General features: G+C 72.2%; 52 protein-coding genes, 1 rRNA gene and 1 riboswitch (1 of these 54 cut by a window edge). Of the genes, 39 read left to right on the forward strand and 14 right to left on the reverse strand.

Annotated elements, in window-relative coordinates; genetic code table 11:
• Positions 1–8 precede the first annotated feature (8 nt).
• The 3 genes from rrf (at position 9) to NDW01_RS35100 (ending at position 2184) form a co-directional block, all read left to right on the forward strand.
• Positions 9–125, forward strand: a 5S ribosomal RNA gene (gene rrf / locus NDW01_RS35090).
• A 1043-nt stretch (positions 126–1168) separates the two neighbouring features.
• Complete coding sequence (locus NDW01_RS35095) at positions 1169–1408, forward strand: hypothetical protein (protein ID WP_252828671.1); 240 nt, start codon at positions 1169–1171, stop codon at positions 1406–1408.
• Between the two features lie 47 nt (positions 1409–1455).
• Positions 1456–2184, forward strand: a complete 729-nt coding sequence (locus NDW01_RS35100; protein ID WP_252828672.1) for a hypothetical protein — start codon at positions 1456–1458, stop codon at positions 2182–2184.
• A 45-nt stretch (positions 2185–2229) separates the two neighbouring features.
• Here NDW01_RS35100 and NDW01_RS35105 read toward each other — a convergent pair whose 3' ends face one another.
• The gene (locus tag NDW01_RS35105) at positions 2230–3156 is read right to left on the reverse strand and encodes an MBL fold metallo-hydrolase (protein WP_252828673.1); all 927 of its coding nucleotides are present in this window, start codon (positions 3154–3156) and stop codon (positions 2230–2232) included.
• A 118-nt stretch (positions 3157–3274) separates the two neighbouring features.
• On the opposite strand from NDW01_RS35105, the gene NDW01_RS35110 reads away from it, so the two are divergent.
• Positions 3275–3715: a single-stranded DNA-binding protein gene (locus NDW01_RS35110; RefSeq protein WP_252828674.1), complete on the forward strand. Its 441-nt coding sequence runs from the start codon at positions 3275–3277 to the stop codon at positions 3713–3715.
• 794 nt (positions 3716–4509) lie between these two features.
• Here NDW01_RS35110 and NDW01_RS35115 read toward each other — a convergent pair.
• The gene (locus tag NDW01_RS35115; protein WP_252828675.1) at positions 4510–5763 is read right to left on the reverse strand and encodes a DUF1015 family protein; all 1254 of its coding nucleotides are present in this window, start codon (positions 5761–5763) and stop codon (positions 4510–4512) included.
• Between the two features lie 55 nt (positions 5764–5818).
• On the opposite strand from NDW01_RS35115, the gene NDW01_RS35120 reads away from it, so the two are divergent.
• Together NDW01_RS35120 and NDW01_RS35125 are read left to right on the forward strand one after the other, a co-directional pair.
• On the forward strand, positions 5819–6226 hold the full coding sequence (locus tag NDW01_RS35120) for a tetratricopeptide repeat protein (protein ID WP_252786045.1): 408 nt from the start codon (positions 5819–5821) through the stop codon (positions 6224–6226).
• Position 6227: 1 nt separating this feature from the next.
• Complete coding sequence (locus tag NDW01_RS35125; RefSeq protein ID WP_252828676.1) at positions 6228–7208, forward strand: HAD-IIA family hydrolase; 981 nt, start codon at positions 6228–6230, stop codon at positions 7206–7208.
• A 146-nt stretch (positions 7209–7354) separates the two neighbouring features.
• Here the strand turns inward: NDW01_RS35125 and NDW01_RS35130 are convergent, their stop codons facing one another.
• Positions 7355–7696, reverse strand: a complete 342-nt coding sequence (locus NDW01_RS35130) for an SCP2 sterol-binding domain-containing protein (protein ID WP_252828677.1) — start codon at positions 7694–7696, stop codon at positions 7355–7357.
• A 104-nt stretch (positions 7697–7800) separates the two neighbouring features.
• On the opposite strand from NDW01_RS35130, the gene NDW01_RS35135 reads away from it, so the two are divergent.
• From NDW01_RS35135 to NDW01_RS35185, 11 genes are all read left to right on the forward strand, one after another.
• Positions 7801–7968, forward strand: a complete 168-nt coding sequence (locus NDW01_RS35135; protein WP_252786040.1) for a hypothetical protein — start codon at positions 7801–7803, stop codon at positions 7966–7968.
• Between the two features lie 37 nt (positions 7969–8005).
• The gene (locus NDW01_RS35140; RefSeq protein WP_252828678.1) at positions 8006–8818 is read left to right on the forward strand and encodes a TlyA family RNA methyltransferase; all 813 of its coding nucleotides are present in this window, start codon (positions 8006–8008) and stop codon (positions 8816–8818) included.
• A complete protein-coding gene (locus NDW01_RS35145; RefSeq protein WP_252828679.1) occupies positions 8815–9714 on the forward strand; it encodes an NAD kinase in 900 nt (299 codons plus the stop codon). Before NDW01_RS35140 ends, NDW01_RS35145 begins: the two co-directional genes overlap by 4 nt.
• Before the next feature lie 335 nt (positions 9715–10049).
• Positions 10050–11747: a DNA repair protein RecN gene (recN, locus tag NDW01_RS35150; RefSeq protein ID WP_252828755.1), complete on the forward strand. Its 1698-nt coding sequence runs from the start codon at positions 10050–10052 to the stop codon at positions 11745–11747.
• Between the two features lie 138 nt (positions 11748–11885).
• Complete coding sequence (steA, locus tag NDW01_RS35155; RefSeq protein ID WP_252828756.1) at positions 11886–13076, forward strand: putative cytokinetic ring protein SteA; 1191 nt, start codon at positions 11886–11888, stop codon at positions 13074–13076.
• Entirely contained in the window at positions 13073–14044 is a 972-nt protein-coding gene (locus NDW01_RS35160; protein ID WP_252828680.1) for a copper transporter, read from the forward strand. The genes steA and NDW01_RS35160 overlap by 4 nt, the downstream gene beginning before the upstream one ends.
• 6 nt (positions 14045–14050) lie before the next feature.
• The gene (locus NDW01_RS35165) at positions 14051–14947 is read left to right on the forward strand and encodes a hypothetical protein (RefSeq protein ID WP_252828681.1); all 897 of its coding nucleotides are present in this window, start codon (positions 14051–14053) and stop codon (positions 14945–14947) included.
• Positions 14944–16764 (forward strand): murein biosynthesis integral membrane protein MurJ, encoded by a 1821-nt coding sequence (gene murJ / locus NDW01_RS35170; protein WP_252828682.1) that lies wholly within the window; start codon positions 14944–14946, stop codon positions 16762–16764. The genes NDW01_RS35165 and murJ overlap by 4 nt, the downstream gene beginning before the upstream one ends.
• Positions 16764–18020 carry a glycosyltransferase gene (locus NDW01_RS35175; protein ID WP_252828683.1) on the forward strand — a complete coding sequence of 419 codons (1257 nt, stop codon included), beginning with the start codon at positions 16764–16766 and terminating at the stop codon, positions 18018–18020. Before murJ ends, NDW01_RS35175 begins: the two co-directional genes overlap by 1 nt.
• Positions 18021–18210: 190 nt before the next feature.
• Entirely contained in the window at positions 18211–19383 is a 1173-nt protein-coding gene (locus NDW01_RS35180; RefSeq protein WP_252828684.1) for a TerC family protein, read from the forward strand.
• A gap of 146 nt (positions 19384–19529) precedes the next feature.
• Complete coding sequence (locus NDW01_RS35185; RefSeq protein WP_252828685.1) at positions 19530–20024, forward strand: hypothetical protein; 495 nt, start codon at positions 19530–19532, stop codon at positions 20022–20024.
• A gap of 17 nt (positions 20025–20041) precedes the next feature.
• On the opposite strand, the gene NDW01_RS35190 is transcribed toward NDW01_RS35185, so the two are convergent.
• The gene (locus NDW01_RS35190) at positions 20042–20506 is read right to left on the reverse strand and encodes a MarR family winged helix-turn-helix transcriptional regulator (RefSeq protein ID WP_252786026.1); all 465 of its coding nucleotides are present in this window, start codon (positions 20504–20506) and stop codon (positions 20042–20044) included.
• 200 nt (positions 20507–20706) lie between these two features.
• Positions 20707–21360 carry an MBL fold metallo-hydrolase gene (locus NDW01_RS35195; protein ID WP_252786025.1) on the reverse strand — a complete coding sequence of 218 codons (654 nt, stop codon included), beginning with the start codon at positions 21358–21360 and terminating at the stop codon, positions 20707–20709.
• A gap of 154 nt (positions 21361–21514) precedes the next feature.
• On the opposite strand from NDW01_RS35195, the gene NDW01_RS35200 reads away from it, so the two are divergent.
• The 4 genes from NDW01_RS35200 (at position 21515) to NDW01_RS35215 (ending at position 26508) form a co-directional block, all read left to right on the forward strand.
• Positions 21515–22333, forward strand: coding sequence for an MBL fold metallo-hydrolase (locus NDW01_RS35200; protein WP_252828686.1), 819 nt, complete (start codon positions 21515–21517; stop codon positions 22331–22333).
• Between the two features lie 165 nt (positions 22334–22498).
• A complete protein-coding gene (gene uvrA / locus NDW01_RS35205) occupies positions 22499–25345 on the forward strand; it encodes an excinuclease ABC subunit UvrA (RefSeq protein WP_252828687.1) in 2847 nt (948 codons plus the stop codon).
• Between the two features lie 177 nt (positions 25346–25522).
• Positions 25523–25942 carry a Rieske (2Fe-2S) protein gene (locus NDW01_RS35210; RefSeq protein WP_252828688.1) on the forward strand — a complete coding sequence of 140 codons (420 nt, stop codon included), beginning with the start codon at positions 25523–25525 and terminating at the stop codon, positions 25940–25942.
• Positions 25943–26007: 65 nt separating this feature from the next.
• Positions 26008–26508, forward strand: coding sequence for a Rieske (2Fe-2S) protein (locus NDW01_RS35215; RefSeq protein WP_252828689.1), 501 nt, complete (start codon positions 26008–26010; stop codon positions 26506–26508).
• A 54-nt stretch (positions 26509–26562) separates the two neighbouring features.
• Here NDW01_RS35215 and NDW01_RS35220 read toward each other — a convergent pair whose 3' ends face one another.
• A complete protein-coding gene (locus NDW01_RS35220; RefSeq protein WP_252828690.1) occupies positions 26563–27639 on the reverse strand; it encodes a mechanosensitive ion channel family protein in 1077 nt (358 codons plus the stop codon).
• 152 nt (positions 27640–27791) lie between these two features.
• On the opposite strand from NDW01_RS35220, the gene uvrC reads away from it, so the two are divergent.
• From uvrC to NDW01_RS35290, 14 genes are all read left to right on the forward strand, one after another.
• A complete protein-coding gene (gene uvrC, locus NDW01_RS35225) occupies positions 27792–29753 on the forward strand; it encodes an excinuclease ABC subunit UvrC (RefSeq protein WP_252828691.1) in 1962 nt (653 codons plus the stop codon).
• Positions 29750–30652, forward strand: coding sequence for an RNase adapter RapZ (gene rapZ / locus NDW01_RS35230; protein WP_308206982.1), 903 nt, complete (start codon positions 29750–29752; stop codon positions 30650–30652). The genes uvrC and rapZ overlap by 4 nt, the downstream gene beginning before the upstream one ends.
• A gap of 6 nt (positions 30653–30658) precedes the next feature.
• On the forward strand, positions 30659–31636 hold the full coding sequence (locus NDW01_RS35235) for a gluconeogenesis factor YvcK family protein (RefSeq protein WP_252828692.1): 978 nt from the start codon (positions 30659–30661) through the stop codon (positions 31634–31636).
• Between the two features lie 33 nt (positions 31637–31669).
• On the forward strand, positions 31670–32650 hold the full coding sequence (whiA, locus tag NDW01_RS35240) for a DNA-binding protein WhiA (RefSeq protein WP_252786014.1): 981 nt from the start codon (positions 31670–31672) through the stop codon (positions 32648–32650).
• Between the two features lie 209 nt (positions 32651–32859).
• Positions 32860–33216 carry a YciI family protein gene (locus tag NDW01_RS35245; RefSeq protein ID WP_252828757.1) on the forward strand — a complete coding sequence of 119 codons (357 nt, stop codon included), beginning with the start codon at positions 32860–32862 and terminating at the stop codon, positions 33214–33216.
• Positions 33213–34490, forward strand: a complete 1278-nt coding sequence (locus NDW01_RS35250; protein WP_252828693.1) for an RNA polymerase sigma factor — start codon at positions 33213–33215, stop codon at positions 34488–34490. The genes NDW01_RS35245 and NDW01_RS35250 overlap by 4 nt, the downstream gene beginning before the upstream one ends.
• A gap of 348 nt (positions 34491–34838) precedes the next feature.
• Entirely contained in the window at positions 34839–35843 is a 1005-nt protein-coding gene (gap, locus tag NDW01_RS35255; protein ID WP_252828694.1) for a type I glyceraldehyde-3-phosphate dehydrogenase, read from the forward strand.
• A 157-nt stretch (positions 35844–36000) separates the two neighbouring features.
• The gene (locus NDW01_RS35260; protein WP_305883849.1) at positions 36001–37191 is read left to right on the forward strand and encodes a phosphoglycerate kinase; all 1191 of its coding nucleotides are present in this window, start codon (positions 36001–36003) and stop codon (positions 37189–37191) included.
• A 2-nt stretch (positions 37192–37193) separates the two neighbouring features.
• Complete coding sequence (gene tpiA / locus NDW01_RS35265) at positions 37194–37994, forward strand: triose-phosphate isomerase (RefSeq protein WP_308211848.1); 801 nt, start codon at positions 37194–37196, stop codon at positions 37992–37994.
• Positions 37995–38123: 129 nt separating this feature from the next.
• Positions 38124–38366, forward strand: coding sequence for a preprotein translocase subunit SecG (secG, locus tag NDW01_RS35270; RefSeq protein WP_252786007.1), 243 nt, complete (start codon positions 38124–38126; stop codon positions 38364–38366).
• A gap of 76 nt (positions 38367–38442) precedes the next feature.
• Entirely contained in the window at positions 38443–38814 is a 372-nt protein-coding gene (locus NDW01_RS35275; protein ID WP_308206111.1) for an RNA polymerase-binding protein RbpA, read from the forward strand.
• Between the two features lie 255 nt (positions 38815–39069).
• Positions 39070–39145, forward strand: a riboswitch (ZMP/ZTP riboswitch).
• Positions 39146–39168: 23 nt separating this feature from the next.
• Positions 39169–40434: a serine hydroxymethyltransferase gene (locus NDW01_RS35280; RefSeq protein ID WP_308211849.1), complete on the forward strand. Its 1266-nt coding sequence runs from the start codon at positions 39169–39171 to the stop codon at positions 40432–40434.
• A 153-nt stretch (positions 40435–40587) separates the two neighbouring features.
• Positions 40588–41655, forward strand: a complete 1068-nt coding sequence (locus tag NDW01_RS35285) for a GNAT family N-acetyltransferase (RefSeq protein ID WP_252828696.1) — start codon at positions 40588–40590, stop codon at positions 41653–41655.
• A gap of 43 nt (positions 41656–41698) precedes the next feature.
• Positions 41699–42274 (forward strand): ClpP family protease, encoded by a 576-nt coding sequence (locus tag NDW01_RS35290; protein ID WP_252828697.1) that lies wholly within the window; start codon positions 41699–41701, stop codon positions 42272–42274.
• A gap of 25 nt (positions 42275–42299) precedes the next feature.
• Here NDW01_RS35290 and NDW01_RS35295 read toward each other — a convergent pair whose 3' ends face one another.
• Together NDW01_RS35295 and NDW01_RS35300 are read right to left on the reverse strand one after the other, a co-directional pair.
• Positions 42300–43508, reverse strand: a complete 1209-nt coding sequence (locus NDW01_RS35295; protein ID WP_252828698.1) for a Gfo/Idh/MocA family protein — start codon at positions 43506–43508, stop codon at positions 42300–42302.
• A gap of 225 nt (positions 43509–43733) precedes the next feature.
• Entirely contained in the window at positions 43734–44444 is a 711-nt protein-coding gene (locus NDW01_RS35300; protein WP_252828699.1) for a (2Fe-2S)-binding protein, read from the reverse strand.
• A gap of 64 nt (positions 44445–44508) precedes the next feature.
• Here NDW01_RS35300 and NDW01_RS35305 point away from each other — a divergent pair, with 64 nt between their 5' ends.
• The gene (locus NDW01_RS35305) at positions 44509–45282 is read left to right on the forward strand and encodes a class I SAM-dependent methyltransferase (RefSeq protein ID WP_252828700.1); all 774 of its coding nucleotides are present in this window, start codon (positions 44509–44511) and stop codon (positions 45280–45282) included.
• Positions 45283–45316: 34 nt separating this feature from the next.
• Here NDW01_RS35305 and pgl read toward each other — a convergent pair whose 3' ends face one another.
• The 6 genes from pgl to tkt form a co-directional block, all read right to left on the reverse strand.
• Positions 45317–46093: a 6-phosphogluconolactonase gene (gene pgl, locus NDW01_RS35310; RefSeq protein WP_252828701.1), complete on the reverse strand. Its 777-nt coding sequence runs from the start codon at positions 46091–46093 to the stop codon at positions 45317–45319.
• Positions 46090–47160, reverse strand: coding sequence for a glucose-6-phosphate dehydrogenase assembly protein OpcA (locus NDW01_RS35315; protein ID WP_252828702.1), 1071 nt, complete (start codon positions 47158–47160; stop codon positions 46090–46092). Before NDW01_RS35315 ends, pgl begins: the two co-directional genes overlap by 4 nt.
• The gene (zwf, locus tag NDW01_RS35320) at positions 47161–48696 is read right to left on the reverse strand and encodes a glucose-6-phosphate dehydrogenase (RefSeq protein ID WP_252828703.1); all 1536 of its coding nucleotides are present in this window, start codon (positions 48694–48696) and stop codon (positions 47161–47163) included.
• 385 nt (positions 48697–49081) lie between these two features.
• Positions 49082–50704, reverse strand: a complete 1623-nt coding sequence (locus NDW01_RS35325) for a glucose-6-phosphate isomerase (RefSeq protein ID WP_252828704.1) — start codon at positions 50702–50704, stop codon at positions 49082–49084.
• A gap of 238 nt (positions 50705–50942) precedes the next feature.
• Positions 50943–52040 (reverse strand): transaldolase, encoded by a 1098-nt coding sequence (gene tal / locus NDW01_RS35330; RefSeq protein WP_252828705.1) that lies wholly within the window; start codon positions 52038–52040, stop codon positions 50943–50945.
• A gap of 8 nt (positions 52041–52048) precedes the next feature.
• A complete protein-coding gene (gene tkt, locus NDW01_RS35335) occupies positions 52049–54169 on the reverse strand; it encodes a transketolase (RefSeq protein WP_406567790.1) in 2121 nt (706 codons plus the stop codon).
• Between the two features lie 359 nt (positions 54170–54528).
• On the opposite strand from tkt, the gene NDW01_RS35340 reads away from it, so the two are divergent.
• The 3 genes from NDW01_RS35340 to NDW01_RS35350 all read left to right on the forward strand — a co-directional run.
• Positions 54529–55473 (forward strand): heme o synthase, encoded by a 945-nt coding sequence (locus NDW01_RS35340; RefSeq protein WP_406567791.1) that lies wholly within the window; start codon positions 54529–54531, stop codon positions 55471–55473.
• Between the two features lie 16 nt (positions 55474–55489).
• On the forward strand, positions 55490–56980 hold the full coding sequence (locus NDW01_RS35345; protein ID WP_308211850.1) for a PrsW family intramembrane metalloprotease: 1491 nt from the start codon (positions 55490–55492) through the stop codon (positions 56978–56980).
• A 286-nt stretch (positions 56981–57266) separates the two neighbouring features.
• Positions 57267–57310, forward strand: the beginning of a protein-coding gene (locus tag NDW01_RS35350; protein ID WP_252828707.1) for a GH92 family glycosyl hydrolase. 3244 nt of this gene lie beyond the right edge of the window; the window shows 44 of its 3288 coding nt (coding positions 1–44); its start codon is at positions 57267–57269; its stop codon lies beyond the right edge, outside the window.

Genomic DNA, 57310 nt, shown 5'->3' on the forward strand with positions numbered 1-57310 from the left:
TTGGTCGTTTCGGTGGTTATGGCGAAGGGGAAACACCCGGTCCCATTCCGAACCCGGTAGTTAAGCCCTTCAGCGCCGATGGTACTGCACTGGAGACGGTGTGGGAGAGTAGGACGCCGCCGGACACATACACAAAGAGGGCCGCCTTCCGAGGCGGCCCTTTTTGTATTTTCAGGGCACAATGGAGCCGACAGTGCTCCCCCAGTGAAACGGTTTGATGTGATGAGCGCGGAACGAGATCAACGCGACGGCGACGGACGCGATCGGCGTCCACGGCCGGGCCGCCAGGACCGTGCGAGCGGTTCCTCGGGCGGATCTCGTGGCCGCCAGGGCGGTTCGCAGGGATCGTCCGGTGGTTTCGCCAACCGCAGGGGAGGCCGTCCCCAACGTGACGACTCCGCCGGCCGATACGAGGGCGAGCGTTCCGGCTCCGCGGGCGGTCGCTCCGGTTCCGCCCGCCCGGGAGGCTTCCGGAAGCCGGGCGGCAACCCGCAGGGGTCGCGAGGCGCCCAGCGCCCGGGCGGTTTCAGCGCTCGGGACGACGAGACCGAGGGCCGTTCTCAGACCCGTCGGCCCCGACCGTTCCGCGGTGACGCGGAGGGCACGGGCGGACGAGGCCGTTTCCCGCGCCGGGACGACTCCGGCGGACGCGGCGCGCCTCGGACGGGAGGCAGTCGCCCGTCATCTTCCGGGAACTGGCGAAACGAGCGTGGCGGACCTCAGAGCGGACGTCCCGCAGGCTCGCGTGACAAAGACGAGCGCTCAGCCCAGCGTCCCGGCGGTCGTTTTCCGAGGCGCGATGCCGAGGGGAACGAGCGGGATCAACGCGACTTCCGTACCCGGGACAGCCGACCGCCGGCCGGCTCGCGCGATTCGGGCCGGCGGGACGAAGGGCGGGCCGGTGGTCGCGGCGGTTTCTCGCGCGGCGAAGGCGCCCAGCGCCGTACGGGCGCGGGCGGCGCTTCGCGTCGCGACGATCGGCCCGGCGGCACCGGAGGGTTCCGTTCGCGCGCCAAGGACGGATTCGGGTCTCGGGAGCGGGGCCGGGAGGGCTCGGGCCACGGCGAGGGCGGCAAGTCCGGCTCCGGGTACCGCGATGGTGGCAAGGAGCGTTTCCAGTCCCGCGACGAGGGCGCGAGCGGGTTCCAGCGCCGGGACGGGGGTCGTCGTGACTTCCGCGACAGGCAGGGCGGCGGTCCTCGCGGTGGCCGTGGGGAAGGCCAGCGAGGCGGGTTCCGGCGGCGTGACGACGCACAGCGCGGCGGCAGGCCGTCCGAACGTGGTGCGCGCCGACCCGGCGGTGAGGGTCGGCCTTCGGATGCCCCGCGACCGCGTCGTGACCCTGGCCCGCCCGTCCCTGAGGACGTCACGGGCGCCGAGCTCGACGCGGCGGCACGGGGTGAGCTGAAGACGCTGCCGAAGGACCTCGCGACCGAGGTCGCCCGCCACCTGGTGATGGCCGGTCGGCTGATCGACGATGACCCGGATCTGGCCTACCAGCACGCCCTCGCGGCCCGCGGGCGCGCGGCCCGGGTCGGTATCGTCCGCGAGGCCTGCGGGCTCGCGGCGTACCACGCCGGCCTGTGGTCGGTCGCACTGTCGGAGCTACGGGCGGCACGACGACTGACCGGGCAGGAGGCGTATCTCGCCATCATGGCGGACGCCGAGCGAGGACTCGGCCGGCCCGAGCGCGCTCTGGACCTGGCCAAGTCGGACGAAGCGCGCCGCCTGCCGCAGGCCGAGGCGATCGAGATGCGCATCGTCGAGTCGGGCGCCCGCCGCGATCTCGGTCAGCCGGGTGCGGGGGTCCTGGCACTGCAGGTTCCGGAGCTCAAGGACGAGCGGTGGCGGCCGTGGTCGGCGCGGCTGTTCTACGCGTACGCCGACGCGCTCGTCGCGGCCGACCGGGAGGACGAGGCGGTCGACTGGTTCGCGCGAGCCGCCGCGGCGGACCGGGATGGCGAGACGGACGCCGCCGAGCGGTACGCCGAGCTCGAGGGCCTGGACATCATCGACACCGAGTTCGCCGACGGCGAGACGGATGCCGAGGCCGAGACGGACTTCGGCGGGGCATCCGGAAACGACCCCGACGCGGACCCGGCGGTCGAGTCAGGGACGGCCTCAGGCGCCCCGGAGACGGCCTCCGGTGACGAGGCCGAGCGAAGGGATGCCGCGGACGAGTGACCGCACTGAGGCCCGGGCCGGTTCCGAACGGGACGGACCCGGGCCTCAGCGTTTGTCGAGCGCGTGCATGATGCCCGCCACGTTGTTGCGGGCCGAACTGATCATCTCCACCTTCTCCGCCGCCCGCGGATCGGCGTCCGGTGCGAACGCGCGGTACCGGCCGTCCGTGCGCTCGCGGACCATGGCGACCGCGTGGTCCAGGTCGAGACGCTGGTCGTGGGCCTCGGCGACGAGTTCCACCCAGAGCCGAAGCTCCTCCTCCGACCGGTCGAGGGTCTCCCCGACCAGCTCGACCGGCCCGAAATGGCTGAACAACAGCCGCGCCGGGCGCAGCGCGCGGAAGCGATCCAGCGAAGCCAGGGCGGTGTCCAGGTCGAAGTCCGGCGGCGGTGTCGCGGGACGCAGGTCGGCGGTCTCCGGGATGTAGACGCCGGCGGCGTCCCCGACGTACAAGTCCCCGGTGAGGGAGTCCAGCAGGCCGACGTGATGCTTGGCGTGGCCTGGCGAGTAATGGCTCTCCAGGCGCCTCCCACCGCCGAGGTCGACCTCTCCCACGTCCTCCACCGCCCGGATGCGTACGGCGTCCGTGGGCTTGAGGTCGCCGAACAGCGTGTCCAGCGCGTCGCCCCACACCATCCGGGCACTGCGCATGAGCCGGCTCGGGTCGGCCAGATGGCGGGCGCCCTTCTCATGGACGACGATCTCTGCGTTGGGGAACATCTCCGCGATGTCGCCGACTCCGCCCGCGTGATCGAGATGAATGTGCGTGACGACGACGGTCGCCAGGTCCGCGGGGCCGACTCCTGCGGCCGCAAGCGCGTCCCGGACGACCGAGGCGGAGTTCCCCGCGCCGGTCTCCACCAGACAGGGGCGGTCGGAGCGGATGAGATATCCGGCGGTGATCCCCGCATATCCGGCCATCCGGGTGTCGATCTCGAAGACGTCATTGCCCAGGTCGGTGATCGAATCCATTCGGCGCCTCCGGTTTTCCACAGATGAGGGGTAGGGGGTTTCGTCGTCCCGATCGGTCGCCCCATCGTAAAGACATCGCCATCGGCGCACGGTGTGGCGGTCATGAGAGGAGCAGGCCATGGATCGGATCGAGATCGAGGAGCCCCGGCGGCCGGGCGGCGACCCGCCCGACGTCGTCTCGACGGGTTCCGCGCCGCACGGTGCCGGCGGAGCAGTGACCCACGTCAACGAGATCGTCTTGATCGGGCGGCTCTCCGGCGTGCCGGAGTGGAAGTCGTTACCCGGAGGTGGGCAGGTGGCGGTCTGGCGGCTCATCGTGGAGCACCGGGACGCCCGGTCGCCGCAGGACGCCATCGACACGATCCGCTGCGTCACCTATGACCCTTCGGTTCAGGAGGGCGTCCGTGACTGGCGGCACGGAGACATCATCGAGGTCCGCGGATCCCTGCGCCATCGTTTCTGGCGCGGTCCGAACGGCCCGCGAGGGCTGTACGAGGTGGAGGCCGTCATCGTGCTCCGCCGCCAGGGAGCGGGCCCGGAGAGCGGGGCGCCGACGTGACACCGCGTCCGCCGCCCCGCCGAGGGTCGCGCCCGAGCTCCGGACGGTAGGCGGTGCTGGCCGGCGGCTGGTGAGACGCCAGGCGACGACTGGCGAGGGTCGGCAGAAGAAGCGGTGAGCGACTCGGGGCGTGAGCTCTGCCCGGCCCTGGATCGACCTGTTACGGCTCCAGCGGCCCACACCCGGCTCGGGCACGGGTAGGGCGGCCAGGCCATCACCGGCCGGACGCAGCCGTCCGACGCCCGGCCCCATCACCGACGCATCGCCCGCCGGGCTCCTTCGCCGGGCGGTCCGGTACCCGGCTGTCCTCGCCGACGGATCGGCCGGTGCGCGAGATCTTCCGGGTCGGTCTGCCGGGCCCGTTCGCCGGGCGGTCCGGTACCCGGCCGTCCTCACGGACGCATCGGCCGACGCGAGGTCGGCCATGTCCGTCGGTCGGTGCGCGAGATCTTCCGGGTCGGTCTGCCGGGCCCGTTCGCCGGGCGGTCCGGTACCCGGCCGTCCTCACGGACGCATCGGCCGACGCGAGGTCGGCCATGTCCGTCGGTTGGTGCGCGAGGTCGGTGCGTCCGCGGGGCGACCGGGCCGGTCGTTCGGTACGGGAGGTCCGGCGGGTCCGGTCGGTTGGTGCGCGAGGTCGGTGCGTCCGCGAGACGACCGGGCCCGTCGTTCGGTACGGGAGGTCCGGCGGGTCCGGTCGGTTGGTGCGCGAGGTCGGTGCGTCCGCGAGACGACCGGGCCCGTCGTTCGGTGCGCGAGGTCGGCCGGATCCGTCGGCCGGTCCCGTCGGTCCCTCAGTCGGCGGCGAAGGTTCTCATGACCAGGCCCGTACGGGGCTTCGGGCCGAAGGAGGTGGATTTGCGGGGGACCTTCTCGCCGTTCGCCGCGACGGCCAGCACGTCCGGAACCTTCAGCGGGTTCAGGATCACGGCGGTGCCATTGCCGCGACGGGCCTTCGCCACCGCGCGGGCGGCGTCGTGGTGGACGATCCGCACGTTGCTCTCGTCGTCCTCGACGCCCCACACCCGGGGGATGAGCAGCCGGTGCAGCACGGCGGTGTCCAGCCGCCGCCACCGGTCGGAGGACTCCTCCGGCATGGAGCGTTCCACCTGGGCCGGATCCGGATCGGTGAGCAGGACGAACTCCCCGTCACCGCCCAGCAGGAACGCGGTGTCGTCGTGGGCGCCGAGCCGTTCGAGTCCGGCCGCCAGGTCAAATCCCACCGGTTCGACGCGGAAGGCCGACTTCGCCAGGCGGACCGCCTCCGAGAGCGGCAGCGCGGGCAGCACCCGGTGGATCGCGCCGAGGCGCGGCGGGTACTCGACGGAGTCCACGAGCAGCGCCAGCCCGTAGTCCCAGGGCCCCGGCCCGTCGTGCCGCCGCCGGAGCGCCTGGTAGGTGGCGTAGCGGTGATGGCCGTCGGCGATGAGCGCCTGCCGCCCGCGCAGGTCCTCGGCGATCTTCGCCTGTTCGGCGGGGTCGCGGATCGCCCAGAGCCTGTGCCGCACGTCATCGCCCGTGCTCGTCTCCAGCACCGGAGCCAGGGACGACGCCACCTCGTCGACGATTCGGGCCGCGGCCGAGCCTGCGCCGCCCTCGTACAGCAGGAAGATCGGTTCGAGGTTCGCCTCGGTCGCCGTCATCAGGGCGAGCCGGTCCCGTACCGGGCCCGGATAGACGTGCTCGTGCGGGAGGATCACGCCGGACCCGTCCTCGTGCACGCCGACCGCCCCGATCAGGCCGCGCTGGACGACCGACCCGGAGACCTCCTCGTAGACGTACAGGGCGGGTTCGTCGTCGACGGTGAGGATGCCGGACGTCAGCCACGAGCGCAGCGTCTCGGCGGCCTTCCGGTAGTCGTCCTGCGGGAGGATCAGCCGGACCACGTTGTGCGGCTCCTCGGCCATGAACCGCGCCAGCGACTCCTCGTCGATCAGGTCGTACGGAGGAGAGGTCACCGCGGCGAGCGAGTCGACCCGCGCGGTGTCGTACCGCACGGCTCGGAACGGCCGAAGCGCAAGTCCGGGATCAATCGTCACATCGGGCATGTTAGATACCGCGCCGTTGTTGGGACACAAGTGGAGTCGACGAACGGAGTCACACATGGTTCAAGGTGCGGATCACGGCCCTGATTCCCCGGGTGTCCCGGCCGGCGGCGTCTACGAGTGGTACCAGCGCGGTCTCGAACTCCTCAATGGTGGCAGCCCGGCCGCCGCGATCCAGGTCCTTGAGCACGCGGCGGCCGCCGAGCCGTCGTCCAGGAGCGTCCGGGAGGCGCTGGCGCGCGCCCAGTACGGCGCGAAGCGGTACGCCGACGCCGCCGCCAACTTCCGTATGATCGTCGAGGCCGATCCGGCCGAGGACTACGCGCTGTTCGGCCTGGGCATGGCCCTGACCCGTACGGGGGACCTCGCGGAGGCGGTCGAGCACCTGGCGCTCGCCTGCGCGATGCGCCCGGAGAACAAGCATTACGCGACCGCGCTGCGGCACGCGCGAGCCCGGAAGGGATGAGATGCGAGGCAGCGACCAGCCGCTGGCCGAGGTCTACGACGTGGCCGTTCTCGACCTGGACGGCGTGATCTACATCGGCCATGACCCGGTGCCGGGCGCCGCCGACGCGCTGGCCAAGGCGCGGGCGGAGGGCATGCGCCTGGCGTTCGCGACCAACAACGCGTCACGGACGCCGAGCGCGACGGCCGCGCTCATCACCGAGGTCGGGGTCCCCGCGGCGGCGGAGGACGTCGTGACGTCCGCGCAGGCCGCGGCGCGGGTCCTCGCGGAGCGGTTGCCGGCCGGGTCGAAGGTCCTCGTGGTCGGGGGCACCGGACTACGGCACGCGGTGCGGGCCGCGGGCCTGCGGCCGGTGTCGACGGCCGCGGAGCGGCCCGCGGCCGTCGTCCAGGGATTCTTTCCGGGCCTGTCGTACGACCTGATCGCCGAGGGAGGCCGCGCGGTCGCCGCGGGCGCGCTGTTCGTCGCGTCCAACGCCGACAGCACCATCCCGAGCCCCGGCGGGCCGCCGAGGCCGGGCAACGGAGCGCTGGTGCAGGTCATCCGTACCGCCACCGGCGTGGAGCCCATCGTCACCGGCAAGCCCGAACTGCCGCTGCACCGCGAGACGATCCTGCGGACGGGCGCGGAGCGGCCGTTGATCGTTGGAGATCGCCTCGACACCGACATCGAGGGCGCCAACAACGGCGGGGCCGACAGTCTGCTGGTGCTGACCGGCGTCACCGACGCGCGGGCGCTGCTGAGCGCGCCGGAGCATGAGCGCCCGACGTACGTCGCCGAGGATCTGGCCGGCCTGCTCGTACCGCACCCGGAGGTCCGGCGGGACGGCGGCTCGTACGCGTGCGGAGGCTGGACGGTCGGGCCCGACTTCGCGGTCGGAGGCTCGGGGGACCGCATCGACGCCCTGCGCGCGCTCTGCGCCGCGGCCTGGGAGTCCGGCGACGCCGCGCGGGCACAGGAGGCGTGGGACCGTCTGTCGTGACGCGACGCACGTTCGCCGGGCGACCGGCCCTGCGGGTCCGGCGCGGGCGGGAAGGCGGGCCCGCGACGGCGGAAGACGTGCCGGAGCCGGGTTCGTACGGCTCGCGCGAAGCGGGTCGGTCCGGCTCAGAGCGGCTCCGGCCCGACTCAGAGGATCTTACGGAGCCGCAGCAGGTCGCCCAGACTGGCCTCGATCTTGAGCCGGCCCGTCGCCCACGCCTTGGCGACGTGGAGCTCCTCGGTGGCCAGCGCCACCAGGTCGTCGCTGCCGACCGTCAGCCGGACCTGGGCGGAGTCGGCGTCGTCGACGGTCTGGAACTCGTCGAGGCCGCCCCGGTGGATCCGGGTCAGGAAGATCAGGCCGAGATCGGGCACGCGGCAGCTGATGGTCCGCTCGACGACGTGCTTGGCGAGGTCGTCGGCGTCCACCTCGGTGAGTCGGGCGGCGATGCGCTCGAGCGCCGAGCGCGCTTCCTGGGCGGTGGCCATCGTCAGGTCAGTTCCCCCGTCGTCGTCCCCGACACCGCTGTCGTCAGCGGACGGTAGCGTTCTTCTTGAGCCGGACGCGACCGGCGGCGAAGGGAAGGGTACAGGTGAACGGCACCGAAGGGGACACCACGGGCGACGAGCGGGTCGACGCCGCGCTGGCCCGCCTCACCGCACTGGACCAGGCGCCCCTGACCGAGCACCCCGAGGTGTTCGCGGACGTCCACCGGCGGCTGCAGGAGGCCCTGACGGGCCTCGACGAGGCGGCCTCATGACGGCGACCTCGGCCGGCGCGACCTCGGCGAGCGCGCCGTGAGCGCTCGCAGGCGCCTGGACAGCGAGCTGGTCCGGCGGGGCCTGGCCCGGTCACGGGAGCACGCGGTGGACCTGGTCACCGAGGGCCGCGTCACCGTCGCCGGCCGTACCGCCGCCAAGCCCGCCACCCAGGTCGAGACCTCCGCGGCCATCGTCGTACGGCCGGCGGAGACCGGCCCCGACTACGTCTCACGCGGTGGGCACAAGCTCGCCGGGGCGCTGAAGGCGTTCGCCGACCTGCGGGTCGAGGGCCGCCGCTGCCTCGACGCGGGCGCGTCCACCGGCGGCTTCACCGACGTGCTGCTGCGCGCGGGCGCGGCCCACGTCGTCGCGGTCGACGTGGGATACGGGCAGATCGCCTGGTCCCTGCGCACGGACGAGCGCGTGACGGTCCTGGAGCGCGTGAACATCCGCGACCTGGAGCCGGAGCAGGTCGTCTCGGGCGACGGCGAGCCGCCCGACCTCGTGGTGGCGGACCTGTCGTTCATCTCGCTCCGCCTCGTCCTGGCGCCCATCCAGCGCTGCGTGGCTCCCGGAGCCGACTACGCGATGATGGTCAAGCCGCAGTTCGAGGTGGGCAAGGAGCGCGTCGGCGCGGGCGGTGTCGTACGCGATCCCGCGCTGCGCGCCGAGGCGGTGCGCGACGTCGCCAGGCACGCCGAGACGCTCGGCCTGGGAGTGCGCGGCGTGACGGCGAGCCCGTTGCCCGGTCCTTCCGGAAACGTCGAATACTTCTTGTGGCTACGGGCGGGCGCTCCGCCCCTCGACGACGCACGGCTGGACAAGGCCGTGGCAGAAGGACCCGCATGACAGACAAGAGATCCGTCCTGGTCGTGACGCACACGGGCCGCAGCGCGGCGGTGCGCAGCTCGCAGCTGGTGATCAGCCGGTTGAGTGAGGCCGGCATCTGCGTCCGGGTGCTGGACAGCGAGGCCGAGGAGCTGCAGTGCGCCGGCGCCGACGTCATGCCGGTGTCCGCGGCGGCCGCCGAGGGCGCCGAGATGGTGATCGTCCTCGGCGGGGACGGCACGATCCTGCGGGCCGCCGACCTGGCCAGGCGGTCCGGCACTCCGCTGCTCGGCGTGAACCTCGGGCACGTCGGCTTCCTCGCGGAGGCCGAGCGCGAGGACCTCGCCGCCACGGTCGACAAGGTCGCCGCACGCCGCTACGACGTCGAGGAGCGCATGACGATCGACGTGGTGGTCCGGCAGAACGGCAGCGTCACGAGCACCGGCTGGGCGCTGAACGAGGCGGCCGTCGAGAAGGCCTCCCGGCAGCGGATGCTGGAGGTCGTCGCCGAGATCGACGGGCGGCCGCTGTCGCGGTGGGGCTGCGACGGCGTGGTGTGCGCCACCCCGACCGGCTCGACGGCGTACGCGTTCTCCGCGGGCGGCCCCGTGGTGTGGCCCGAGGTCGAGGCGATGCTGGTCGTGCCGATCAGCGCGCACGCGTTGTTCTCGCGGCCGATGGTGGTCTCGCCGCGCTCCGTGGTCGCGGTCGAGCTGATCCCGAAGAGCTCCGGCGGCGTGCTGTGGTGCGACGGCAGCCGGCCGATCGACCTGCCCCCCGGCGCGCGTGTGGAGGTCCGCCGCGGCGAGCGGCCGGTCCGGCTGGCGCGGCTGCACCAGACGCCGTTCACGGACCGGCTCGTCACCAAGTTCGGCCTGCCGGTCGCCGGCTGGCGCGGCCGCGTCCGCGACGAGTGACGTTGCGGCGAACGCCACGGGACGTCCGTGTTGACCTGGGATGACATGCCGCCCGCAGGCGCCGTGAGGGGGCCGGCGACACGCCCGGAGGTTTCCTCCGTGGCGAAGAGCCCTCTACGCTGAGCCGAACACGTGTTCGCCTGGGGAGGTCCGGTCACGGTCCCGCACATCGTGGCCGCCGGGCTCATGGCCGAGCGAAGCGAGGACATCAATAAGCGCAGCACCTTGGTCATGAGGCCGACGAAGGAGGCATCATGACCGAGTAGCCTCGGGCGCGCCGGGTGTCTGCGGACAGGAGGGCCTTCGTGACCGACGCACCAAGCCGGGTACGGCCCATGGTCGAGGAAGTACGGATTCAGAACCTCGGGGTGATCGAGGAGGCCGTCCTCGAGCTGTCCCCGGGCTTCAACGTGGTCACCGGCGAGACCGGTGCCGGTAAGACGATGGTCGTCACCAGCCTGGGCCTGCTGTTCGGCGGCCGCGCCGACCCGCAGCGGGTCCGGCCCGGGGCCGACCGGGCGACCGTCGAGGGCCGCATCGTCCTGAGCGAGGACGGCAGGGTCGCCGCGCGGGTCGAGGAGGCCGGCGGGGAACTCGACGACGGCGCGCTGATCCTGACCAGGTCGGTGTCGGCGGAGGGCCGATCGCGGGCCCACGTCGGCGGCCGGCAGGCGCCGGTCTCGGTGCTGATCAACCTGGCCGACGACCTGGTCGCCGTGCACGGCCAGTCCGACCAGCAGCGGCTGCTGCAGCCCGGGCGCCAGCGGGCGGCCCTGGACCGCTTCGCCGGTGACGACCTGGCCAAGCCGCTGCGCGCCTACACCACCGCGTACCGCAGGCACCGTGAGGTCTCCGCGCTCTTGGAGGAGCTGACCACCCGGTCGCGGGAACGCGCCCAGGAGGCCGACCTGCTCCGGTTCGGCCTGGAGGAGATCGAGAAGGTCGATCCGAAGACCGGGGAGGACGAGCTCCTCGCGGCGGAGGAGGAGCGCCTCGCGCACGCCGACGCGCTCCGTACGGCCGCCACGACCGCCCACGAGGCGCTCCAGGGCGACCCCACGGCCACGACGGGTGTCGTCGACGCCATCGGGCTGCTCAGCGCGGCGCGCCAGGCACTGGAGGCCGTCCGCGCCCACGACGAGGCGCTCGCCGGACAGGCCGACCGGCTGTCCGAGGCGGTGTACGTCGTGTCGGACGTCGCCGCCGAGCTCGCCGGTTACGCCGAGTCGGTCGAGGCCGACCCGGCCCTCCTCGCGAGCGTGCAGGAGCGCCGCGCCGCGCTGGCCGGGCTCACCCGCAAGTACGGTGCGACCATCGAGGATGTCCTCGAGTGGGCGGAGCGGTCGGCCGCGCGCCTGCTGGAGCTGGACTCCGACGACGACCGCATCGACGAGCTGCGCGCCGAGCACGAGGACCTCACCCGTCAGCTCGGCGAGCTGTCCGGCGAGCTGACGGCGCTGCGGACCGCCGCCGCCGAGCGCCTGTCCGAGGCGGTCACGGCCGAGCTGACCGCGCTGGCCATGCCGCACGCCAGCGTGGTCGTCGCCGTGACGCCGCAGGAGGACTTCGGCCCGTACGGCGTGGACGAGGTCGAGCTGCGGCTCGCCTCCCACCCGGGCGCGCCGCCCCTCCCGCTGCACAAGGGCGCGTCCGGTGGTGAGCTGTCCCGCGTCATGCTGGCGATCGAGGTGGTCTTCGCCGGCGCCGACCCGGTGCCGACGTTCGTCTTCGACGAGGTCGACGCGGGGGTCGGCGGCAAGGCCGCCGTGGAGGTCGGCCGGCGGCTGGCCCGGCTCGCCCGGTCCGCCCAGGTGATCGTGGTCACTCACCTGCCGCAGGTCGCGGCGTTCGCGGACCAGCACCTGGTGGTGGAGAAGTCCAACGACGGCCGCGTGGTCCGCAGCGGCGTCACCACCCTGGACGCGGACGGCCGGATCCGCGAGTTGTCCCGCATGCTCGCGGGCATGGAGGACTCCGAGCTGGGGCGGGCGCACGCCGAGGAGCTGCTGGCCATCGCGGCCGCGGAGCGCTGAACCGCCGCGAGCACGGGCCACCGGCGGTGAGCGAACGAACACGCCATATCGGTCGTCGTTACCAATGGCACGTCCAGGCTCTGGCAGGATTGGCGAACGATGAACGACGTCTCCCCGAGGATCAAGAACGGCGCCCGGATGCGGGTGCCGCTTCGGCGTGGGCTGCGCCGTGACCGCCGCGTCGGGGAGTCGGGGATCACCGGCGTCGCCCGCCTCGACGGGCGGACCAAGAAGCTGACCAAGCGCCTCCAACCGGGCGACATCGCGATCATCGATCACGTCGACCTGGACCGGGTCAGCGCGGAGGCGCTGGCGTCCTGCCAGGTCGCCGCCGTGATCAACGTGGCGCGCAGCACCTCGGGGCGGTATCCCAACCTCGGCCCGCAGATCCTCGTCGAGGCGGGCATCCCGCTGATCGACGACGTGGGGCCCGACGTGTTCACCAAGGTCCACGAGGGTGACGTCGTCCGCGTCGACGGCGAGGCCGTCTACCTCGGCGAGCAGGTCGCGGCCAAGGGCATCCGGCAGACCGTCGAGTCGGTCGAGGCCGCGATGACCGAGGCCAGGGCGGAGCTGCCCGCCCAGCTCGAGGCGTTCGCCGCGAACACGATGGAGTTCCTCAAGCGGGAGCGCGACCTCCTGCTCGACGGCGTCGGCGTCCCCGACGTCAAGACGAACCTCGAGGGCCGTCACGTCCTCATCGTCGTGCGCGGCTACCACTACCGCGAGGACATCGCGACCCTGCGGCCCTACATCCGCGAGTACCGCCCCGTCCTGATCGGCGTGGACGGCGGGGCCGACGCGCTGATGGAGGCGGGCTACCGGCCGCACATGATCGTCGGTGACATGGACTCCGTGTCGGACGAGGCGCTCACGTCAGGGGCCGAGCTGGTCGTGCACGCCTACCGCGACGGCCGGGCGCCCGGCCTGAGCCGGGTTCACGACCTCGGGCGGGAGGGCGTCGTCTTCCCCGCCACCGGGACCAGCGAGGACATCGCGATGCTGCTCGCCGACGACAAGGGCGCGACGCTCATCGTCGCCGTCGGCACTCACGCGACCCTCGTCGAGTTCCTGGACAAGGGACGCGCCGGCATGGCCAGCACGTTCCTGACGCGGTTGCGCGTCGGCAGCAAGCTGGTCGACGCCAAGGGCGTCAGCCGGCTCTACCGCAGCCGCATCAAGGGGTCCTCGTTGATCCTGCTGATCGCCGCCACGCTCGTCGCGATGGTCGCCGCGGTCGTCTCCTCGCCGGCCGGCGAGGCCTTCGAGCCCGCTGTCGCCGACTGGTGGCACCAATTCGTCTACTGGCTAAACGGACTCTTCACGTGATCGATTTCCGGTACCACCTCGTCTCCATCATCGCGGTGTTCCTCTCGCTGGCGCTCGGGCTCGTGGTGGGCGCCTCGGCGCTGCGCGGGCCGCTGGTCGACCAGCTCAAGGAGACCTCCAACCGGCTCAAGAACAACAACGAGACGCTGCGGAGGCAGAAGGACGCGGTCGGCCAGGTGAACACCTACAACAATCAGGTGCTCGACGCGGCCGCGGGCCAGGTGGTCTCCGGACGGCTCAAGGACGAGAGCGTCGTGTTCGTGGAGGCCCCCGGCGCCGACGACCAGATGCGGGCGCAGACCGCCGACATGGTGAGCAAGGCGGGCGCCCGGATCAGCGGCTACGTCACCCTGCAGAGCAAGTACCTCGACCCGAACCAGCAGGCCACGCTGAGCGAGCTGACCGACCGGCTGAAACCGGCCGGCCTGACCTTCTCCGCGGACGCGACCTCGTCCGAGCGGACGGCGAGCGAGCTGGCATGGGTGCTGGTGACCAAGCAGGCGGCGCGCAGCGGCCAGGAGGACCCGGCCGCCGGGCAGGTGCTGTCCGGTTTCAAGGCGTCGGGTTTCCTGACTTACAGCGGGCAGCCCGCGACCCGTGCGACACTCGCCGTCGTGATCGCGCCCGCCGCCGCGAGCAGCGACAAGAACGCCGACGACGAGAACAAGGCGCTCGGCGCGCTGCCCCTGGCGCTGTACACGTACGGTGAGGGTGCGGTCGTGGCGGGTGATCCGGACTCGGCGACCGAGGGCGGGATGATCAAGGCGCTCCGCGACGACGACGACGTCAAGGGCCATGTCGCCACGGTCGACACGGCGGACGTTCCGGCCGGGCGGCTGACGGCCGTGCTGGCGCTGGCCGCCGCGAAGCAGGGCAAGGCCGGCGCCTACGGCATCGGGTCGAAGGTCGACGGCGCCCTGCCGACCCCGATTCCGACGCCCACGCCGACGACGACGAAGAAGAAGTGAGGCGGCATGCGTAAGGCAGTGGCGGGAGCCGTGCTGGGCGCGGCGGCGGCACGGGCCGCGTACATCGCGCTGACCCGTCGCCCGCCCCGGGACGAGAAGCTCTGGGCGCGGACCAACCACCGCGGTGAGCCGGTCACGCTGCTCGAAGGGCCGGCGTTCGCGGTCGGCGCGGTCACCGCGGTCGCCGTCGCGCCGGGTGTGCCGGCGCGGATGCGGGCCGCCGCGATCGTCGCGGGCGGGGTCACCGGAGCCCTCGGCGGCTACGACGACCTCGCCGGGTCGGGTGCCCGCCGGGGGTTCAAGGGGCACCTGACGGCCCTGGCCCGCGGCGAGGTCACCACCGGCGCGGTGAAGATCCTGGGCATCGGCGCGACCGGTCTGACGGCCGCCGTGCTCGCGGGCACCGGCGCGCCCACCCGGCGCGGGGCGGCGCTCGACGTGCTGATCAACGGCGCGCTCATTGCCGGCACCGCGAATCTCCTCAACCTTTTCGACCTGCGGCCCGGCCGGGCGATCAAGGCCGGGCTGCTGGCGAGCCCGCTCGTCTTCGCCCCGCCGGCGCCGGGAGCGCCGCGCGGCCGGTTCGCCGGCCTGCTCAGCGGGTCGGCGGTCGCCGCAGCGCCGCTCGGCGCGGCTCTCGCGCTGCTGCCGGAGGACCTCGGCGAGCGTGCGATGCTCGGCGACGCGGGCGCGAACTCCCTCGGCGCGCTCATCGGCCTGGCCGCCACCGGCCTGAGCCGCAGATCGCGTCTGGCCGTCCTCGCCGGCGTCACGGCGCTGAACGCCGCGAGCGAGGTCGTCAGCTTCACCAAGGTGATCCAGGCGACGCCGCCGCTCAACTGGCTCGACCAGCTGGGCCGCCGGCCCGCCGTGCCGGAGGCGCGCCCAGCGAACACCCCGTGACCGAGCCGGACCTGACCAAGCAGGACGTGACCGAGCCGAGCGCGACCGAGCCGAGCGTGACCGAGCCGAGCGTGACCGAGCCGAGCGCGACCGAGCCGGACGTGAGCGAGCCGAGCGCGACCGGGCCGGACGTGAGCGAGCCGGACATGACTGAACCGGACGCCAGCGGACCGGACGTGGGCGAGGAGGCCGCCCCGGCCGCCGCCGGCCGGGGCGCGGGCCTCGCAGGTGCCGCCGTGCTCATCGGCGTCATCACCGTCTTCGCCCGGGTCGTCGGTTTCTCTCGCAGCCTGGTCCTGGCCCACACGGTCGGCAGCAACTGCCTGAGCACCGCGTACTTCACCGGCAACCAGGTGACGAACATCCTGTTCGAGGTCGTCGCCGGGGGAGCGCTCGCCAGTCTCGTGGTGCCCGTGCTCGCGGGCCCGGCGGCGCGCGGCGCGCCCGAGGCCCGCCGGATCGCCTCCGCGCTGATGACGTGGACCGTGCTGATCCTCGTGCCGCTCAGCCTGATCGCCGCGCTCGCGGCCCGCCCGGTGATCTCGCTCCTGGTCGGCGACCACGTGCCGGGCTGCTCGCGGGACCAGGTGGTCGACACGGGCACCCGGATGCTGGTCGTGTTCGCCCCGCAGATCCTGTTCTACGGCCTCGCCGTCGTCATGTACGGCGTGCTGCAGGCGCACCGCCGGTTCCTCGGCCCCGCGCTGGCGCCGCTCGTGTCGAGCCTCGTCGTCATCGGCGCGTACCTGATGTTCCTGTCCACCGGCGCGGCCTACCGGCAGGTCACCCCGGCGAACCAGTGGGACCTGTCCGCCGTGACCCGCTCGGCGGAGCTGACGCTGTCGGTGGGGACGACGCTCGGCGTGGTCGCCCTCGTCGCCACGGTCATCGGTCCCACCGCGCGGCTGCGGCTCCGGCTGCGGCCGGCCCTCACCTTCCCGCCCGGCGTCGCCGTGCGCATCCGGCGGCTGGCCCTCGCCGGGCTGGCCACCCTCGTCGCCCAGCAGGCGGCCTGGGGGATCGTGATCGCGCTGGCCAACCGGCGGGGCGGCGGCGGCGCGCTGCCCGTCTACCAGTACGCCTGGTCGCTGTTCCAGCTTCCGTACGCCGTCCTGGCCGTGCCGCTGGCGACGAGCGCCTTCCCGCTCCTGTCGGCCCGCGCGAGCGAGGGCGACGACGAGACGTTCGACCGCACCGCCGCGGGCACGACACGGGCGATCGTGCTGCTGTCGTGCGCGGGCGCGGCCGTCCTGGCCGCCACCGCGCTTCCCGTCGCGCGGGTGTTCCTGCTCCACCCCAGGGGACAGGTGCCGCCCATCGACCTGGCGCGCGCGATCGTGGCCTTCGCGCCGGGACTGATCGGCTACGGGCTGATGGCGCACGTCGGCCGTACGCTGTTCGCCGCCGGCAAGGGCCGACACTCGGCGGCCGCCCAGGTCACCGGCTGGATCGCGGTGATCGCGGCCGAGGTGGCGCTGGTCTCGGCGGCGGGGCGGCACGACGCCGTGGCCGCGCTCGGGCTGGGCAACTCGATCGGCATGACGGTCGCCGGCGTTCTCCTTCTGGTGATGCTGGCGCGGGTCAGGGGCCGTGGCGCCCTTCAGGGCGTCGTACGGGCGGTGGTGACAGGGCTGGCCGGCGCGGCGGCGGGATACGCCGCGGGAGCGGGCGTGGTCGCCGCGTTCGGCGCGACGGGATGGGCAGCGAGCCTGGGGGTCGGCGTGCTCGCCGCGCTGGCCGCCGCCGCGGCGTTCGCGGCCGTCGCCTTCCTGGGGGATCCCGGTGATCTGCGAGGCCTGATGAGGCGGAGGCTGTGATGGACGGTGCGAAGGTCGCCCTGGTGCTCGCCACGAGCGCCGGCGGCGTTGGACGGCACGTGCGGTCGATCGCCGACGGCCTGCGGGCGCGCGGCGCGAAGGTCGTCGTGCTCGGACCGGCCTCGGCCGACGGGCTGTTCGGGTTCACCGAGTCCGGCGCGGGCTTCGCCCCGGTGGAGATCGCCGACCGGCCGCACCCGCTCGGCGACGTGCGAGCGGTGGCCCGGCTCCGGCGCCTGACCCAGGACGCCGACGTCGTACACGCGCACGGGCTGCGGGCCGGAGGGCTGGCGGCGCTCGCCCGCCTCCGTACGGTGCCGGCACCGCTGCGTCTCGGCTCGGCCGGCCCGCCGCTCGTCGTCACGCTCCACAACGCGTCCATCGCGGGCGGCCTGACCGGCGCGGCGTACGCGACGCTGGAGCGTGTCGTCGCCCGGGGCGCGGCCGAGATCCTGGCCGTCTCCCCGGACCTGGAGGAGCGGATGCGCGCGCTCGGCGCCCGCTCGGTGGGCCTCGCGCTGGTGCCCGCTCCGGCCACGCCGCCGTCCCAGGCCCCCGCGCGTCCCGAGGACCACGCCACGCCGTCCGAGGAGCACGGAGCGCGGTTGGAGGGCCATGCCGCGCCGTCCGAGGGCCATGCCGCGCCGTCCGAGGACCATGGGGCGCCGTCCGAGGACCATGGGGCGGCCAAGCGGATCCGCGCCGAACTCGGCGCCGGAGACGGCCCGCTGATCCTCACGGTGGCGCGCCTGGCCGAACAGAAGGGGCTGCCCACCCTGCTGGACGCCGCCGCCGGGTGGGCCCGGCTGGATCCGCCCGCACTCGTGGTGATCGCCGGGGACGGGCCGCTCGAACCCGAACTCCGCGACCGGATCGCGGGGGAGAACCTCCCGGTACGGCTGCTCGGGCGCCGTACGGACGTCCCGGACCTTCTCGCCGCGGCCGACGTCGCCGTCCTCCCGAGTGTCTGGGAAGGCCAGCCGCTGATCGTGCAGGAGGTGCTGCGCGCCGGACGGCCTCTCGTCGCCACCAGGGTGGGCGGGGTGCCCGGGATGGTGGGTGACGCGGCGCTTCTCGTGCCTCCGGGGGACGCCGGTGAGCTCGAACGCGCGGTGCGGAGGGTGCTGGAGGACCGGGCCCTCGCCGATCGGCTCGCATCCGCCGCCACCGAGCGGGCGTCCCGTCTTCCGACGGAGGACGACGCCGTCGATCAGCTGCTTTCGGTGTACGCCCGTGTAACCCGGGCGGTCTTCTGACGACGTCTCGGGTACGAGGAAGGTTTGCCTTTGTATATAGTCGGTGCACAGGAGGGGAGTATTCCTTCGCGGCAGTGTCGTCACCACGGTCCCAGGAGTCGTATGCGGCCCGGTGCTGTCGGCCCGCACCGATGAGTGAGGGCGGAAGAGACCTCCGGGGCCGTCGCCTGCCACCGGAGGAAATGCTCTCGTGAACGTCACGCTGTGGGCCTGGGGCCTTACGCTGCTGGGTCTTCTCGCGTTCATCCTGTTCGACCTCTGGGTGGTCGACCGTGGCAAGCCGCGTGACTTCTCTTTGCGGCAGGCGACCGCCTGGGTGACGTTCTACGTGTTGCTGGCGATCGCCTTCGGGGTCGGCCTGTTGTTCGCCGAGGGCGCCGATTACTCCACCCAGTTCTTCGCCGGTTATCTCACCGAGTACAGCCTCAGCGTCGACAATCTGTTCATCTTCTACATCATCATGGCGCGGTTCGCCGTCCCCCGCGCCAACCAGCACAAAGTCCTGCTGATCGGCATCATGATCGCGCTGGTGATGCGGGGCATCTTCATCGCGGTCGGGGCCGCCGCACTGGCCCGGTTCGAGTGGCTGTTCTACATCTTCGGGGCCTTCCTCATCTGGACGGCCTACGGTCTGGTGCGCGGCGAGCCCGACGAGGACGAGTACGAAGAGAACATCCTGGTCCGCTGGATCTGCCGGGTCGTCCCGACGACGGACAACTACCAAGAGCACCGGATGACCGTCCGCGTCGACGGCAAGCGCCTGATGACTCCGATGCTGATCGTCATGATCGCGATCGGGTCGACCGACCTGCTGTTCGCCCTCGACTCCATTCCGGCGATCTTTGGGCTGACCAAACAGTCCTACCTGGTCTTCACCGCCAACGCCTTCGCCCTCATGGGGCTCCGGCAGCTGTACTTCCTCCTGCGGGGACTGCTCGACCGGCTCGTCTACCTCAGCAAGGGGCTGGCGGTCATCCTGGCCTTCATCGGCGTCAAGCTCGTCATGGAGGCCCTGCACACGACCTGGTTCGAGAACGTGCCGGAGATCTCCACCCTCACCTCTCTCGCCGTCATCGGCGCGACGATGCTCGTGACCACGGCGGCCAGCCTCATCAAGACGCCTCGCCGGTCGGCGCCCGGCGGCTCAGAGGGCACGGACGGCGGGCAGGAGCCGGAACCGGAAGAGGGCGGAGGGCCGGGGGACACCGGCGAGGCCGGCTCCGGACCCACCGTTCCCGGCCCCGCGGCCCCGGACGGGGAGAGGCGCGGGCCGGACGCCGAGCCGCAGCCGCCCGGCCCCGTTTCCGGGACGCACGACGACCAGGTCGACGCCGACGAGAGGGCGGGACGCGCCCGGCGCTGAGCGCGACCGATGACCTCGGCGGCCGTTCGCCGGCTTCCCATTCGGCGGCTCTTCGCGCGCCGGGTTTCCGCTCGGTAACTTTCGGGGCGGATCACTCCCCGGCCCCTGTACCGTGATCGCAGGGGATGGATCTGGGGAAGGTTGGCATGCGCTTGCCCTCGGTGGCGCCCGCGGTGACGCGGACGATCTCGATCGTGCTGGCGGTCGCGGCCGTCGGCGTTCTGGCGTTCACCGCCCTCGCCGACCGGAACGGCGGCCGCAGACCGGCCGCGGCACCGTCCCAGCCCGCGACGCCGGTCGCCGAGTCGACGATGCCCGGCAGCATCGACCTGCCGCCCACCAGCGCACCGGCCACACCACGGGTACGCGCCGCCGACGCCAGGACCTGGCTGCGGGCGCTCGCCGGCAAGTGGACCCAGGACGCGCGGAAGAACTACTTCCAGTTCCAGCCCGACGGCACCGGTGAGTGGGTGGCGTTCGGCCAGAAACTGTGGACCGGCAAGGCCACCCCGCGCGACGCCACGACCTTCGACCTGTCCGACCGGAGCGGGCAGGGGGCGTCCTACTGGCGGGTCACGCTGGTGAGCGGCGGGAGGTCACTGTTCTTCGCCGGCACCCAGACGACGTACCGCAAGGCCTGACACCGTCCGGCGGCGTGTCAGTCGCCCGGACTGGCGGCCAGGCTCTCCAGGACGTCGAGGGCCCCGACCAGCGCGGCGCGCTGTTCGGGGGAGAGCGTCCCGAGCCGCTCGACCAGGAACGCCGACCGCTCGGTGCGCAGCTGTTCGAGCTGGCGGCGGCCCTCCGGGGTGATCTCCAGGAGGGTCGCCCGCCGGTCGCCGACGTCGGGAGTGCGGCGGAGCAGGGCCTGGGTCTCCAGGGAGGCGACCAACCGGCTCTGCGTGGGCGCGCTGACGCCCTCGTGAGCCGCGAGGTCGCCGAGGCGCACCGGGCCGAGCGCCTCCAGACTCGACAGGGTCGACGCCTGGCTCGACGTGAGGGTCCGGGGCCCGTACTGGCGGACGCGACGGCTCAGCCGGCCCAGCGTCATGCGCAGCCGCGCCGCGAGCTCAACGTCCGTCATGGCCTCGGTCTCGGCCGCCGGCCTGGTCACGCCCGTCATGTGTTCCTTATCCGGCTCGCGTCTCCGACGCGCTGGTCACGCGCGTCTCCTTCCATCATCCCCACACCGCGGCGGCCGGCATGCCCGGACGCACGAGAAACCGCCGGAACGGGCGCCGAACACACCGGTCCGCAGGAGTCCCGCGGGATGTATCAGGGCAACGACCGAAGGACGATGATCGTGGCGTGATGTGATCAGGATCACCATCCCCGGGCGCGCCACTCCGGCAGGTGCGGGCGTTCGCGGCCGAGGGTGGTGTCCTTGCCGTGGCCGGGGTAGACCCAGGTCTCGTCCGGGAGCGTGCCGAACACGCGCTCCTCGAGGTCGTCCATGAGCCGGTTGAACAGCGTCGCGTCGCCCCAGGTGTTCCCCGGTCCGCCCGGGAACAGGCTGTCGCCGGTGAACAGGTGCGGCGTGTCGCCGTCGTCGTACAGCAGAGCGATCGAGCCGGGCGTGTGGCCGCGCAGGTGGATCACGGACAGCGTGTGCTGCCCGACCCGTACGGTGCCCCCGTGCCGGACCGGCTCGGTGACCGGCAGCGGGAGCGCCTCGGCGTCGTCGGGATGGGCCACGACCGACGGGTGGGTCGCGTCGACGACCGCGCCGAGCGCGCCCCAGTGGTCCTGGTGCCGGTGGGTCGTCACGACCCGGGAGAGCGGCGCGTCGCCGAGGAGCTCCAGCAGGCGCTCCGGCTCGCTGGCGGCGTCGATCAGCACCTGTTCCCCGGTCGCCGTGCAGCGCAGGAGGTAGGCGTTGTTGTCAAAGGACCCCACCGCCAGCTTGGTGATGGTCAGACCGGGCAGCTCGCGTACGTCGGGCGGGCCACCGACCTCGACGTTGCCTGTGTAGGACACGCACTCTCCTTCCAACGGTGATCGGGTCCACCGCACCCGCCTTCCATCCTTCCACTTCGCCACCTGCCGCGCGGTCCTGCGGACGCGCAGGCCACCGGTTCCGGGCGCGCGAGCGGACCCGGGCCCGAGCGAGTGCGGAAGTAGACTCTTGATCATGAACGACGACCTGCCGATCTGCCGCACCTGCGGGGTGCAGTACGCCGCACCGCGGCCGGACTGCCCGATCTGCGAGGACGAGCGGCAGTACGTCGGATGGGACGGCCAGCGCTGGACGACCCTCGCCGAACTCCGCGCCTCCGGGCGCCGGGGCGAGGTCGCCGAGGAGGGGCCGGGAATCGTCGGGATCGGCGCCGACCCGCCCACCTCCATCGGCCAGCGCGCGCTGCTCGTACGGACGCCGGCGGGAAACGTCCTCTGGGACATGATCACCTACGTCGACGACGACCTCCTCTCCCAGGTCGCCGATCTCGGCGGCGTCGACGCCATCGCCATCAGCCATCCGCACTTCTACGGGTCGATGGTCGAGTGGGCGCACGCGTTCGACGCGCCCGTCTACATCCACGCCGCCGACCGCGAGTGGGTCGCCCGGCCGGACGACTCGATCGTCTACTGGGAGGGCGAGACCCGGGAGATCGGCGACGGGCTGACCCTGGTCAACGCGGGCGTGCACTTCGCCGGCGGCCAGGTGCTGCACTGGCGTGACGGAGAGGACGGCAGGGGAGCGCTGCTCACCGGCGACATCTTCACCGTCGTCCCCGACCGCCGGTACGTCAGTTTCATGCACAGCTACCCCAACCTGATCCCCGAGCGCCCCCGGGTGATCCGCCGCGCCCTGCGCCGGATGGAGCCGTTCGGGTTCGAGCGGGTGTACGGCGGCTGGTGGGGCCGGGTCGTCGCCGCGGACGGTGCCGCCGCCGTACGCCGGTCGGCCGAGCGGTACCTCGCCCACGCCCTCGACGACGAGTCCGAGTAGGCCGCAGCGGCCTCAGGCGTTTCGGTGGCGATCTGTCTTCGAACACGTGTACGGTTTCGGTGCGACGAGGGACCGCCGTGCGGGGCTTTGGAAGAAAACCGGCCTGTCCGCTCGTTAGCCTGAAGCTGACTGCCTCAACCGGGCTCTAGGGGATAGCGATACGCCGTGGCTGACCGTCTCATCGTGCGCGGAGCGCGTGAACACAACCTCAAAGACGTCTCACTCGATCTTCCGCGCGACGCGCTGATCGTGTTCACCGGTATGTCCGGTTCCGGGAAGTCCAGCCTGGCGTTCGACACGATCTTCGCGGAGGGCCAGCGCCGCTACGTCGAGTCGCTGTCGGCGTACGCCCGTCAGTTCCTCGGCCAGATGGACAAGCCCGACGTCGACTTCATCGAGGGCCTGTCCCCGGCCGTGTCGATCGACCAGAAGTCGACCTCGAAGAACCCGCGCTCGACGGTCGGCACGATCACCGAGGTCTACGACTACCTCCGGCTGCTGTGGGCCCGCATCGGCCACCCGCACTGCCCGGTCTGCGGCCGTCCGATCTCCAAGCAGACGCCGCAGCAGATCGTCGACCGGGTCATGGAGTTCGAGGAGGGCACCCGGTTCCAGGTGCTCGCCCCGGTCATCCGCGGCCGCAAGGGCGAATACCTCGAGCTGTTCCGCGACATGCAGACCAAGGGCTTCTCCCGCGCCCGCGTCGACGGCCGGCTCGTACGCCTCGACGAGGCGCCGAAGCTGAAGAAGTACGAGAAGCACGACATCGAGGTCGTCGTCGACCGGCTCAGCGTCAAGGAGAGCGCCCGCCGCCGGCTGGCCGACTCGATCGAGACGGCGCTCGGCCTGTCCGGTGGCACGGTCATCCTCGACTTCGTCGACCTTCCCGAGGACGACGAGCAGCGCGAGCGGATGTTCTCCGAGCACCTCTACTGCCCGTACGACGACCTGTCGTTCGACGAGCTGGAGCCGCGGTCCTTCTCGTTCAACTCCCCGTACGGCGCCTGCCCGGACTGCACCGGTCTGGGCACCCGCATGGAGGTCGACCCGGAGCTGCTCGTCCCCGACCCGGAGAAGACCCTCGGCGAGGGCGCGATCTCGCCGTGGTCGAACGGCCACATCAGCGACTACTTCCTGCGGCTGCTCGGCGCGCTCGGCGACGCGATGGGCTTCGACCTGGACACGCCCTGGGAGCGGCTCCCGGCCAAGGCCCGCAAGGCGATCCTGCAGGGCCACGACACCCAGGTGCACGTCAGCTACCGCAACCGGTACGGCCGGCAGCGGTCGTACTACACGACGTACGAGGGTGTGATCCCGTACGTCCAGCGGCGGCACTCGGAGGCGGAGAGCGACTCGAGCCGGGAGCGGTTCGAGGGCTACATGCGGGAGATCCCGTGCCCGTCCTGCGACGGCAAGCGGCTCAAGCCGGTCGTGCTGGCCGTCACGGTCAACGACCGGTCGATCGCCGACGTCGCCGCGATGCCGATCGGGGAGTGCGCGAAGTTCCTGCTCAACATGGAGCTGAGCGAGCGGGAGAAGCACATCGCCGAGGCCGTGCTCAAGGAGATCAACGCCCGGCTCGGCTTCCTGCTCGACGTCGGCCTGGACTACCTCAGCCTCGACCGCGCGTCGGCCACGCTGGCCGGCGGTGAGGCGCAGCGCATCCGCCTGGCCACCCAGATCGGCTCCGGGCTGGTCGGCGTGCTGTACGTCCTGGACGAGCCGTCGATCGGGCTGCACCAGCGCGACAACCACCGCCTGCTGGAGACGCTGATCCGGCTGCGCGACATCGGCAACACCCTCATCGTCGTCGAGCACGACGAGGACACCATCCGGGCCGCAGACTGGGTCGTCGACATCGGCCCGGGCGCGGGCGAGCACGGCGGCCAGGTCGTCGTGAGCGGCCCGGTGAAGGAGCTCCTGGCCAACGAGGGCTCGATGACCGGCGCGTACATCTCCGGGCGCAGGGAGATCGCCGTCCCGGAGACCCGGCGCAAGCGCCAGCGCGGGCGCGAACTGGTCGTGAAGGGCGCCCGCGAGCACAACCTGCGCGACATCGACGTGGCCTTCCCGCTCGGCGTGTTCACCGCGGTCACCGGCGTCTCCGGGTCGGGCAAGTCCACTTTGGTCAACGACATCCTCTACACGTCGCTGGCCAAGCAGCTGCACGGCGCCCGCACGGTGCCCGGCCGGCACCGGCGGATCAACGGAGTCGACCAGCTCGACAAGGTCGTGCACGTCGACCAGTCGCCGATCGGCCGCACCCCCCGGTCCAACCCGGCGACCTACACCGGCGTGTTCGACCACGTGCGCAAGCTGTTCGCCGCGACCGCCGAGGCGAAGGTGCGCGGCTACCAACCCGGCCGCTTCTCCTTCAACGTCAAGGGCGGCCGCTGCGAGGCGTGCTCCGGCGACGGCACCATCAAGATCGAGATGCAGTTCCTGCCCGACGTGTACGTCCCCTGCGAGGTCTGCCACGGCGCCCGCTACAACCGGGAGACGCTCGACGTCCACTACAAGGGCAAGACGATCTCCGAGGTCCTCGACATGCCGATCGAGGAGGCGCTGGACTTCTTCGAGGCGATCCCGGCGATCCGCCGCCACCTGCAGACGCTCAACGACGTCGGCCTCGGCTACGTCCGGCTCGGCCAGCCCGCGCCGACGCTGTCCGGCGGCGAGGCGCAGCGGGTCAAGCTCGCCTCCGAGCTGCAGCGGCGCTCCACCGGCCGCACGATCTACGTGCTCGACGAGCCGACGACCGGCCTGCACTTCGAGGACATCCGCAAGCTGCTCGGCGTGCTGAACGGCCTCGTCGACAAGGGCAACTCGGTCATCGTGATCGAGCACAACCTCGACGTCATCAAGACCGCCGACTGGATCATCGACATGGGCCCGGAGGGCGGCTCCCGCGGCGGCACCGTCGTCGCGTCCGGCACTCCGGAGGATGTCGCGCGGGTCGGGGAGAGCCACACCGGCCAGTTCCTCGCCAAGATCCTCGGCATTCAGCCGTAGGGCCCGTCCCCGGCCGCCGCGGCGGCCCCGCCGGTCGGCGGACGGACACCGTCCCGCCGACCGGCAGGTTCACGCCCGCCGTCCTCACCGGGGGCGGCTCATCGGCTCACGGGCCGGGCGGTAGCATGGCGGCGATGTACTACAGCGTGTAGTAGATGGTCCTTTCCGGGGAGATCGATGACTGACGAAGCGGTCGGCTGCTCACGGCGGCGGTTGCTGGGCACGGCGGGTCTGGCGGGCGTGGGGATGCTCGGCCTGGGGGCCTGCGGGACACGGCCGGCGAAGGCCATCGTGCCGCCCGCGATCAAGGGCAAGGTGATCGCCCGGACCAGCGAGATCCCCGTCGGCGGCGGCAAGGTCCTCGACAAGTGGAAGATCGTCGTGGCGCAGCCGACGCAGGGGACGTTCAAGGCGTTCACCGCGACCTGCACGCACCAGGGATGCACCGTCGGCAGTCCCGAGAACGGTGTGATCACCTGCCCTTGCCACGGCAGCGAGTTCAACGCGACCGACGGTTCGGTCAAGCAGGGCCCGGCCGGCGCGCCGCTCCAGGAGTTCACCGTCCGGCTGCAGGGCGACGGAATCATCGTCGATTAGGGTTGAACCGAACGCATCGCTCCTTCGTGGAAACCGGATGTAGACCCGAACACGAGGAGGATCACATGCCGTTCGATCCATCGGCCGCCCCGGCCGGCGGGGAAGAGACCGTGACCCGCGCCGACACGACGCGTCGCGGAATGCTGCTCGGCGTCGGTCTGGTCGGCGTCGCCGGAACACTCGCCGCCTGCGGCGGGAAGTCCTCGGACGACTCCGGCGGTTCGAAGCAGGGCGGCTCCGGGCAGGGCGGCGGCGGGGCCGCGGCTCCGGCGGGCGGCGACGGCGCGCTGGGCAAGGCCGCCGACATCCCGGTGGGCGGCGGGAAGGTCTTCAAGGACCGCAAGGTCGTCGTCACGCAGCCCAAGCAGGGGGAGTTCGAGGCGTTCAGCGCGGTCTGCACCCACCGCGGCTGCACGGTCGACTCGGTCACCGGCGGCACGATCAACTGCCCCTGCCACGGCAGCAAGTTCAAGATCAGTGACGGTTCCGTCGCCAACGGCCCGGCCGACAGGCCGCTGCCGCGTAAGTCCGTGAAGGTGGAGAACGGCGAGATCAAGCTCGCCTGAGAACGCTCGCCCCGGCCGGGCCGGACGAACCGTCCGGCCCGGCCGGACCAGGTCTCAGGCGTGCGGGGCGGACCGGTCGTCGGTCCACGCGGCGTTCGACGGGAGGGCCTCCGTGTCGGCGCGGAAGCGGGGGAGCGCCGACGGGTACTTCTCCCGGATGAAGGCGATCAGGTGCTCGCGGACGTCGCACCGCAGGTCGAACGCGCTGGGGGAGTCGTGCGCGCTCATCAGCGCCCGTACCTGGACCAGGCCGTTCGGCAGGACGTCGGTCACCTGCAGCACCCAGTCCTTCTGGTCCCAGAGGGGATGCTCGCGCAGGAACCCGTACAGCTCCGTCCGCAGTTCCTCGACGGGAACACTCCAGTCCACGTGCAGCAGCACCGTGCCGATCACCCGGGAGGTGTGCCGGGTCCAGTTCTCGAAGGAGTTGTGCACGAAGTACGACACGGGAAGCACGAGCCGCCGTTCGTCCCACAGTCGCAGCACGACGTACGTGAGCGTCAGCTCCTCGATCCGGCCCCACTGGCCCTCGACGACGAGGACGTCGTCGATGCGCAGGGCGTCGCTGAAGGCCAGCTGCAGCCCGGCGAAGACGTTGCTCAGCGTCGACTGGGCGGCGATGCCGGCGACGATGCCGGCGATCCCGGCGGAGGCCAGCAGGCCCGCGCCCACCGCCCGTACGGCCGGGAACGTGAAGAGCATCGACGACGCCGCGATGATCACGACGACGGCAGCGGCGGTCCGGCGCAGGAGCATCACCTGCGTCCGCACCCGCCGGGCGCGGACGTTCCGGTCGCCCTCGATTCGGGTGAGGTGCTCGAGGGCAACGTCGGTCGCGGCGTAGGCCGCCTGGATGATCAGCCAGGTCATCGACGCGATGACGAGGAGCGAGAGCGTGTGGCGGATGTCGGGCGCGGCCCGGCCCAGGACCTGGCGCGGCGGCAGCCCGGCGGTCGCTCCCGCCGCGAAGGCGAGGGCGAAACCCGGCTTGACGCAGCGCCGGACGATGGGCGGAGCCAGCGGCCAGCGTGAGACGAGCCGGCTCGTGAGCGCCCGGCGAAGGATCTCCACCACCAGCAGGCCGAGCAGTACCGAGCCGATCAGTACGGCCAGCGCGGTGACGGTCGACACGATCAAGGTCCCCCTTCATCCGATCGAGTGCTGAACCCTGGCTCCCCGTGACCGCCGTCGTTCCCAGAAATTGCCAATCCGCACAAGTGACCCGAGTCACCACAATTCGTCACACAAGCCACGTCGCCGCCCGACCGGACTAGGCTTACGGCGTGGCAGATCCGGCGACCTATCGGCCCGCGCCCGGCTCCGTCCCCGAGTCTCCCGGGGTGTACCGCTTCCGCGACGGGACCGGCCGGGTCATCTACGTGGGCAAGGCGAAGAGCCTCCGCGCCCGGCTGAACTCCTACTTCGCCGACTTCGCGGGCCTGCATCCCCGTACGCAGACCATGCTGCAGACCGCCACGGGCGTCGACTGGACGGTCGTGCGCACCGAGGTCGAGGCGCTGCAGCTGGAGTACTCCTGGATCAAGGAGTTCGACCCGCGGTTCAACGTGAAGTACCGCGACGACAAGTCCTATCCGTACCTCGCGGTGACCATGCACGAGGACGTCCCGCGCGTGCAGGTCATGCGCGGCGCGAAGAAGAAGGGCGTCCGCTACTTCGGCCCGTACTCCCACGCGTGGGCGATCCGCGAGACCGTCGACCAGCTGCTGCGGGTGTTCCCGGTGCGCACCTGCTCGGCCGGGGTCTTCCAGCGGCAGCGGCGGATGGACCGGCCGTGCCTGCTCGGTGACATCGGCAAGTGCTCGGCGCCCTGCGTCGGCCGGGTCACCGAGGCGGCCCACCGGGAGCTCGCCGAGGACTTCTGCGACTTCATGGCGGGGGACACGGCCCGGTTCATCAAGGCGCTCGAGAAGGACATGAAGGCGGCCGCCGCCGGCCAGGAGTACGAGCGCGCCGCGCGCCTGCGCGACGACATCCGGGCCCTGCAGCGGGCGCTGGAGAAGCAGTCGGTGGTGCTGGGCGACACGACCGACTGCGACGTCATCGCCTTCGCCGACGACGAGCTGGAGGCCGCGGTCCAGGTCTTCTACGTGCGCGGCGGGCGGATCCGGGGCCAGCGCGGCTGGGTCGTCGACAAGGTCGAGGATGTCACGACCGGCGAGCTCGTCGAGCAGTTCGTACTGCAGATGTACGGCGAGGCCACGTCGGAGGCGGTGCCACGGGAGATCCTGGTCCCCGCGCTGCCGCCCGACACCGACGCGGTCGTCGAGCTGCTCGCCGAGCACCGGGGTGGCCGCGTCGACCTGCGGGTGCCCCAGCGCGGCGACAAGAAGACGCTGCTGGAGACCGTCGAGCGCAACGCCGTCGAGGCGTTCAAGCAGCACAAGACGCGCCGGGCGACGGACCTGACGACCCGCAGCAAGGGCCTGCAGGAGCTGCAGGACGCACTTGAGCTCGACCAGGCGCCGCTGCGGATGGAGTGCTACGACGTCTCGAACCTCCAGGGCACCAACGTCGTCGCCTCGATGGTCGTCTTCGAGGACGGCCTGCCGCGCAAGAGCGAATACCGGCGGTTCTCCATCAAGACGGTCGAAGGCCAGGACGACGTCCGCTCCATCCACGAGGTGATCCGCCGCCGCTTCAAGCGGTACCTGGAGGAGACGGAGAAGACCGGCGAGCTGGACGTCCTGGGCGAGCCGGAGGCCGGCGGGCCGATCGACCCCGAGACGGGCCGGCCCCGCAAGTTCGCCTATCCGCCCAACCTCGTCGTCGTCGACGGCGGCCCGCCGCAGGTCGCGGCCGCTCAGCGGGCCCTCGACGAGCTCGGCATCGACGACGTGGACGTGTGCGGCATCGCCAAGCGCCTGGAGGAGCTCTGGCTGCCCGGCGAGGAGGACCCGGTCATCCTGCCGCGCAACAGCGAGGCGATGTACCTCGTGCAGCGGCTCCGCGACCAGGCGCACGACTTCGCCATCCGGTACCACCGGACCAAGCGGAGCAAGGGCATGCTGGTCAGCGAGCTCGATGACGTCCCCGGCCTGGGGCCGGGCCGCCGCAAGGCTCTGATCAAGCACTTCGGGTCCGTGAAGATGCTCAAGCAGGCCGGCCCCGACCAGATCGCCGAGGTTCCTGGCATCGGGCGCCGTACGGCTGAGAACATCGTCGCGGCGTTGCACGCCGACGACGGGGCGGCGACCGGCGCGCAGGACGGGGGAGACGAGACGTGAACCATACGACAGGGGCCAATCTGCCGGGCGGCCCTCAAGTGCCCGACATCGTGATCATCACCGGCATGTCCGGGGCGGGGCGGAGCACCGCCGCCAAGTCGCTGGAGGACCTGGACTGGTTCGTCGTCGACAACCTGCCGCCGGGCCTGCTGGCCACGATGGCCGATCTCGCCGAGCGCGGCCAGGGGGCGGTCCCGCGCATCGCGGTCGTCGTCGACGTGCGCAGCCGGGCCTTCACGACCGACCTGCAGTCGGCGTTCGACGACCTGGAGGCGCGCGGCGCGCACCCACGGGTGGTGTTCCTGGAGGCGTCCGACGACGTCCTCGTCCGCCGCTTCGAGAGCGTACGCCGGCCGCACCCGCTGCAGGGCGACGGCCGGATCGTCGACGGCATCGCCCGCGAGCGCGAGTTGCTGCGCGACGTCCGCGCCGAGGCGGATCTCGTCCTCGACTCCAGCGCGCTGAACGTCCACGAGCTGCGCGCCAAGATCGTCGAGTTCTTCGGGGGCGAGGCGGGGGAGTCGAGCCTGCGCGCGACCGTCGTCTCCTTCGGCTACAAGTACGGCCTGCCCGTCGACGCGGACCTGGTGGTGGACTGCAGGTTCCTGCCGAACCCGCACTGGATCCCCGAGCTGCGCCCGCAGAACGGCCGGGACCCGGCAGTGCGCGACTACGTCCTGTCCCGGCCGGGGGCCAAGGAGTTCCTCGACGCCTACACCGAGGTGCTGCGGCTGCTCGCGGAGGGGTACGAACGCGAGGGCAAGCACTACGTCACGCTCGCCGTCGGCTGCACCGGCGGCAAGCACCGCAGTGTCGCGATGGCCGAGCAGTTCGGCGCCCGGCTCGGCGATGAAGGGCTCGAGGTGAGAGTCGTCCACCGGGATCTGGGACGGGAATAACGACAGGTGGCTTCCCCCAAGGTCGTCGCCCTCGGCGGAGGGCACGGATTGTTCGCCTCACTGTCCGCGCTGCGCCGGGTCACCGACCGGCTCACGGCCGTCGTGACCGTCGCCGACGACGGCGGCTCCAGCGGCCGGCTGCGCCGGGAGCTCGGCGTCCTGCCGCCCGGTGACCTGCGCATGGCGCTGGCCGCGCTGTGCCGCGACGACGACTGGGGGCGCACCTGGAGCGAGGTGGTCCAGCACCGCTTCCGCAGCGAGGGCGAGCTGCACGGGCACGCCGTGGGCAACCTGCTCATGGTGGCGCTGTGGGAACTGCTCGACGACCCGGTCGCCGGCCTGGACTGGATGGGACGGCTGCTGGGCGCGCAGGGCCGGGTGCTGCCCATGGCGTCCGTGCCGCTCGACATCGTGGCGGAGGTCCGTGGCGCCGACCCGGAGCGGCCGCAGGAGATCACTCACGTACGCGGCCAGGTGGCCTGTGCCAAGACCGCCGGGCAGGTCCTGAGCGTCTCGCTGGTCCCGCCGGACCCGCCCGCGTCCCCCGACGCCCTGCGCGCCATCGAGGAGGCCGACTGGGTCGTCTTCGGACCCGGCTCCTGGTTCACCAGCGTGCTGCCCCACCTGAAGGTCCCCGAGCTGGCCCAGGCGCTCCTGCGCACGCCGGCCCGGCGGATCGTCGCGCTCAATCTCGAACCCCAGCCCGGCGAGACCGATGACTTCTCGCCGCAGCGGCACCTGGAGGTGCTGCGCGCCCACGCCCCCGACCTGAGGGTCGACATCGTCCTCGCCGACCGGAATGTCGTAGAGGAGCGCGATGTCGTCGAGAAGGCGGCGCGTACCCTCGGGGGGACGCTCGTGCTGGCCGACGTCGCGGCCGGAGATGGATCTCCACGACATGATCCGGCACGGTTGGCCCAAGCGTTCGCACAGATCTTTGTCAGCGGCCACTGTCCCCGGCAAGATTCGGCGAGACTGCCCTGACGGGATGTTGGCTACAGGGGGAGGATCACATCCATGGCGATGACCGGCGTGGTGAAGGACGAGCTGAGCAGGCTGTCCGTCATGAAGCCGTGCTGCCGCAAGTCCGAGGTGTCGACGCTGCTGCGCTTCGCCGGAGGACTGCACATTGTCAGCGGGCGCATCGTGATCGAGGCGGAGCTCGACACCGGAGCCGCGGCGCGACGTCTGCGCAAGGACCTCGCGGAGGTCTTCGGGCACAGCTCCGACGTGGTGGTGCTGGCGCCGAGCGGGCTTCGCAAGGGCAACCGGTACGTCGTCCGGGTGTTCCGCGACGGTGAGTCCCTGGCCCGGCAGACCGGCCTGATCGACAACAATGGCCGCCCGGTCCGCGGCCTGCCCCGGCACGTCGTGGCCGGCGGCGCCTGCGACGCCGAGTCGGCGTGGCGGGGGGCGTTCCTGGCGCACGGCTCGCTGACCGAGCCCGGCCGGTCGATGTCCCTGGAGGTGACCTGCCCCGGCCCGGAGGCCGCCCTGGCCCTGGTCGGCGCGGCACGGCGGCTGAGGATCCACGCCAAGGCGCGCGAGGTGCGCGGCGTGGACCGCGTCGTCGTCCGCGACGGCGACGCGATCTCGGCGCTGCTGACCCGGCTCGGCGCGCACGACTCGGTGCTCGCCTGGGAGGAGCGCCGGATGCGCCGGGAGGTCCGCGCCACCGCGAACCGTCTGGCCAACTTCGACGACGCGAACCTCCGCCGCTCCGCGCGGGCGGCGGTCGCGGCCGGGGCACGGGTCGCGCGCGCCCTGGAGATCCTCGCCGACGACGCGCCCGAGCACCTCGTGGCCGCCGGCCGGCTCCGGCTGGAGCACAAGCAGGCGTCTCTGGAGGAGCTCGGCCAGCTCGCCGACCCGCCGCTGACCAAGGACGCCATCGCCGGCCGGATCCGGCGCCTGCTGGCCATGGCCGACAAGCGCGCGATAGACCAGGGCATCGCCGGCACCGAGGCGAACGTCACCGCGGACATGCTCGCGCCCTGATCCTGGGGTTCCGTTCGCGCCCGGATCCCCGGGTCCCGCCGGCTCCCCGACCCGCCGATCCCATGATGTGCCGATCCCATGATCTGCGTGCCGGATCCGGTGTAGAAATCTCGGCGGAGGATGTCGAGGGCCACCCGGCGGCTCCGACCACCTGGCGAGAGGCGCCCGAGCCAGGGGCGCCGGAGCGAAGGGTGCCGAGCGTGAAGTACATGATCCTGATCTACGGCAATCAGGAGCTGTGGGAGTCGTTCTCCGCGGAGGACTTCGAGAAGGCCGTCGCGGCGCAGGACGCGTTCAACCGGAGGTTCGCCGAGACGGGGGAGCTGCTGGGCGCGTACGGGACCGCGGACGCCGCCCAGGCGAAGGTCGTGCGGGTACGCAACGGGGTCCCGGCGGTCACGGACGGCCCCTACCTGGAGACCAAGGAGTACCTGGCCAGCTGGTACCTGATCGACGTGGAGGGTGAGGAGCGGGCGCTGGAGATCGCCGCCGAGCTGCCCTTCGCCTCGACGCACGCGGTCGAGGTCTGGCCGATCCTGCACGAGGCCGCCGGGAACACTCTGTGACCTCGGCCGGGCCGCCGCCGGGCGAACCGCTCGGGGACCTGCTGCGCCGCCTGGCGCCGCAGGTCCTCGGGGCCCTCATGCGCCGCTACGGCCGCTTCGACGCCTGCGAGGACGCCGTCCAGGAGGCACTGCTCGCCGCGGCCGCCCAGTGGCCCGCCGAGGGCGTTCCCGGCAACCCGTACGGCTGGCTGGTCACCGTCGCGACGCGGCGCTTCACCGATGGGGTCCGCAGCGACGCGGCGCGCCGGCGGCGGGAGGACGCCGACCTCCTCGCCACCCCGCCCTCCCTGCTGGTGGCGGCCGCCGCCGACCACCGGGCTCCCGGCGAGCACGACGACGGCCTGACGCTGCTGTTCCTGTGCTGCCACCCGTCGCTGTCGCCGGCCACGCAGATCGCGCTGACGCTGCGGGCGGTCGGCGGCCTCGGCACCGCGGAGATCGCCCGCGCCTTCCTTGTGCCCGAGGCGACCATGGCGCAGCGCATCAGCCGGGCCAAGCAGACCATCCGGAAGGCCGGGGCGAGGTTCGAGCCGCCGTCGCCGGAGGAACGCCCTGAGCGTCTCCGTGCGGTGCTGCACGTGCTGTACCTGATGTTCAACGAGGGCTACACCGTCAGCGCCGGCTTCGAACTCCAGCGCCACGACCTGACGGCCGACGCCCTGCGCCTGACCCGCCTGCTGCACCGGCTGCTGCCGGAGGACGGCGAGGTCGCCGGGCTCCTGGCCCTCATGCTCCTGACCGAGGCGCGCCGCGACGCCCGCACCCGGCCGGACGGCTCGCTGGTCCCGCTGCCCGAGCAGGACCGCGACCGGTGGGACCGGGCCCTCATCGCCGAAGGCGTCGCCCTCGTCACCGCGACGCTGGCGCGCACGCGCGCGCTCGGGCCGTACCAGATCCAGGCGGCGATCGCCGCCGTCCACGACGAGGCCGAGCGGGCCGAGGACACCGACTGGCCGCAGGTCCTCGCGCTGTACGAGCTCCTGGAGCGCGTCGAGGCGGGCCCGATGGTCACCCTGGGCCGGGCGGTCGCCGTCGCCATGGTCCACGGCCCGGCGCGCGGCCTGGACGTGGTCGCCGGCCTGGCGGCCGACGACCGCATGGCGCGGCACCACCGGCTCCACTCCGTACGGGCCCACCTGCTGGAGATGGCCGGCCGGCGGGGGGAGTCGCTGGAGGCGTACCGGACCGCCGCCCGATATGCGACGAGCGTGCCGGAGAAGCGCCATCTCGACGCCCGTGCCGGCCGGCTCGCGGCCGCCGCGCCCGTGGGGTAGCCGAGGGAGGTTCGGAGGAACGGCTCACGGGCGTGTCCCGGGAGGACGGGTCGCGCACCCCGGCGGCCGACGGGCCGAGGGGCCGACGTGACCGGGATCACTTACGGACGAAAGCCGTGTTCTGGATCGATTTGGTCTAGACCATTAGGTCTAGACCAATTACCCTGGCGATGGTCCGCCGTCCGCCATTCGGATGTTGGCTCCCGGCAGGGCGGCGGACCGGTCGTTCCGGCCCGGTGGTTACAGTCACATCACGACGGGTTCGGTAGGGTCGACCACGAGAGCACACGTCAAGTTCACAGGCCCCCGGGCGCCTCCGGGGGCGCGAAGCATGAGGAGATCGGTGCCGTGACCATCCGGGTTGGCGTTAACGGCTTCGGCCGCATCGGCCGCAACTTCTGGCGAGCGCTGAACGCCGCCGGTGGCGATGTCGAGATCGTGGCGGTCAACGACCTCACCGACAACGCCACGCTCGCCCACCTGCTCAAGTACGACAGCATCCTGGGCCGGCTGCCCGAAGAGGTGAAGGCCGGCGCGGACGAGATCACCGTGGGCGGCAAGTCCATCAAGGCCTTCGCCGAGCGTGACCCGGCCAAGCTGCCCTGGGGCGACCTGGGCGTCGACATCGTCATCGAGTCGACCGGCCTGTTCACCGACGCCAACAAGGCGAAGGTCCACGTCGAGAACGGCGCGAAGAAGGTCATCATCTCCGCGCCGGCCAAGAACGAGGACGTCACGATCGTGATGGGCGTGAACGACGACGCCTACGACCCCGAGCTGCACACGGTCATCTCGAACGCGTCCTGCACCACCAACTGCCTGGGCCCGATGGCCAAGGTCATCAACGACACGTTCGGCATCGAGCGCGGCCTGATGACCACGATCCACGCCTACACCCAGGACCAGAACCTCCAGGACGGCCCGCACAAGGACCTGCGCCGCGCCCGCGCCGCCGCCCTGAACATCGTCCCGACCAGCACCGGCGCCGCGAAGGCCATCGGCCTCGTGCTGCCGTCGCTCAAGGGCAAGCTGGACGGCTACGCGCTGCGCGTGCCCGTGCCGACCGGCTCGGCCACGGACCTGACCGTCACGGTGAGCCGTGAGACCAGCGTCGAGGAGGTCAACGCGGCGCTGCGCGAGGCGGCCGAGGGCCCGCTGCGCGGGATCCTCACCTACACCGAGGACCCGATCGTCTCCAGCGACATCGTCACCGACCCGGCGTCGTGCATCTTCGACTCCGGGCTCACCAAGGTGATCGGCGACCAGGTCAAGGTCGTCGGCTGGTACGACAACGAGTGGGGCTACTCCAACCGCCTCGTCGACATCACCAAGCTGGTGGGCTCCCGCCTCTGAGCCGAGCGGCGGGCGGCGCACGAGCGACGGGCCCTGAACGGGAACACGAGGCCGTGAACCGCCGCCCGGCCCGGTGACGGCGAACCCACGAACGAGCGCAGCAGGTCCCGGACCTGCTGCGCTCGTTCCGACACGACCAGGAGTGCGATCAATGAGCATGTCCACGATCGACGATCTCGGCGACGTGCGCGGCAAGCGGGTGCTGGTCCGCTCGGACCTCAACGTTCCGCTGCAGGACGGCGTGATCGGGGACGACGGCCGGATCCGTGCCAGCGTCCCGACCATCAACAGGCTCGCCGACAAGGGCGCGCGCGTCATCGTCTGCGCCCACCTCGGCCGCCCCAAGGGCCAGGTGAAGCCGGAGTTCTCCCTCGCCCCCGTCGCCGAGCGGCTGGGCGAGCTGCTGGGCCGCGAGGTCCGCTTCGCCACCGACACCGTCGGCGACAGCGCGCGGGCCACCGCCGACGCGCTCCAGGACGGCGAGGTCGCCCTCCTGGAGAACCTCCGCTTCGAGGCCGGCGAGACCAGCAAGGACGACGCGGAGCGCGGCGAGTTCGCCGACCGCCTGGCCGCCCTCGCCGAGCTGTACGTGGGCGACGGCTTCGGCGCCGTGCACCGCAAGCACGCCAGCGTCTACGACGTGCCGCAGCGGCTCCCGCACGCCGCCGGCGGCCTCATCGCCGCCGAGGTCGACGTGCTGCGCCGCCTCACCGGCGAGCCCACCCGGCCGTACGTCGTCGTCCTGGGCGGCGCGAAGGTCTCCGACAAGCTCGGCGTCATCGCCAACCTCCTCGGCAAGGTCGACCGCCTCATCGTCGGCGGCGGCATGGCGTACACCTTCCTCAAGGCCCAGGGTCACGAGGTCGGCAAGTCGCTGCTGCAGGAGGACCAGCTCGACCAGGTCCGCGGCTTCATCGAGGAGGCGGCCAAGCGCGACGTCGACCTGGTGCTGCCGGTCGACGTGCTGGCGGCCACCGAGTTCGGCCCCGACGCGCCGCACGAGGCCGTCGCGGCCACCGCGATCCCGGCCGACCGCGAGGGCCTGGACATCGGCCCGCGCACCCGCGAGCTGTTCGCGAGCAAGCTGGCCGACGCGGCCACCGTCTTCTGGAACGGCCCGATGGGCGTGTTCGAGTTCGACGCCTTCGCCGGCGGCACCCGCGCGGTCGCCGAGGCCCTCATCGCCTCGGACGCGTTCACCGTGGTCGGCGGCGGCGACTCGGCCGCGGCCGTGCGCAAGCTCGGCCTCCCCGAGGACGGCTTCTCCCACATCTCGACCGGTGGCGGCGCGAGCCTCGAGTACCTCGAGGGCAAGACGCTGCCCGGCCTGTCCGCCCTGGAGGACTGACCGTGGCCTCGAAGACCGCTCCGCAGCAGCGCAGGCCGCTCATCGCCGGCAACTGGAAGATGAACCTCACGCACTTCGAGGGCATCGCCCACGTCCAGAAGGTCGCCTTCGGCCTCAAGGACGCCGACTACGAGGCGGTCGACGTCGCGATGCTGCCGCCGTTCACCTTCATTCGCAGCATCCAGATGCTGGTGGACGCCGACAAGCTCAAGCTCGTGTACGGCGCGCAGGACATCTCGCCGCATGAGAAGGGCGCCTACACCGGCGAGATCTCCGGCGCGATGCTCGCCAAGCTCGGCTGCACCTACGTCCTGGCCGGGCACTCAGAGCGCCGCCAGTACCACAACGAGGACGACACGCTCGTCAACGCGAAGGTGAAGGCGGCCCTCAAGGACGACCTGACGCCGATCCTGTGCGTCGGCGAGGGCCTGGAGGTCCGTAAGGCCGGGGAGCACCTGTCCCACACGCTCGCCCAGGTCGAGGGCGGTCTGCAGAAGGTCCCGGCCGACCAGGCGCAGCGCGTCGTCATCGCGTACGAGCCGGTGTGGGCGATCGGCACCGGCGAGGTCGCGACCCCTGAAGACGCGCAGGAGGTCTGCGGCGCGATCCGCACGCGGCTGGCCGAGCTGTACAGTGGAGACCTCGCCGATCAGGTCCGCGTTCTCTACGGGGGCTCCGTCAAGGGCGACAACATCGCCGGCATCATGGCGAAGCCGGACATCGACGGAGCACTCGTCGGCGGAGCGAGCCTGGACGCCGGGGAGTTCGTCAAGATCTGCAGGTATCGCGAGCTGCCGGTGTGATCTTGCGCAACAGACTGCGCGTTTCTGCTGAACCACGCGGTGGAACGTCGTACCCTCGGTAGCGGATGACCTGAATACGCGAACATTCCCCGCGAGCAGCGGGGTGAATCACGAAAGCGCTGAACTGCTGTGATCATCACAATCTCCATCGTGCTCATCCTGACGAGCGCGCTGATGGTGCTGCTCGTCCTCCTGCACAAGGGGAAGGGTGGTGGCCTGTCGGACCTGTTCGGCGGCGGCATCAGCTCGTCGCTCGGCGGGTCGTCCGTGGTCGAGCGGAACCTCGACCGGTTCACGATCGGCACGGGCGTGATCTGGTTCGCGTCGATCATCGCGCTGGGTCTGCTGCTCAAGCACGGCCACCACGGCTGAGTCCGGCAAGACCCGCAGTGTGTTGACGGCCGCCGCGCCCCGCGTCGCGGCGGCCAAAGGAAGCGAGGAGTAGTCCGTGGGTAGTGGCAACGCTATTCGGGGCAGCCGTGTCGGTGCTGGCCCGATGGGAGAGGCCGAGCGTGGTGAGGCGGCCCCGCGCGTCTGGGTGAGCTTCTACTGCGCGAACCGGCACGAGTCCCGGCCGAGTTTCGCGACCGACGTCGCGGTGCCCGACCAGTGGGACTGCCCCCGGTGCGGATTCCCCGCCGGTAAGGACCCTGAGAACCCGCCGGCACCGCCGCGCAACGAGCCCTACAAGACGCATCTCGCCTACGTGAAGGAGCGGCGTAGCGACGCCGATGGCGAGGCCATCCTCGAGGAGGCGCTGGCCAAGCTGCGCGCCGAGCGCGCCGCCATCCAGGCGGCGATGCAGCGCGCTCGTAACTAGCTCCGCGTATCGCAGCGGTGATCGGCCCGGTGCCCGCCTCGGCGGGCACCGGGCCGATCACGTCCCGACGGAGATCCCCGTTCCGGCCGGCCGCGTCCCTCCGACCGCGTCCCCGACGGAGATCTCGTCCCGGCCGATCGCGTCGCGTGGTGAGTTCCGATTCGGGCCGGTCGCGTCCGTGGTGGATCCCGGTTCCGGCCGCTCGTGTCCCGCGTGGAATCCCGATCGACGGCGGGGCGGTCCGTTAGGATGGGGAACGCGACTGGCGCATGAGGTGGAGTTCACCACCGGGGAGCGAAGAGATCTGGCACCGCGCGCCTGGGTGCTGGGAGCCGAGCCCGTACTGGAGGCCCCGTGCACCAGCCACCGCTGTCCCATCTCTCCGCCGCCGATCCCGACCTGGCCGGCCTGATCGAGGCCGAGGCCCGCCGGCAGCACGACAAGGTCCGCCTCATCGCCTCGGAGAACTACGTCTCGCCCGCCGTGCTGGAGGCGACCGGCTCCGTCCTGACCAACAAGTACTCCGAGGGCTATCCCGGCAAGCGCTACTACGAGGGCCAGCAGGTCGTCGACCCCGTCGAGGAGCTGGCCAAGGCACGAGCGCGCGCGCTGTTCGGCGCCGACCACGCCAACGTGCAGCCGTACTCCGGCTCGCCCGCCAACCTTGCCGTCCACCTGGCGTTCCTGAATCCGGGGGACACCTTCCTGTCACTGGAGCTCGCCCACGGCGGCCACCTCACCCACGGGTCGCCCGTGTCGATCACCGGCAAGTGGCTGCGGCCGGTGCACTACGGCGTGGACCGCGAGACCGGCCGGGTCGACATGGACAAGGTGCGCGACCTCGCCCGTGCCGAACGCCCGAAGCTCATCTTCTGCGGCGGCACCGCGATCCCGAGGACGATCGACTTCCCGGCGTTCGCCGAGATCGCCCGCGAGGTCGGCGCCGTTCTCGCCGCGGACATCGCGCACATCGCCGGGCTCGTCGCGGGCGGCGCGCATCCGTCGCCGGTCGGACACGCCGACGTCATCACCACGACGACGCACAAGACCCTCCGCGGCCCGCGCGGCGCCATGATCTTGACGACCGAGGAGTACGCCACCGCGATCGACAAGGCGATCTTCCCCGGCCTGCAGGGCGGCCCGCACAACCACACGACCGCCGCGATCGCGGTCGCGCTGAAAGAGGCCGCGCAGGAGGACTTCAAGACGTACGCCCGCCAGATCGTGGCGAACGCCCGGGCGCTGGCCGCCGCGCTGACCGCGCGCGGGTTCGACCTGGTCTCCGGCGGCACCGACAACCACCTGATCCTCATCGACCTGACCAATAAGGACATCGCCGGCAAGCCGGCGGCCAAGGCGCTCGACCGCGCGGGCATCGAACTGAACTTCAACACGGTGCCCTTCGACCCGCGCAAGCCGTGGAGCCCGTCGGGCATCCGCCTCGGCACCGCCGCGATCACGACCCGCGGCCTCACCGAGGAGCACATGGCGTTCGTCGCGGCGTCGATCGACCAGGCGATCACGGCGGCGGACGACGAGGCCACCCTCGACAAGATCGCCGGGGAGATCCGCGAACTGCTCGCGGGCTTCCCGATGCCCGGCTGGGCCGCGACGCCCTGACCGAGCACTCTCTGAGGAGGATCCGGCAGCCGAGAGGATGCCGGATCCTTCCCTTTTGTCGCCGGAAGTGCTGATCCGGCGGAAACGGCCATGTAGCGACCCCGTAACAGTGATGCGGGAGGCTTCCCACGTTCAGTCGCCGAAGGGGATGACATGCCGCTGCTCCGCGTACGCACCGAGATCGACGACCGGCCGGGCCGGCTCGCCGTCCTGACCGCCGCCCTGGCGGCCCGGGGCGCGAACATCCTCGACCTGTCCGTCCAGGTCGACGCGGACGGCGTGGTGGACGAGTTCGTTGTGGACGTGCCCACCGGAGTCACCGCGGAGGCGCTCACCGCGGCCGTCTCGGTCGCGTCGGGCCGCCGGACCAGCGTCGTTCCGGCGGCCCCGCAGGAACTGATCGACGAGCCGAGCCGCGCCCTGTCCCTGGCCGTCCGCCTGCGGTCGAACCCGCGTGCCCTGCCGGAGATCCTCGCCGAACTGCTCCGCGCCGACGGTGCCGAATGGGTGGCAGGCCCCGCCGCCCTCGACGACCACCCGGACCCGACGACGGTCGTCGTCTCCGCGGGGCACCTCCACGGAGTCCTCCTGCACCGCGAGGGCCTGCCGTTCACGCTCACCGAGATCGCCCGGGCCAACGCGCTGGTCCGCTCGCTGCTCCCGTCCCACGGCCCGGCGCCGACCCGGCAGCGGCTGCTCCTCGGAGACGGCACCGAGATCACCGTACGGCCGCTGACGCCGCTCGACGCGGAGGCGGTACGGGACCTGCACGCCCGGTGTTCGCTCGAGAGCCGCCGGCGGCGCTATTTCAGCGCGCGGCCGGACACCCCGGAGCGGCTCCTGCGGGTCTTCTGCGACCGGGCGCACGGCCTCACCACGGCCGCGGAGGGCCCCGACGGATCGATCCTCGCGCTCGCCCACCTGATGTACACGCTGGACCCCGGAGTCGGCGAACTGGCGTTCCTCGTCGAGGACGGCTGGCAGGGCAGGGGCATCGGGGCGGCCCTGGCGCGTCACCTGGTCGCCGTGGCGCACGAGCAGGGGCTGGCCGAGGTCCGCGCCACGATGCTCGCGGACAACACCCGGGTGCGCGCCCTGCTCGGCGGCCTCGGCGGGCGGTTCCGCGCGTCCGACGACCCGCGGCTGCTCGAAGCGCGGATCGCCCTCGGCCCCGGCCGTACGGACGACCCGCGACCGGTGCGGGTCCGGTCGGTACGGTGACGCGGCGGCTATCGTCGTAGGGAGCCCGTGGAGGAGGTGCCCGATGACGATGCCGTCCCTTCCGCCGGGCGGGTCGTTCCCGTCAGGCGAGGCCGACCCGCTCGGCGACCGGCTGCTGGAGCACCGGATCATCCTGGCCACCGGCCATCTGGACGGTACGCGCGCCTCGGAGCTGTGCGCGAGGCTCGTTACGCTCGACGCCGCGGGGGAGGAGCCGGTCCGGCTGCACCTGCAGACCCCGGACGGGGATCTCGAGGCGGCGTTCGCCGCAGCGGACACCGTGAACGCGGTCACCTGCCCGGTCCACGTCCTCGTCATCGGCCAGGTCGGCGGGCCACCGCTCGCCGTGCTCACCGCCGCGCGACGGCGCGAGATGACGCCCCACGCGGTGCTGCGACTGGCCGAGCCCAGAGCGGGCCTCGCGGTCGGCGGCGCCACGGACCTCGCGGCGCGGGAGGAGGAGCACCGGCACCTCGTCGACGCCTTCTACCTCCGGCTCGCCGAGACGACGGGCCGCGAGGCCGACGAGATCCGTGCGGACGCGCGCGAGGACCGCCTCCTCACCGCCGACGAGGCGGTCGCCTACGGCCTGGTCCACAGCGTCGTGGCACGGCCGTAGACGCCCTCTCCGCGTCCGTGGCGGGTCAGCTCCCGGGCGTGCCGCCGGAGTCGCCTACGGCCGTCCAGGTCCCGTTCCGGCCGGCGCTGCGCACGACCGCCTCGAGGACCTCCTGGACCTGCAGGCCGTCGGCGAAGGACGGTGACGGGTCGGTCCGCGTGCCGATCGCCTCCAGGAGGTCCTTCACCTCATGCGTGAACGTGTGCTCGTACCCCAGCAGGTGCCCGGTCGGCCACCAGGCGCCGGCGTACGGGTGCACGGGCTCGGTGACCAGGATCCGCCGGAACCCGGCGGTCTCGGAGTCCTCGGTGCCGTCGTAGAAGTACAGTTCGTTCATCGACTCGAGGTCGAACGCCAGGCTGCCCGCCGATCCGTTGATCTCCAGGCGGAGCGCGTTCCTCCGCCCGTTCGCGAAGCGGGTGGCCTCGAACGACGCGAGCGCGCCGCCCGACATGCGGCCGATGAAGAGAGCCGCGTCATCGACGGTGACCCGGCCGCGTGCGGAATCGCCGGCCGGGGCGGCGCCGAGCCCGGCGGACCCGTCCGCCTGCGGGCGTTCCTTGACGAAGGTCTCCATCAGGGCGGAGACGCCGAGGATCCGCTCCCCGGTGACGAACTGGGCGGCGTCGATGATGTGCGCGCCGATGTCGCCGAGCGCGCCCGAGCCGGCCTTGTCCTTGTCGAGCCGCCAGACGAGCGGGAACTCGGGATCGACGATCCAGTCCTGCAGGTACTGCGCACGGACGTGCCGGATCGTGCCCAGCCGGCCGTCCGCGACGAGCTTGCGGGCGAGGGTGAGCGCGGGCACGCGCCGGTAGCTGAAGCCCACCATCGAGCGCACGCCGTTCGCCCGGGCGCGCTCGGCGGCCTCGGCCATCGCCACGGCCTCCTCGACCGTGTTGGCGAGCGGCTTCTCGCAGAGCACGTGCTTGCCGGCGTCGAGGGCCGCGATGGCGATCTCGGCGTGGGTGTCGCCCGGCGTGCAGATGTCGATGATGTCCACGTCGTCGCGGCGGATCAGCTCGCGCCAGTCGGTCTCCGCCGACTGCCAGCCGAGCCGGTCGGCGGCCGCGACGGCCCGGTCGCGGGAGCGGCCCGCGAGCGCGACCATCACCGGGGCGCACGGCAGGTCGAAGAAGGCCGTGACACTCCGCCACGCGTGCGAGTGGGCCCGCCCCATGAAGGCGTGGCCGATCATGCCGACGCCGAGCGTCGGCCGGTTTTCGTCCGTCATGGCCATATTGTCCCGTTCCGCAGGTGAGGCCGCGTCGTCCGCCGACTGCGGAATCACTGATCGCCGACGCGCCGTGCCGTCGTTGTGGCCTGCTCGGCGTCGACGTTGCCGGGCGGGTGACCGATTCGCCGGTCTTGAGACGTCACAGGCGGCGTCACAGTGGCCGTCGACAGGCGTGCGACACAGGTGGGCGGCGGTCGGGGACGGGTGGGGATGGCCGGTTTTCTACAGGAGGGCGCAGTCGGCGCATTTGCCGCCGCCGGGGACGCGGTAGTACAGGCAGCAGCTCCGGCGGCGGAAGCCGTACGGGCCGAGGTCGCCGGCCGCCCTGAGCGGCGGCGTCGCCAGCAGTTCCCCGACCAGGCGGGACGCCGCGGCGGAACTTCCCGGGCGGGCCATGGTCAGGACGGTCAGCGCGCCGACGAGGGCGGATGCGGCATTGCCCCACAACAGGCCCTCCGCGACCGGCGTCACCGCGCGGACGGCGCGGACCAGCGGGACCAGGTGGCCGTCCACGATGACGCGTCGCAGGGCGGCCGCGTCTCCGGGGAGGGCCGGTGCGCCCGGCGCCGCGAGCACGACCGGGCCGGGGGAGGCGGCGCGCCAGTAGGTCCCGGCCGGATCGAGCCCCGGAACGCGACCGTGGAGGACGGCGGTCGCCAGCGCCGGGGACCACAGGCGGCCCGCGACGCCCTGGAAGAACAGGGACGCCGCCACCCGTTCCTCGGTCGTGCCCAGGCGCACGCGCACGTTCGCGATCTGATCGGGCAGCGCGGGACCGTAGGGCGCGGGCAGGGCGGGACCGTACAGCGCGGTCAGCGGCCGCCACAGCGGATGGTCGGCGATGCCGGGGTCGGTGTCGACGGCGAAGTACGGCCCGATCCCGGCCGCCTCGGCCAGGGCGTCGTCCGTCGTCGCGTGCTCGGGGAGTTCCATCGCCGACGAGCCTGCCGGTGCCACGGGGGCCGGTCAAACCGCGCCACCCCGTGGGTCTGGGAGCATGGGAACTGTGATCTACGACCATCCATGGGCGTACGAGCTGGCCTGCTCCTTCCGCGACGTGCGCGCCGAAGTGGACGTGCTGCGGCGCTGGGCCGGTGACGCGCACGACGTCCTCGAACTGGCCGCGGGTCCGGCCGAGCACGCACGGGAGTTCGCCCGCCGAGGGGTGGCGGCGACCGCCCTCGACCTCAGCCCGGCGATGTGCGCCTACGCCCGGGAGCGGGGGAGCGGGCTGCCGCTGGAGGTCGTCGAGGGCGACATGACCGACTTCTCGCTGGGACGCCGCTTCGACCTCGTCATCACCATGCTCGACTCCACGGCGCACCTGATGACGCTGGACGCCCTCGTCGCCTACCTGCGGTGCGTCGCCGCGCACCTCGCCGACGACGGGCTGGCGGTGATCGAGATGAGCCATCCGGCCGACCGGCTCAGCGAGACGCCCCGCGTCTCCGCGGCGTGGGCGGTGGAGAAGGACGGCGTCAGCGCCCGCGTCCGGTGGGGCGAGCCGTCGGATCAGCTGGATCCGATCACGCAGATCGTCCACGACCACGTGACGATCGCGATCGACGGCGGCGATGTGATCCAGGGCGTGGTGCCCTACCGGTTCTGGACGGCGACCGAGCTGGACGCCGCCCTCCGCCTCGCCGGGGGACTGACCGTCGAGGCGCAGTTCGGCGACTTCGACCCGGGCGTGCCGCTGGACTCTCCCGATGCCTGGCGGATGCTCACCCTGCTGCGCAGAGCGCCCGAGGGGTCCTCAACCGGCGGCTGAGACCGGATGAGGACCCCTCGATGCGACTCCTGCCTCAGGGCGAGGCGATCCGGTCCATCCCGGGCGGCAGCTGGCCCGCGGCCGCCCGGTCGAGCAGGAACAGCGTGCGCTGCCGCCCGCGAGCGCCCGCACCGGGGACCTGGACGGGGCCCGCGTCGGACAGCGCGAGGTGCACCGCGCGAGCCTTCGACTCGCCCGCCGCGATGATCCAGACCTCACGCGCCGTACGGAGCGCGGGCATGGTCAGGCTGATGCGGGTCGGTGGCGGCTTGGGCGCGCCGTGCACGGCGACGACCGGGCGCTCCTCCTCGTACAGCGCCGGCATGCCGGGGAACAGCGAGGCCACGTGAGAGTCCGGGCCCAGGCCGAGCATCAGCACGTCGAACGACGGGACCACCCCGTGGTCCTCCGGCCGGGTCGCGGCCCGGAGCTCGGCGGCGTACTGCTCCGCCGCGTCCTCCGGGCTCAGGCCCGAGTCCGAAGAGGGCATGGGGTGGATCCGCTTCGGATCGATGTCGACGTGGTCGAGCAGGGCCGCGCGGGCGCCCGTCTCGTTGCGCTCCTCGTGCCCGGACGGGAGGTAGCGCTCGTCGCCCCACCACACGTCCAGGCGACCCCAGTCGACCGCGTCCCGCGCCGGGGCCGCCGCCAGCTCCTCCAGCACGGCGGTGCCGACGCCGCCGCCGGTGAGGACGACGTGCGCCCCTCCGGTGGCCGCCTGGGCGTCGACCAGACGGGTCACCAGGCGGGCGGCGACGGCCTTGGCCAGCAGCGGCTGATCGCGGTGGACGAGTACGGACGGGGCGGTCACGACTTCTTGCCCCTGCCGCCGCGCGGGGCCTTGGCCGGCGCGGCCGCGGCCTCGGGCGTCTGCTCGGCCTCGCCGCCGGCCTCCTTGGCCTCGCCGCCGGCCTCCTTGGCCTCGCCGCCGGCCTCCTTGGCCTCGGCACCGGCCTCCTTCGCCTCGGCGGGCTCACCGAGACCCTTGGCGTACCGCAGGACGGCGTCGCGGTAGACCTCATCCGGGTCGAGGCGGCGCAGCTCCTCCGCCAGCAGCTCGGACGTCGGCCGGCGGTGCAGCGCGACCTGGCGGTCCGGCTGCTCGGGACGCGACAGCGTCGCCACGCGGCCGTCGGGCCGCGTGATGGCGATGTCGCCGGCCGTCGTGGTGAGGCGGACGCCGGTGATGCCCGGCCCGTGCGACTCGGCCACCGTGCACGGCACCGCGAGGCGCACCGACAGCCACGCGGCGAGCAGCGCGGCGCTCGGGTTCTTCGGGTCGGCCTCGACGCAGGCGCCCGTGATGTCGTCGTGCGGCTGGTCGAGGGTCGCGGCCAGCAGCGTGCGCCATCCGGTGATGCGGGTCCAGGCGAAGTCGGTGTCACCCGGTACGTACGCCTCGGCCAGCCGGTTGAGGGTGCCGAGAGGGTCGCTGCCGCCCTTCGCGTCGGTGACGCGGCGCTGGGCCAGCGCGCCGAGCGGCTCCTCGGCGGGCCTGTCCGGGGCGATGCCCGGCCACCAGGCCACGACGGGCGTGTCGGGCACCAGCAGGGGCAGGACGACCGAGTCGGCGTGCTCGATCAGCTGGCCGTACAGCCGCAGCACCACGGTCTCGCCGGGACCGGTCTCGCCGACCCGGACCTCCGCGTCCAGCCGGGACTCCCCGCCCGGGCTGCGGGCGATGACGACGATGATCCGGCAGGGATGCTCACGTGCGGCCTCGGTCGAGGCGCGCACGGCGTCGTACTGGGACGCCTCCTCGGTCAGGACGACGAGGGTGAGGACCTTGCCGGTGGCGGGCCCGCCCATCCGGTGCCGTGCCGCGCTGAGCGCGTCCAGGACCTTCCGGGTCGTGGTGTTGGTGAGGTCGATGTTCATTCAGAGTCGCCTCCACGCCCGGCCGTCGCGGGCCATCATCTCGTCCGCAGCCTTCGGTCCCCAGCTGCCCGCCTTGTACAGCTCGGGCTTGCCGTGCTTGTCCCAGTACTCCTCGATCGGGTCGAGGATCTCCCAGGACAGCTCGACCTCCTCCTGCCGGGGGAACAGCGGCGGGTCGCCGATCAGCACGTCGAGCAGCAGGCGCTCGTACGCCTCGGGCGAGGACTCGGTGAACGACTCGCCGTAGTCGAAGTCCATGTTGACGTCCCGGACCTCCATGGAGGTGCCGGGGACCTTCGACCCGAAGCGCATGGTGACGCCCTCGTCCGGCTGCACGCGGATGACCAGGGCGTTCTGGCCGAGCTCCTCGGTGTCCGTCGCGGCGAACGGCAGGTGCGGGGCGCGCTGGAACACCAGCGCGACCTCGGTGGCGCGCCGCGCCAGCCGCTTGCCGGTCCGCAGGTAGAACGGCACGCCCGCCCAGCGGCGCGTGTCGACGTCCACCCGGACGGCGGCGTACGTGTCGGTACGGGAGTTCGGCGGGATGCCCTCCTCCTCGTGGTAGCCGCGCACCTTGACGCCGCCCTGCCAGCCGGCGGCGTACTGCCCGCGCACGGTGTTGGCGCCCAGGTCCTTGGGCAGGCGCACGGCGGACAGCACCTTGGCCTTCTCCGCGCGCACGGACTCGGCCGCGAACGACACCGGCTCCTCCATGGCGGTCAGCGCCAGGAGCTGCAGCAGGTGGTTCTGGATCACGTCACGCGCGGTGCCGACGCCGTCGAAGTAGCCGGCGCGGCCGCCGATGCCGATGTCCTCGGCCATGGTGATCTGCACGTGGTCGACGTAGGAGCGGTTCCAGATCGGCTCGAACAGGTTGTTGGCGAAGCGCAGCGCCAGGATGTTCTGCACCGTCTCCTTGCCGAGGTAGTGGTCGATCCGGAAGATCGACTCCTCGGGGAAGACCTCGTGCAGGATGGCGTTGAGCTCCTGCGCGCTGGCCAGATCGTGGCCGAACGGCTTCTCGATGACGACGCGGCGCCAGGAGCCCTCCGACGGCTGCGACAGGCCGCTGGCCTGCAGCTGCTGGACGACCTCCTGGAAGAACTTCGGCGGGATCGACAGATAGAACGCGTAGTTGCCGCCGGTGCCGCGCTGCTCGTCCAGCTCCTTGACGGCCATCGCGAGCGTCTCGAACGCCCCGGGGTCGTCGAACGTGCCGGGGACGAAGTGAATGCCCTCGGCGAGCTGGTTCCAGACGTCCTCGCGGAACGGCGTACGGGCGTGCTCCTTCACCGCGTCGTGCGCCAGCTGCCGGAAGTCCTGGTGCTCCCAGTCCCGGCGGGCGAAGCCGACCAGCGAGAAGCCCGGCGGCAGCAGGCCGCGGTTGGCCAGGTCGTAAATGGCGGGCAGCAGCTTCTTGCGGGACAGATCACCCGTGACGCCGAACAGCACGAGCACACACGGCCCGGCCACTCGCGGCAGCCGCTTGTCACGGGGGTCGCGGAGCGGGTTCGGCGGCTGTTGGCCGGTGTTCATCTCATGTCTCCGTTCCCGTGGGCTTCACGTGTCCCGGTGGGCCATCTCATGCCCAAGGTTCCCCGTCCTTCCTAGTGGCGCGCCTGACGGCGCTCCGGCCGGGCGGTGGGCCGCTCGGCGTACGTATTCTCTCTCGCTTCAAGACCGGTCATCCGCGCTCACGACGAGACGACGGCCACCATGGGTAACCCTCGTACGGTGCGCGATCTTCCCATCACGCGGGCATCTACACAGTCCGTATTCGGCTCCTCGACTGCTTCATTCTCCGTCGGAGGCCCGGTGAACCGAAATGGCGCGATACTCCGATCGTTCCAGGAGACGCCGGAAAGAACCCCGTGAACCCGCGTATCCCGGTAGGTCCCAGGATCCCATGCCGGGCTCCTCGTCAGTCGGCGAGGGCGCTCTCCAGCCGGGCGAGGCCGGCGGCGCGGTCCCGCAGGTGCAACCGCACGGCCGTGCGACCGCGGGAGCGCAGCGCCCGCAGGTCGCCGAACGCCTGGGCGAGTTGCAGCGCCGACAGCCCGTACGGCCGGCCGGGTACCGGGACGTCCTCGTCCGCCGTGCCGGTGAGCTGCAGGATCACCGCCCCGGGAGGACCGTCCTTGAGCGCCTGGCCCGTCGAGTGCAGGACCCGGCCACCCCATCCGAAGGTGACCGGCGCCGTACGCAGCCGCCGGGCGAGCAGCGGCCGCAGGCGCCCGGCCGCCGCGTCCGCGACGCGGTCCAGGTGGGCGGCGACCGCGAGGTGGCCCCGCTCGGGGACGGCGCGGATCACCGCGTCGAGCGCGCCGCGCAGGTCCCCGGCCCCGTGGAACAGCTCGGCCGGGCCGTGCACCTCGACCTCGCCGTCCACCAGCACGGGCTCCCCGGCGGTCGGTAGCGGAGTCGTGCCGTCCCCCGAGACGCGCAGCAGCGCCGCGACCGCCGCACGGGTCTCCCGCAGCGCCGGTTCGTCGAACGGATCCACGCCGATCACCCGGGCCGCGACGGCCACGGCGAACTGCCACAGCGCGATCTGCGCGCCGAGCGGGCCGGTGACCGCCAGCCCGGTGTCCCCGGGACGCCCGCCCAGGATCAGGGACAGCCGGTCGTCGGCCGCGTCGGCGCCCGGCGCGGCCGGATCCTCGAGGACGACCGGCACGATGCCTTTGCCGTCCTTGCCCGTCGCCGCGGCGACCAGCTGCTCGACCCATCCGTCGAGTCCGGGAACGCCCGAACCGCCGTCCGCGATGATCAGCTTGTCCCTGCCGCGGGACGCGGCCGCGCCCAGCGCCGCGCCCACGGTCAGGCCCGCGTTGTCGTACGGCAGACGGAGCGCGGGCAGCACCGCCGCCGCCTCCTCCAGCAGCCGTCCCACGTCCACGCCGCACAGTGCCGCCGGGAGGAGCCCGGCCGCCGACAGCGATCCGAACCGGCCGTTCACCTCCGGATCGGACAGGATCACCCGGTGGCCGGCCTCCTTGGCCGCCGCCTCCAGCGGCGAACCCGGGTCCGTGACCACGACGATCCGCTCCGCCGGGTCGACGCCCGCCGCCCGGAACGCCTGCTCGAAGATCCGGCGCAGGGCGCCGATCTCGACCGCGCGGCCGCTCTTGCTCGACACCACCAGGCCCGTACGGTCCAGGCGGTCGTCCAGCGCGCGGCGCACCTCCTGCGGATCGGCGCCGTCGAGGACGGTGAGGTCGGCGCCGTGCGCACGGGCGACGACCTCGGCGGCGCGCGCCGCACCGCCCGTCCCCGCGAGGAGGACACGGTCCAGACCCGCGAAGCGGCCGGCCGCCTCGGACAGCTCCGGGAGCAGGCGGCGGGACGTCTCCGGCGCGTCGACCCACCCGAGCCGGCCGGCCGCCCGGCCCGCCGCGTCGGGCCCCCACAGGGACGCGTTCTTGGCCAGGAGCGCCGCCGGGACCCCGTCGTACGTGAGGCGTTCCAGCGTCTCCTCGGTATGCGCGACGGCGTCGCCCTGAACGGTCACGGACAGGCGTCCGGCGGTCACTCGCAAGGTCACGACGTCTCCCGGCCCCGATCCTCTCGCCACGCCCGCGCCGTGCCGCGCCGCCCGTGGGTCACCGGGTGCGGCGGCGCGCACCGCCGGCCGTGACGTGTCCTGGTTCTCCTTCGCGTCGGGCGATACCCGGCCCGGCGCGTGTCACTCACGGCACGGCGGCGATAGTGAAACGTGCCCGGCCGGTCACCCGCCGTGAGGCGGGGCCGGCCGGGCACGTTCGGGTGCGCGGGCCTGGTGCTCAGGCCTTGTCGCGCAGCTCGCCCTTGATCGTGTCGAGCAGCTCGGTCCAGGACGCCTCGAACTTCTCGACGCCCTCCTCCTCCAGGACCCGGACGACGTCGTCGTAGTCGACGCCGGCCTCCTTGAGCGCGGCCATGTGCGCCCGCGCGTCCTCGTAGAAGGGGCGGATCGTGTCGCCGGTGATCTCGCCGTGGTCGGCGACCGCGTCCAGGGTCGGCTCCGGCATGGTGTTGACCGTGTCCGGGGCGACGAGCTGGTCGACGTACATCGTGTCGGAGTAGTCCGGGTTCTTCACGCCCGTCGACGCCCACAGGGGACGCTGGACGCGGGCGCCCGCGTCCTTGAGCGCCTTCCACCGGTCGGTGCCGAACTTCTCCTCGTACAGCGCGTACGCGAGCCGGGCGTTGGCGATGCCCGCCTTGCCCGCGAGGTCGGAGCGGCCGGCCTTGTCCAGCCGCTTGTCGATCTCGGTGTCGACGCGGCTGACGAAGAACGACGCGACCGACGCGATCTTCGACAGGTCGTGGCCGTTCTCCCGGGCCTTCTCCAGGCCCTCGAAGAACGCGTCGATGACGTGCCCGTAGCGCTCCAGCGAGAAGATCAGCGTGACGTTCACGCTGATGCCCAGCGCCAGCGTCTCGGTGATCGCCGGCAGGCCAGCGAGGGTCGCCGGAATCTTGATCATGGTGTTCGGCCGGTCGACCAGCCACCACAGCGCCTTGGCCTCGGCCGCGGTCTTCTCGGTGTCGTGCGCCAGGCGCGGGTCCACCTCGATCGACACCCGGCCGTCGAGGCCCTCGGTGCGGTCGTAGACCGGGCGCAGCACGTCGGCGGCCCAGCGGATGTCGTACGTCGTGACGGCCCGGACGGCCTCCTCGAGGTCCACGCCGCGGATGGCGAGGTCGCGGACCTGCTCGTCGTACGCCGAGCCCTGGCTCAGCGCCTTGGAGAAGATCGTGGGGTTGGAGGTCACGCCCACGACCTGCTTGTCGCGGATCAGGGACTCGAGGTTGCCCGTGCGGAGGCGCTCCCGGCTGATGTCGTCCAGCCAGATGGATACGCCCTCGCCTGAGAGCTTCTTCAGAATGTCGCTCATGTCTCTCCTCAGTTGCCGGTCGTCGAACCCCGGCCGCCGGCGTTCGCCTTCGTGAGGCTGGCGCGCGCGGCCGCGACGACCCGCTCGGCGGTGAAGCCGAACTGCTCGTACAGCGTCTGGTAGTCGGCGGAGGCGCCGAAGTGCTCGAGGCTCACGCTCTCGCCGGCCTCACCGACGTAGCCGCGCCAGCCGAGCGCGATGCCCGCCTCGACCGACACGCGGGCGCGCACGGCCGGGGGCAGCACCTGCTGCTTGTAGGCGTCGTCCTGCTCCTCGAACCACTCGACGCACGGCATCGAGACGACGCGCGTCGGCGTGCCCGCCTCCTCGAGGATCTTGCGGGCCTCGACCGCGATCTGCACCTCGCTGCCGGTGGCGATGAGGATCACCTCGGGCTGCCCGTTGGAGGCGTCGGCCAGGACGTACCCGCCCTTGGCGGTGCCCTCGGCGGAGCCGAACTCGCTCCGGTCGAAGGTCGGCACCTTCTGCCGGGTCAGCGCCAGACCGGCGGGACGGTCGGTGTGCTCCAGGACCGTCCGCCAGGCCACGGCGGTCTCGTTGGCGTCCGCCGGGCGGACGACGTCGAGGCCGGGGATGGCGCGCAGCGCCCACAGGTGCTCGACGGGCTGGTGCGTCGGGCCGTCCTCGCCCAGGCCGATCGAGTCGTGCGTCCAGACGTAGGTGACCGGCAGCTTCATCAGCGCGGCGAGCCGCACCGACGGGCGCATGTAGTCGCTGAACACCAGGAACGTGCCGCCGTACGGGCGGGTGCCGCCGTGCAGCGTGATGCCGTTCAGGATGGCGCCCATGCCGTGCTCGCGGATGCCGAAGTGCAGGGTCCGGCCGTAGCGGCCGCCGGGGAACGCCTTGGTCTGGTACTCGTCGGGGATGAAGGACGGCTCGCCCTTCATCGTCGTGTTGTTGCTCTCCGCCAGGTCGGCCGAGCCGCCCCACAGCTCCGGCAGCACCGGGCCGATGGCGTTCAGAACCTCACCGGAGGCGGCGCGGGTCGCCAGACCCTTCCCCGCCTCGAACTCCGGCAGCTTGGCGGTCCAGCCGTCCGGCAGCCGCCGCGCGCGGATCCGGTCGAACTCCGCGGCGCGCTCGGCGTTGGCGGCCCGCCACGCCTCGTACGCCTTCTCCCACTCGGCGCGGGCCGCGCGGCCCCGGTCGATCACCTTGCGGGTGTGCTCGAGCACGTCCTCCGGGACCTCGAAGGTCTGGTCCGGGTTCCACCCGAGGACGCGCTTGGTGGCGGCGACCTCGTCGGCGCCGAGCGCCGAGCCGTGGATCTTGCCGGTGTTCTGCTTGTTCGGCGCGGGCCAGCCGATGATCGTGCGCAGCGCGATGAACGAGGGCCGGTCGGTGACCTCACGGGCGGCCTCGATGGCGCGGAACAGCGCCTCCGGGTCCTCCTTGTACTCGCCGTCCGCCGTCCAGTCGACGGTCTGGACGTGCCAGCCGTACGCCTCGTAGCGCGCCGCCACGTCCTCGGACTTGGCGATGTTGGTGTCGTCCTCGATCGAGATGTGGTTGTCGTCGTAGATGACGACGAGGTTGCCCAGCTTCTGGTGGCCCGCGATCGCGCTCACCTCGTGGCTGATGCCCTCCTCGATGTCACCGTCGGAGACGATCGAGTAGATGTAGTGGTCGAACGGGCTCTCCCCGGCCGCGGCCTCCGGGTCGAACAGGCCGCGCTCGCGGCGCGCCGCCATCGCCATGCCGACGGCGTTGCCGAGGCCCTGGCCGAGCGGCCCGGTGGTGGTCTCAACGCCGGCGGTGTGCCCGTGCTCGGGGTGACCCGGCGTCAGGCTGCCCCACTTGCGCAGGTGCTTCAGGTCGTCCAGGGTGAGGCCATAGCCCGCCAGGTACAGCTGGATGTAGAGGGTCAGGCTCGAGTGGCCGGCCGACAGGACGAACCTGTCGCGACCGGTCCAGTCGGGGTCGGTCGGGTCATGGCGCATCACCCGCTGGAACAACAGGTAGGCGGCGGGGGCGAGGCTCATCGCGGTGCCCGGGTGACCGGAGCCCGCCTCTTCCACCGCGTCCATGGCCAGCACGCGGACCGTGTCCACCGCCCGCCGGTCCAGGTCGGTCCACTCGAATGATTTATCGGATTGCGTACTCACGAGACGCTCCAGGCTCCTCTCGACTTCTGTCATGTCCCCAGACCCGTCCCCAGCCGAAAAAAGAACCCGTGACCAGGCCACGCCGGGGCCCGAACGCGAGCCTATCGCCCGCGCTCCCACGGCTTTGACAGGTGCTCCTCTATATGAACACCGCGACCTTGTACCGCATTTCCCTGAGACGCCGGGGTTAACCCGTTCTGCCGCACCCACCCCGGTGACGGGGTACACGGGGACCGGCACTACAGTGATTGCGCGGTGGAGCCCACGTGGCCGGTGCCCGATCAGAGCCGAGTGGCGGCAGGAATCCGAGGATCAGACACAGTGTCCCTTAACGTCGTGAACGCGCAGGTGAACATCCGGTGACGGTGGTCATCAACCGTCCGGCGAGGACTCCTGCGCCGCCCACGCCCGGCCGTCGGCCGTTCGGCGCACTCGTGCGCGCCTATGTCGCGCTGACCAAGCCGCGCATCATCGAGCTCCTGCTCATCACGACGATTCCGGTGATGTTCCTGGCGGCCGGCGGTCTGCCGCCGCTGTGGCCCGTGATCGCCACCCTCGTCGGCGGCATGCTCTCGGCGGGCAGCGCCAACGCGCTGAACTGCTACATCGACCGCGACATCGACGCGAAGATGCGCCGGACCCGCCGGCGGCCTCTGCCGATGGTGCAGGTCACGCCGAAGGAGACCCTGGTCTTCGGGATCGCCCTCGCCGTCGCCTCCACCGTCTTCCTCGCCCTCGCCGTCAACCCGCTGTCCGCGGCCCTGTCGGTGTTCGCGATCCTGTTCTACGTCTTCGTGTACTCGATGGTGCTGAAGCGGCGGACGAAGCAGAACGTCGTCTGGGGCGGGATCGCCGGCTGCATGCCCGTCCTGATCGGGTGGTCCGCGCTCACCGACAGCGTGTCCTGGACCCCGATCGTGCTGTTCCTGGTGGTGTTCTTCTGGACGCCGCCGCACACCTGGACGCTGGCCATGCGCTACCGCGAGGACTACGCGGCCGCCAACGTGCCGATGCTGCCGGTGGTCGCCACCGAGCGCCGCGTCGCCGTCGAGGTCATCGTCTACACCTGGATCACGATCGCGTGCTCGCTGGCGCTGTGGCCGATCGCGCACACGACGATCTTCTACCCGATCGCCGCGGCCGTCCTCGGCGCCGCCTGCCTCGTCGAGGCGTACCGCCTCCTCGGCCGGGTCCGCGCGGGCATCACCGGCGCGGTGCTCAAGCCGATGCGCTACTTCCACCTGTCCAACGCCTATCTGGCGCTGCTCTTCCTCGCGGTGGCGATCGACCCGCTGCTGCACTGACGGTTAACCTCCCGGCATGGCGCGTGTCGATCCCAAGGCGATCCTCGAAGGGCGGATGCCCGGCCGGGCCCCGGTCGGACTGATCATCGGGCTGGTCGTCTCGTCGGCCTGCGCGATCGTCGTCCTGGGCCTGGACGCGATGAACGGTGCGCCGTTCCTCGTCGGCCTCGTCCTGGCGATCCTGCCCGTTCCGCTGCTGGTGGCGCTCGTCCTCACCCTGGACCGGCTCGAGCCCGAGCCGTGGCGGGCCCTGCTGTTCGCCTTCATGTGGGGCGCCGGCGTCGCCGTCCTCGGCGCGCTGCTCCTCAACACCGCCGGGTACGAGTTCCTGACCAAACCGGTGTTCGGCCAGCGCGGGGAGCTGGTCACGGCCTCCGTCGGCGCGCCCCTGGTCGAGGAGTCGCTGAAGGGCGCGGTGCTCTTCGGGTTCCTGTGGTTCCGGCGCAACGAGCTGGACGGGCTGACCGACGGCATCATCTACGCCGCCATGGTCGCCCTCGGCTTCGCCATGATGGAGAACATCGGCTACTACATCCGCGCCGTCCACCAGCACAACCTCGAGGCCGTGTTCATCATGCGCGGGGTGATCTCGCCGTTCGGGCACCCGCTGTTCACCTCGATGACCGGGCTGGGCGTCGCCTACGCCGCGCTGCACCGGGGCGCCGCCCGCGTCGCGGCGCCCGTCGCCGGGCTCTGCACGGCGATGCTGCTGCACGGCACGTGGAACTTCTCCACCGCCTTCGGCCTCAAGGGCCTGATGATCGCCTACGGCATCGACTTCTGCATCCTCATCGGGCTGATCGTCGTCGTCCGCTGGGAGCGCCGCCAGACCGTCCGGCTCATCCAGCGGCACCTGCCGATGTACGCCGGGACCGGCCTGGTCACGCCGCAGGACGTCCACATGCTCGGCAATCTCAAGCTGCGCCGCCGCGCCCGCCAGTGGGCCCGCATGGCCGGGGGCACCCGGGCGGGCCGGGCGATGGCCGACTACCAGCTCGCCGCCACGGAGCTGGCGCTGCTGCACCAGAGGGCCGAGCGGCACGTCGCCGAGCCGGCGTGGTTCTACCGGCGCCGTCAGGACCTGCTGAACCTCATGCACCTGGCGCGCCAGGCGTTCCAGGGCCGTCAGCCGCGGCCTCTCGTTCCGCCGTGGGCCGGACAGGGTGGATCGGGGTTCCTCCACCCGGGCGCGTCGTACGGGCCGCCGCCGCCCGGACCGTTCTCCGCTCCGGGACCGTACGCCCCGCCGGGCGGCCCGTACGGTTCCCCGGGTCCGTACGGCCCCGCGGGCCCGCACGGGCCGTCAGGCTCGCACGGGCCCGCAGGTCCGCACGGCTCGCCGGACCCCTATGGCACGTCGGGTCCCTACGGACCGCAGGGCGGTCCTGGAACGCCCGGACCCGCCGGGCCGGGAGGACCCTGGGGCCCGCCCGGCGGCCCCTCCGGCCCCCACGACGCTCCGGGCGGTCACGGCCCTCAGGACCCGCCAGGGCCGTACGGGCGCTGAGGACGTCGGTGCACCGACCGCCGTGTGGGGGATGAGGCCGTCGGCGTACTCACCGCCGTGCGGACGATGAGGCGGCGGCGCCCGCGCCGCTCGTGCCGTCCCCGCTCCGGGCCGGGCCGACCCGGAGTCCTCGTGCGGCGTGACCGGCCGCTCCCTCTGTGACCGATTCTGACCATTGACTCCCGAGTTACGGAGGTTAACAATGCCGATAGTCGTGACAACGTTGTCATGACGCGCGCGATGGTCCTCCGCCAGCGCAACCGGTGACCTCCCCCGAGGAGCAGCTGTGTTCAGACGCGTCCGCCCCCGATTGGCAGGCCTGCTCGGCCT

The organism is Actinoallomurus soli, assembly GCF_024055715.1.
GTDB lineage: Bacteria > Actinomycetota > Actinomycetes > Streptosporangiales > Streptosporangiaceae > Actinoallomurus > Actinoallomurus soli.

What these genes read in the sequence shown, in the direction of transcription:
- NDW01_RS35115 (WP_252828675.1), bottom strand. Translation starts at nt 5,763, where the DNA reads ATGCCCGATGTGACGATTGATCCCGGACTTGCGCTTCGGCCGTTCCGA.
- whiA (WP_252786014.1), top strand. Translation starts at nt 31,670, where the DNA reads ATGGCGATGACCGGCGTGGTGAAGGACGAGCTGAGCAGGCTGTCCGTC.
- recN (WP_252828755.1), top strand. Translation starts at nt 10,050, where the DNA reads ATGGTCGAGGAAGTACGGATTCAGAACCTCGGGGTGATCGAGGAGGCC.
- NDW01_RS35185 (WP_252828685.1), top strand. Translation starts at nt 19,530, where the DNA reads ATGCGCTTGCCCTCGGTGGCGCCCGCGGTGACGCGGACGATCTCGATC.
- NDW01_RS35165 (WP_252828681.1), top strand. Translation starts at nt 14,051, where the DNA reads ATGCGTAAGGCAGTGGCGGGAGCCGTGCTGGGCGCGGCGGCGGCACGG.
- NDW01_RS35100 (WP_252828672.1), top strand. Translation starts at nt 1,456, where the DNA reads ATGGCCGGTCGGCTGATCGACGATGACCCGGATCTGGCCTACCAGCAC.
- NDW01_RS35290 (WP_252828697.1), top strand. Translation starts at nt 41,699, where the DNA reads ATGACGATGCCGTCCCTTCCGCCGGGCGGGTCGTTCCCGTCAGGCGAG.
- NDW01_RS35305 (WP_252828700.1), top strand. Translation starts at nt 44,509, where the DNA reads ATGGGAACTGTGATCTACGACCATCCATGGGCGTACGAGCTGGCCTGC.
- NDW01_RS35110 (WP_252828674.1), top strand. Translation starts at nt 3,275, where the DNA reads ATGGATCGGATCGAGATCGAGGAGCCCCGGCGGCCGGGCGGCGACCCG.
- tal (WP_252828705.1), bottom strand. Translation starts at nt 52,040, where the DNA reads ATGAGCGACATTCTGAAGAAGCTCTCAGGCGAGGGCGTATCCATCTGG.
- NDW01_RS35345 (WP_308211850.1), top strand. Translation starts at nt 55,490, where the DNA reads ATGGCGCGTGTCGATCCCAAGGCGATCCTCGAAGGGCGGATGCCCGGC.
- NDW01_RS35315 (WP_252828702.1), bottom strand. Translation starts at nt 47,160, where the DNA reads ATGAACATCGACCTCACCAACACCACGACCCGGAAGGTCCTGGACGCG.
- NDW01_RS35300 (WP_252828699.1), bottom strand. Translation starts at nt 44,444, where the DNA reads ATGGAACTCCCCGAGCACGCGACGACGGACGACGCCCTGGCCGAGGCG.
- NDW01_RS35190 (WP_252786026.1), bottom strand. Translation starts at nt 20,506, where the DNA reads ATGACGGGCGTGACCAGGCCGGCGGCCGAGACCGAGGCCATGACGGAC.
- NDW01_RS35245 (WP_252828757.1), top strand. Translation starts at nt 32,860, where the DNA reads ATGATCCTGATCTACGGCAATCAGGAGCTGTGGGAGTCGTTCTCCGCG.
- NDW01_RS35175 (WP_252828683.1), top strand. Translation starts at nt 16,764, where the DNA reads ATGGACGGTGCGAAGGTCGCCCTGGTGCTCGCCACGAGCGCCGGCGGC.
- NDW01_RS35105 (WP_252828673.1), bottom strand. Translation starts at nt 3,156, where the DNA reads ATGGATTCGATCACCGACCTGGGCAATGACGTCTTCGAGATCGACACC.
- zwf (WP_252828703.1), bottom strand. Translation starts at nt 48,696, where the DNA reads ATGAACACCGGCCAACAGCCGCCGAACCCGCTCCGCGACCCCCGTGAC.
- NDW01_RS35120 (WP_252786045.1), top strand. Translation starts at nt 5,819, where the DNA reads ATGGTTCAAGGTGCGGATCACGGCCCTGATTCCCCGGGTGTCCCGGCC.
- NDW01_RS35295 (WP_252828698.1), bottom strand. Translation starts at nt 43,508, where the DNA reads ATGACGGACGAAAACCGGCCGACGCTCGGCGTCGGCATGATCGGCCAC.
- NDW01_RS35215 (WP_252828689.1), top strand. Translation starts at nt 26,008, where the DNA reads ATGCCGTTCGATCCATCGGCCGCCCCGGCCGGCGGGGAAGAGACCGTG.
- steA (WP_252828756.1), top strand. Translation starts at nt 11,886, where the DNA reads ATGCGGGTGCCGCTTCGGCGTGGGCTGCGCCGTGACCGCCGCGTCGGG.
- NDW01_RS35200 (WP_252828686.1), top strand. Translation starts at nt 21,515, where the DNA reads ATGAACGACGACCTGCCGATCTGCCGCACCTGCGGGGTGCAGTACGCC.
- NDW01_RS35285 (WP_252828696.1), top strand. Translation starts at nt 40,588, where the DNA reads ATGCCGCTGCTCCGCGTACGCACCGAGATCGACGACCGGCCGGGCCGG.
- NDW01_RS35130 (WP_252828677.1), bottom strand. Translation starts at nt 7,696, where the DNA reads ATGGCCACCGCCCAGGAAGCGCGCTCGGCGCTCGAGCGCATCGCCGCC.
- NDW01_RS35125 (WP_252828676.1), top strand. Translation starts at nt 6,228, where the DNA reads ATGCGAGGCAGCGACCAGCCGCTGGCCGAGGTCTACGACGTGGCCGTT.
- NDW01_RS35210 (WP_252828688.1), top strand. Translation starts at nt 25,523, where the DNA reads ATGACTGACGAAGCGGTCGGCTGCTCACGGCGGCGGTTGCTGGGCACG.
- NDW01_RS35260 (WP_305883849.1), top strand. Translation starts at nt 36,001, where the DNA reads ATGTCCACGATCGACGATCTCGGCGACGTGCGCGGCAAGCGGGTGCTG.
- NDW01_RS35145 (WP_252828679.1), top strand. Translation starts at nt 8,815, where the DNA reads ATGACAGACAAGAGATCCGTCCTGGTCGTGACGCACACGGGCCGCAGC.